Source organism: Corallococcus terminator (assembly GCF_049194865.1).
Lineage (GTDB): Bacteria > Myxococcota > Myxococcia > Myxococcales > Myxococcaceae > Myxococcus > Myxococcus terminator_A.
This window is the reverse complement of the sequence record NZ_JBLZWL010000085.1, coordinates 1-53,568: the sequence shown is the minus strand read 5'-3', so window position 1 is coordinate 53,568 and position 53,568 is coordinate 1. Positions and strand designations below refer to the sequence as shown.

Annotated in this window: 48 protein-coding genes; 11 read left to right on the top strand and 37 right to left on the bottom strand. The window is 67.1% G+C overall.

The annotated features are described in order from the left end of the window. Positions 1-72: 72 nt before the first annotated feature. Positions 73-1,296: a cytochrome P450 gene (locus tag ACN469_RS27035; protein WP_498772222.1), complete on the bottom strand. Its 1,224-nt coding sequence runs from the start codon at positions 1,294-1,296 to the stop codon at positions 73-75. Positions 1,297-1,584: 288 nt separating this feature from the next. Here ACN469_RS27035 and ACN469_RS27030 point away from each other — a divergent pair, with 288 nt between their 5' ends. After that, positions 1,585-2,613, top strand: a complete 1,029-nt coding sequence (locus ACN469_RS27030) for a terpene synthase family protein (RefSeq protein ID WP_498772220.1) — start codon at positions 1,585-1,587, stop codon at positions 2,611-2,613. Positions 2,614-2,640: 27 nt separating this feature from the next. Here the strand turns inward: ACN469_RS27030 and ACN469_RS27025 are convergent, their stop codons facing one another. The 12 genes from ACN469_RS27025 to ACN469_RS26970 form a co-directional block, all read right to left on the bottom strand. Next, entirely contained in the window at positions 2,641-3,957 is a 1,317-nt protein-coding gene (locus ACN469_RS27025) for an aminotransferase class I/II-fold pyridoxal phosphate-dependent enzyme (RefSeq protein WP_498772218.1), read from the bottom strand. A gap of 317 nt (positions 3,958-4,274) precedes the next feature. Beyond that, positions 4,275-5,876 (bottom strand): zinc metalloprotease, encoded by a 1,602-nt coding sequence (locus ACN469_RS27020; RefSeq protein ID WP_498772216.1) that lies wholly within the window; start codon positions 5,874-5,876, stop codon positions 4,275-4,277. 442 nt (positions 5,877-6,318) lie between these two features. Continuing rightward, positions 6,319-6,720 carry a hypothetical protein gene (locus tag ACN469_RS27015; RefSeq protein ID WP_498772214.1) on the bottom strand — a complete coding sequence of 134 codons (402 nt, stop codon included), beginning with the start codon at positions 6,718-6,720 and terminating at the stop codon, positions 6,319-6,321. A gap of 406 nt (positions 6,721-7,126) precedes the next feature. Further along, positions 7,127-9,457: an Ig-like domain-containing protein gene (locus ACN469_RS27010; protein ID WP_498772212.1), complete on the bottom strand. Its 2,331-nt coding sequence runs from the start codon at positions 9,455-9,457 to the stop codon at positions 7,127-7,129. Positions 9,458-9,483: 26 nt separating this feature from the next. Beyond that, positions 9,484-9,897: a hypothetical protein gene (locus ACN469_RS27005; RefSeq protein ID WP_498772210.1), complete on the bottom strand. Its 414-nt coding sequence runs from the start codon at positions 9,895-9,897 to the stop codon at positions 9,484-9,486. Next, the gene (locus ACN469_RS27000) at positions 9,887-12,127 is read right to left on the bottom strand and encodes a hypothetical protein (protein ID WP_498772208.1); all 2,241 of its coding nucleotides are present in this window, start codon (positions 12,125-12,127) and stop codon (positions 9,887-9,889) included. Before ACN469_RS27000 ends, ACN469_RS27005 begins: the two co-directional genes overlap by 11 nt. Continuing rightward, complete coding sequence (locus ACN469_RS26995) at positions 12,114-12,473, bottom strand: c(7)-type cytochrome triheme domain-containing protein (protein ID WP_498772206.1); 360 nt, start codon at positions 12,471-12,473, stop codon at positions 12,114-12,116. The genes ACN469_RS27000 and ACN469_RS26995 overlap by 14 nt, the downstream gene beginning before the upstream one ends. Further along, positions 12,470-12,667, bottom strand: a complete 198-nt coding sequence (locus ACN469_RS26990) for a hypothetical protein (protein WP_498772204.1) — start codon at positions 12,665-12,667, stop codon at positions 12,470-12,472. Before ACN469_RS26990 ends, ACN469_RS26995 begins: the two co-directional genes overlap by 4 nt. Further along, entirely contained in the window at positions 12,664-13,242 is a 579-nt protein-coding gene (locus ACN469_RS26985; RefSeq protein ID WP_498772202.1) for a NapC/NirT family cytochrome c, read from the bottom strand. Before ACN469_RS26985 ends, ACN469_RS26990 begins: the two co-directional genes overlap by 4 nt. Positions 13,243-13,344: 102 nt before the next feature. After that, positions 13,345-13,521, bottom strand: a complete 177-nt coding sequence (locus ACN469_RS26980; protein ID WP_498772200.1) for a hypothetical protein — start codon at positions 13,519-13,521, stop codon at positions 13,345-13,347. A gap of 80 nt (positions 13,522-13,601) precedes the next feature. Continuing rightward, positions 13,602-14,918 carry a DUF1254 domain-containing protein gene (locus ACN469_RS26975; protein ID WP_498772198.1) on the bottom strand — a complete coding sequence of 439 codons (1,317 nt, stop codon included), beginning with the start codon at positions 14,916-14,918 and terminating at the stop codon, positions 13,602-13,604. 191 nt (positions 14,919-15,109) lie between these two features. Continuing rightward, positions 15,110-15,940 carry a hypothetical protein gene (locus tag ACN469_RS26970; RefSeq protein ID WP_498772196.1) on the bottom strand — a complete coding sequence of 277 codons (831 nt, stop codon included), beginning with the start codon at positions 15,938-15,940 and terminating at the stop codon, positions 15,110-15,112. A 469-nt stretch (positions 15,941-16,409) separates the two neighbouring features. Between ACN469_RS26970 and ACN469_RS26965 the strand changes: the two genes are divergently transcribed. Further along, positions 16,410-18,017 carry a hypothetical protein gene (locus ACN469_RS26965; protein ID WP_498772194.1) on the top strand — a complete coding sequence of 536 codons (1,608 nt, stop codon included), beginning with the start codon at positions 16,410-16,412 and terminating at the stop codon, positions 18,015-18,017. Between the two features lie 192 nt (positions 18,018-18,209). Here ACN469_RS26965 and ACN469_RS26960 read toward each other — a convergent pair whose 3' ends face one another. Both ACN469_RS26960 and ACN469_RS26955 read right to left on the bottom strand, forming a co-directional pair. Beyond that, positions 18,210-18,947, bottom strand: a complete 738-nt coding sequence (locus ACN469_RS26960) for a tail fiber domain-containing protein (RefSeq protein WP_498772192.1) — start codon at positions 18,945-18,947, stop codon at positions 18,210-18,212. 637 nt (positions 18,948-19,584) lie between these two features. Beyond that, positions 19,585-20,172, bottom strand: a complete 588-nt coding sequence (locus ACN469_RS26955) for a TetR/AcrR family transcriptional regulator (protein ID WP_498772190.1) — start codon at positions 20,170-20,172, stop codon at positions 19,585-19,587. A gap of 77 nt (positions 20,173-20,249) precedes the next feature. On the opposite strand from ACN469_RS26955, the gene ACN469_RS26950 reads away from it, so the two are divergent. Next, on the top strand, positions 20,250-22,790 hold the full coding sequence (locus tag ACN469_RS26950; protein WP_498772188.1) for a CocE/NonD family hydrolase: 2,541 nt from the start codon (positions 20,250-20,252) through the stop codon (positions 22,788-22,790). 17 nt (positions 22,791-22,807) lie between these two features. Here ACN469_RS26950 and ACN469_RS26945 read toward each other — a convergent pair whose 3' ends face one another. Continuing rightward, the gene (locus ACN469_RS26945) at positions 22,808-23,434 is read right to left on the bottom strand and encodes a hypothetical protein (protein ID WP_498772186.1); all 627 of its coding nucleotides are present in this window, start codon (positions 23,432-23,434) and stop codon (positions 22,808-22,810) included. Positions 23,435-23,724: 290 nt separating this feature from the next. Between ACN469_RS26945 and ACN469_RS26940 the strand changes: the two genes are divergently transcribed. Both ACN469_RS26940 and ACN469_RS26935 read left to right on the top strand, forming a co-directional pair. Further along, positions 23,725-24,021 carry a hypothetical protein gene (locus tag ACN469_RS26940; RefSeq protein ID WP_498772184.1) on the top strand — a complete coding sequence of 99 codons (297 nt, stop codon included), beginning with the start codon at positions 23,725-23,727 and terminating at the stop codon, positions 24,019-24,021. A gap of 302 nt (positions 24,022-24,323) precedes the next feature. Beyond that, positions 24,324-25,208: a hypothetical protein gene (locus ACN469_RS26935; protein ID WP_498772182.1), complete on the top strand. Its 885-nt coding sequence runs from the start codon at positions 24,324-24,326 to the stop codon at positions 25,206-25,208. A gap of 230 nt (positions 25,209-25,438) precedes the next feature. Here the strand turns inward: ACN469_RS26935 and ACN469_RS26930 are convergent, their stop codons facing one another. The 8 genes from ACN469_RS26930 to ACN469_RS26895 all read right to left on the bottom strand — a co-directional run bounded on the left by ACN469_RS26930 (position 25,439) and on the right by ACN469_RS26895 (position 35,176). Further along, entirely contained in the window at positions 25,439-25,774 is a 336-nt protein-coding gene (locus tag ACN469_RS26930) for a hypothetical protein (protein ID WP_498772180.1), read from the bottom strand. Between the two features lie 263 nt (positions 25,775-26,037). Continuing rightward, the gene (locus ACN469_RS26925) at positions 26,038-28,989 is read right to left on the bottom strand and encodes a S8 family serine peptidase (RefSeq protein ID WP_498772178.1); all 2,952 of its coding nucleotides are present in this window, start codon (positions 28,987-28,989) and stop codon (positions 26,038-26,040) included. 366 nt (positions 28,990-29,355) lie between these two features. Continuing rightward, positions 29,356-30,753 (bottom strand): VWA domain-containing protein, encoded by a 1,398-nt coding sequence (locus ACN469_RS26920; protein ID WP_498772176.1) that lies wholly within the window; start codon positions 30,751-30,753, stop codon positions 29,356-29,358. Further along, a complete protein-coding gene (locus tag ACN469_RS26915) occupies positions 30,753-32,063 on the bottom strand; it encodes a class I SAM-dependent RNA methyltransferase (protein WP_498772174.1) in 1,311 nt (436 codons plus the stop codon). The genes ACN469_RS26920 and ACN469_RS26915 overlap by 1 nt, the downstream gene beginning before the upstream one ends. A 36-nt stretch (positions 32,064-32,099) precedes the next feature. Next, a complete protein-coding gene (locus ACN469_RS26910; RefSeq protein ID WP_163867312.1) occupies positions 32,100-32,483 on the bottom strand; it encodes a TIGR02266 family protein in 384 nt (127 codons plus the stop codon). A gap of 68 nt (positions 32,484-32,551) precedes the next feature. After that, on the bottom strand, positions 32,552-33,208 hold the full coding sequence (locus ACN469_RS26905) for a CoA transferase subunit B (RefSeq protein ID WP_253992270.1): 657 nt from the start codon (positions 33,206-33,208) through the stop codon (positions 32,552-32,554). 7 nt (positions 33,209-33,215) lie between these two features. After that, positions 33,216-33,914, bottom strand: coding sequence for a CoA transferase subunit A (locus ACN469_RS26900; protein ID WP_498772172.1), 699 nt, complete (start codon positions 33,912-33,914; stop codon positions 33,216-33,218). A gap of 80 nt (positions 33,915-33,994) precedes the next feature. Further along, positions 33,995-35,176, bottom strand: a complete 1,182-nt coding sequence (locus ACN469_RS26895) for a thiolase family protein (RefSeq protein WP_498772171.1) — start codon at positions 35,174-35,176, stop codon at positions 33,995-33,997. Between the two features lie 233 nt (positions 35,177-35,409). Between ACN469_RS26895 and ACN469_RS26890 the strand changes: the two genes are divergently transcribed. After that, on the top strand, positions 35,410-35,988 hold the full coding sequence (locus ACN469_RS26890; protein WP_498772170.1) for a TetR/AcrR family transcriptional regulator: 579 nt from the start codon (positions 35,410-35,412) through the stop codon (positions 35,986-35,988). A 2-nt stretch (positions 35,989-35,990) separates the two neighbouring features. Beyond that, positions 35,991-36,866: an N-acyl homoserine lactonase family protein gene (locus ACN469_RS26885; protein WP_498772169.1), complete on the top strand. Its 876-nt coding sequence runs from the start codon at positions 35,991-35,993 to the stop codon at positions 36,864-36,866. An 88-nt stretch (positions 36,867-36,954) separates the two neighbouring features. Here ACN469_RS26885 and ACN469_RS26880 read toward each other — a convergent pair whose 3' ends face one another. After that, positions 36,955-38,667, bottom strand: coding sequence for a 30S ribosomal protein S1 (locus ACN469_RS26880; RefSeq protein WP_498772167.1), 1,713 nt, complete (start codon positions 38,665-38,667; stop codon positions 36,955-36,957). Between the two features lie 700 nt (positions 38,668-39,367). On the opposite strand from ACN469_RS26880, the gene ACN469_RS26875 reads away from it, so the two are divergent. Together ACN469_RS26875 and ACN469_RS26870 are read left to right on the top strand one after the other, a co-directional pair. Further along, a complete protein-coding gene (locus ACN469_RS26875) occupies positions 39,368-41,596 on the top strand; it encodes an HNH endonuclease family protein (RefSeq protein ID WP_498772165.1) in 2,229 nt (742 codons plus the stop codon). A gap of 21 nt (positions 41,597-41,617) precedes the next feature. After that, a complete protein-coding gene (locus tag ACN469_RS26870) occupies positions 41,618-42,259 on the top strand; it encodes a hypothetical protein (RefSeq protein WP_498772163.1) in 642 nt (213 codons plus the stop codon). Between the two features lie 42 nt (positions 42,260-42,301). Here the strand turns inward: ACN469_RS26870 and curA are convergent, their stop codons facing one another. Together curA and ACN469_RS26860 are read right to left on the bottom strand one after the other, a co-directional pair. After that, entirely contained in the window at positions 42,302-43,339 is a 1,038-nt protein-coding gene (curA, locus tag ACN469_RS26865) for an NADPH-dependent curcumin/dihydrocurcumin reductase (protein ID WP_498772161.1), read from the bottom strand. Positions 43,340-43,502: 163 nt separating this feature from the next. Further along, entirely contained in the window at positions 43,503-44,093 is a 591-nt protein-coding gene (locus tag ACN469_RS26860; RefSeq protein WP_498772159.1) for a TetR/AcrR family transcriptional regulator, read from the bottom strand. A 113-nt stretch (positions 44,094-44,206) separates the two neighbouring features. Here ACN469_RS26860 and ACN469_RS26855 point away from each other — a divergent pair, with 113 nt between their 5' ends. Beyond that, a complete protein-coding gene (locus ACN469_RS26855; RefSeq protein WP_498772157.1) occupies positions 44,207-44,776 on the top strand; it encodes an imm11 family protein in 570 nt (189 codons plus the stop codon). A gap of 9 nt (positions 44,777-44,785) precedes the next feature. Here the strand turns inward: ACN469_RS26855 and ACN469_RS26850 are convergent, their stop codons facing one another. The 10 genes from ACN469_RS26850 to ACN469_RS26805 all read right to left on the bottom strand — a co-directional run bounded on the left by ACN469_RS26850 (position 44,786) and on the right by ACN469_RS26805 (position 52,855). Further along, positions 44,786-45,931: an acyl-CoA dehydrogenase family protein gene (locus tag ACN469_RS26850; RefSeq protein WP_498772155.1), complete on the bottom strand. Its 1,146-nt coding sequence runs from the start codon at positions 45,929-45,931 to the stop codon at positions 44,786-44,788. Between the two features lie 10 nt (positions 45,932-45,941). Continuing rightward, on the bottom strand, positions 45,942-46,388 hold the full coding sequence (locus ACN469_RS26845; RefSeq protein ID WP_498772153.1) for an AgmX/PglI C-terminal domain-containing protein: 447 nt from the start codon (positions 46,386-46,388) through the stop codon (positions 45,942-45,944). Positions 46,389-46,393: 5 nt separating this feature from the next. Further along, positions 46,394-47,536: an acyl-CoA dehydrogenase gene (locus ACN469_RS26840; RefSeq protein WP_498772151.1), complete on the bottom strand. Its 1,143-nt coding sequence runs from the start codon at positions 47,534-47,536 to the stop codon at positions 46,394-46,396. Next, the gene (locus ACN469_RS26835; protein WP_498772149.1) at positions 47,533-48,264 is read right to left on the bottom strand and encodes a hypothetical protein; all 732 of its coding nucleotides are present in this window, start codon (positions 48,262-48,264) and stop codon (positions 47,533-47,535) included. Before ACN469_RS26835 ends, ACN469_RS26840 begins: the two co-directional genes overlap by 4 nt. Before the next feature lies 1 nt (position 48,265). Then, positions 48,266-49,042, bottom strand: coding sequence for an enoyl-CoA hydratase/isomerase family protein (locus tag ACN469_RS26830; protein ID WP_498772147.1), 777 nt, complete (start codon positions 49,040-49,042; stop codon positions 48,266-48,268). A 27-nt stretch (positions 49,043-49,069) separates the two neighbouring features. Further along, positions 49,070-49,918, bottom strand: coding sequence for a 3-hydroxyacyl-CoA dehydrogenase family protein (locus tag ACN469_RS26825; RefSeq protein ID WP_046713803.1), 849 nt, complete (start codon positions 49,916-49,918; stop codon positions 49,070-49,072). 69 nt (positions 49,919-49,987) lie between these two features. Continuing rightward, a complete protein-coding gene (locus tag ACN469_RS26820; RefSeq protein WP_498772144.1) occupies positions 49,988-50,425 on the bottom strand; it encodes a hypothetical protein in 438 nt (145 codons plus the stop codon). A 2-nt stretch (positions 50,426-50,427) separates the two neighbouring features. Then, positions 50,428-50,943: a hypothetical protein gene (locus ACN469_RS26815; protein WP_163867298.1), complete on the bottom strand. Its 516-nt coding sequence runs from the start codon at positions 50,941-50,943 to the stop codon at positions 50,428-50,430. Positions 50,944-50,964: 21 nt separating this feature from the next. Then, entirely contained in the window at positions 50,965-52,053 is a 1,089-nt protein-coding gene (locus tag ACN469_RS26810) for an Mrp/NBP35 family ATP-binding protein (protein WP_498772142.1), read from the bottom strand. Between the two features lie 199 nt (positions 52,054-52,252). After that, entirely contained in the window at positions 52,253-52,855 is a 603-nt protein-coding gene (locus ACN469_RS26805) for a hypothetical protein (protein WP_498772140.1), read from the bottom strand. A gap of 242 nt (positions 52,856-53,097) precedes the next feature. Between ACN469_RS26805 and ACN469_RS26800 the strand changes: the two genes are divergently transcribed. After that, positions 53,098-53,568: hypothetical protein (locus ACN469_RS26800; RefSeq protein WP_498772138.1), on the top strand; the 471-nt coding region annotated here is incomplete at its 3' end.

Sequence of the window (53,568 nt, the reverse complement as noted above, 5' to 3'; positions counted from 1 at the left end):
GGGCCGCACTTCGTAGGACTGTAACGCCCGCGGTGGCCATTGCAGCGCCGCCGCGGGCGCGTGGACCCAGACTCAGACGGGGAACAGCTCAACGGGCAGCGTCAGCGGCCCGCGAGCGACGAGCGAGGGGAGCCAATCGATGCGCTCCGTCCGCACTTCCACCCGGTCCACCTGGGCCACCAACTCCTCCACGGCGACTCGCGCCTCCATCCTCGCGAGCAGCAGGCCCAGACAGGCGTGGGGGCCATGGCCAAAGGAGAGGTGTGACGGCCCCTCCCGCTCCAGGATGAAGCGGTCCCCGTCCGGGAAGTACTTCTCGTCGCGGGCAGCGGAGGCCAGCGACACCAGGACCAGGCTCCCCCGGGGCACCTCCACTCCATCCACCGTCGCGCCCTGAAGGCACACGCGCATCGTGGCCGCCGCGACGGGCTCGTAGCGCAGGGTCTCCTCGACGAAGCGGGGAATCAACGCGCGATTCTCTCGCAGGCGGCGGAGCAGCTCCGGATGCATGGCGAACACCCGCGCGCTCTGGCTGATCAGGTGGGTCGTCGTCTCCAGGCCCGCGAGGAACAGCATGAAGAGGAAGCCCATCAGCTCCCGCTCTGTCAGCGCATCCCCCTCCACCCGCACGTCAAGGAGGTTGCTCGCCATGTCGTCCCCTGGCGACCGCCGTCGGTCGGCCAGCATCTCCTTGAAGTACTGCTCCAGCTCCTCGACGGTGCGACGGCACTGCTCCTTCCGCGGGGTGTCGTCGGGATGAACGCCGCTGAAGGACATGAAGTCGTTGGTCCAGCGCTTGAAATGCTGCTCCAGGGAGGCGTCCAACCCGAGGATCCATCCCATGACGGTGGTGGGAATGGGCCTGGCGAAGGCGTCCACGAAGTCCACCCTCCGCTGCTCCAGCATCCGGGCCACGAGTCCCCGGGCCACGGCGCGGATGCGCGGCTCGAACCGCGCCAGCGTCGCGGGGGTGAAGGCACGGCTGACCAACGCCCGCAGTCGTCCGTGCCCGGGCGGGTCCAGGAAGAGACATGAATCCGCGATGGGGTTGGGGCGCCCGAGCCACTCCGGCCCGAAGGCCACCGACATCGCCTGGGAGGAGAAGAGCTGTGGCGACTTGAGCACGTACTGCGCGGCGTCATACCGGATGACCGCCCAGATGCCGTCGGGGTCCACCTGAACGACGGGGCCGCCGCGGCGCAGCTCCGCCAGGTAGGGATGCGGGTTGTCGCAGACTTCAGGTGCCAGCAGATTGAGTCTGCCGCCCAGCTTGATACCCGGTGCGCTCGTGCCCATGGATGGCCTCCCGTGCGTGTCTTTAGAAGAGACAGTATTCGCATCCCGAGCACCTCCATCACCCGCGAGGGCGCCCTTTCCGCCTTGTTCGGGCGAGCAATGTCTCCCAGGCCGCACGGTCATTGGACGAAGGGACAGTCCGGTGCGGGGAATCCTCCGCCCCGCAATCAAAGACATCCACCCCGCCATCCAACCCGCATCCCCGGCGATTCACACCACGTCTTGCCATTCGAGCAATTCCTCGCCACCCTTCCAACGAGCCGTGTCGACGCGGCGAGGAGCCCCACCATGCAGACAAGAATCATCTCGGAACTCGAACACGTTCGAGTTCCTGTCATCACCCTCCCCTGGCAGGGCGCGTGCTCGCCCGACATCGAACGCCTGGAGAAGACGATGCTGGCCTGGGCCAGCCGGTACGGACTCCTTCTCACGGCGAAACATCGGGCCCGGGTGGAACGCGCGAGGTATGCGTCATTCTCGGGCCGCAGCTTTCCCCATGCGGGCCCGGAGCTGCTCCAGGCCCTCACGGACTTCACCGCCTGGCTCTTCATCATCGACGACCACGCCGTGGACCGGGTGGACCCTCTCAACGAGACCACCTTGTCGCAGCTCACCGCGGTCCTGGACGTCCTCGACCTCGACCAGATGGGCCCCGAGCCCGTCTTCGGAGAGCGGGCCTTGAGGGATGTCTGCCAGCGCTTGAGGAGCCTCCTGTCCCCCGAGCACTTCGCGCGCTTCGCCCACGGCATCCGGATGTGGGCTGGCTCCGCGGGCCTGCAGATCATCGCGCACCTGCTGGGCAGGCCGCTCGCGTTGCGTCCCTACCGCGCGTTTCGCCGACACACCGGGGGAGTGAATCCCTCCATGGCCCTCATTGACGCCGCCAACGCGGGGCCCTTGTCGCCCGAGGAGTACAACCGCCCCTCGGTGGAGCGCCTCCGCCTTCATGTCAACAACATCGCCTCCTGGGCCAATGACCTGCACAGCCTCCACACCGAGGCGCGCGAGCCAGACCAGAGCCGGAACATGGCCATGATCTACGCGGCACAGGGCCACTCCCTTCAAGAGGGCGCCGACTACACCGCGAGGCAGATCCAGGCGGAGATCAGCGCCTTCCAGGAAGAGGCGGCGGTGCTGGAGCGAGCCGCGAGCAAGGAGCTGCGAGGCTTCATCTCCGGCCTGCGCGAATGGCTGAGCGGCTACCACGACTGGGTGGACCAGATCACCCACCGCTACCGGGAGGAGTATGCCGAACAGGACGCCAGTGACCAGGAGTTCCTGCTCGTCGCCGAGGGGCAACGCCGGGAAGCGCCGTGACGGGTGGGCTGCCTCCGGCGGCTCGGCCTACTCTGCGTTGAGGCGATCGAACTCGCCCCTTCCCGCGGAGTAGGAGGCCTTCAGGGCCGCCACGGCGTCGCGGATGTTCCCGTCTGTATGGCCGGCCATCACCTGCATCCGGAAGCGCGCCTTGCCCTTGGCCACACCGGGGAACTCCACGAGGTTGGCGAGCAGCCCGGCCTCCGGCAGGTGCCGGCTGACCAGCCGGGCGAGGGCCTCCGAACCAATCTTCACGCAGACGATGGCGGAGGGCTCGCCGTAGACCTCGAAGCCCGCCTCGACCAGCTGGTGGCGCAGCATCAGGATGTTGCCCATGAGCTTGTCACGCAGCTGTTGGCCTTCGGCCCCCGCGACGATTTCAAAGGCCTTCAGGATCGTGGCGGCCTGGGCGGGAGACAGCGCGTTGGAGAAGGTGCAGGGCGAACTGAAGAAGCGCAGGTACTCCTTCACCGCCCGGGTGCGGCAGGCCACGAAGCCGCCGTTCGAGCCGAAGGTCTTGGAGAACGAGCCCATCACCAGGTCGACCCTGCTCAGCATGCCCTGGTTGCCAATGACGCCCTTGCCGTCCTCGCCGAGGTTGCCGAGATCGTGGGCAACGTCCACCACCAGCGTGGCGTTGAACTCATGGCAGAGGTCCTGGAGGGCCGCGAGGTCCGGGGTGTCGCTGTCCATGGAAAACAGGCCCTCGGTCACCACCATGATGCCGTTGCCGGTGTCAGTGGCGCGGATCCCCTCGAGCACCTCGCGGCACTCGCCCACGTCGTTGTGATGAAAGCGGTGGACATGGCGGGTGGCGGCGTTGGCGCCGTCCTGGAGACAGGCATGAGACAGGGCGTCCATGACAACATGGTCCGTGGGACGCACCAGCCCCTTGATGACGCCATAACCCGCGGCCCAGCCGGTCGGGAAGAGGATGGCCTCGGGCATGCCGAGGAAGTCGGCGACGTGCTGCTCCAGCAACACCGAATGGGAGGTATTGCCCAGCAGGGCGGCGGAACCGGCGCTGTGCAGCCCGAATTCTCCGATGACCGCCATGGCCACCTGCTTGAGCTCCGGATGAACGGAGAGGCTCAGGTAATCCTGGCTGGCGAAGTTGACACCCCGGAACCTGCCGCCGGCGTCGTCACGCGCGGCCGTGACGGTCGACGGGCTCTCCTCCGTCGAGCGGGAATAGGGCCACAGGCCCTGGCCCCGTCGAAGGTGCTGCCACTTGAAGAAGGCTTCGACGCGCGCCTGGAGCTGGGCGCCACCCGGATGGATGTAATCGCGCACGCTGCCCGTCAACGCGGCGGGATCCGTGTCGTTGTGAAATACCTTGAGCATAGGTAGACCCGCCCCCCGCGGGGTGCTTCAAAGACCTGTATCAAGAGGAGACAAGTCCACCGGGAGCCACCTCGGCGATTGTCTTTGGCTTGAGACAGTATTCACATCCTGAGCACCGTCGTCATCCCCAAGGGCGACCTCCACGCCGTGAGCGATCGAGCGATGTCTCATGGACTGCACAGTCATTGGATGAAAGGACAGTCCGGTGCGGGGAAGGCGGTGGCGCCGGTGCGGGATCACCCCTCCCCCGCTGAAGTATGAGCGTGGTGCTGGCCGTACACATCCCAGCCACGCTCGGTCTCATCCACGGAGGGCTGCTACCGCCAGATGCGCAGCGTGACGGAGGTGAACTCCTCGACGCTCTTTCCGTTCACCTGGACGAAGCGGCTCGTGAATCCCACGGGCTTGAAGCGGAGGCCATTCGCGGAGTACTCAGCGGTGGCCCTGGGGCCGAACCGCGCGACCTGCAGCGTGCCCATGTCGATGCTCACGCAGCCGTCGCACTTGGGGGCGCGGTGCACGAACACCGCACCGCCCCCAATGTCGTTCGTCTCGTTGAGGCGCGGCTTCGGCACGGCGAAGAACAGCCGAGACTCGCTGTCGGGAATATCCCAGACCGCTCCCAGCGGGAGGGGGCTGGTGCTGTCGGCGTTGTTTCCAAACGGACGGAGGGTGACTTCGATGGAGCCCACGCTGTCGATGGCCGGATTGATCAGGACGAGCTCCTCCTTCTTCGTCCACCCCAGCCAATGGAGCTGCGGGAGGTTGTAGTTGTCCGACGAGTACTTGCCCATGAACGTGCTCGCGTCTCCATACTGGGTGACCTTGCCGGTGGCGGGATCCCTCACGTTGCCGTGCGCGAGGCCGAGGATGTGTCCCGTCTCGTGAGCATGGGTCCGGAGCAAGTTGTCATTGAGGTAGATCTTGCTCGCGCTGCCCCTCGAGACGGAACACATCCCGGTGGGCATCACATACACAGTCAGGAACGAGGTGGTGCCGAATTGCTTGACGGCCTGCCCCTTCGCCGCCTCGCAGTCGCTGCTCGTCACCTCTACGTTCTGCGAACGGATGAGATCCAGGCGCAGCTGGTTGCGCGACGCGACGGCGAAGAAGGCGTCCAGCTCAGTGATTTTTCGCTGGATGGCGGCCATCGTGGGCGTTGTCGTGCCCGCGCGGGTGACGCGGGCGATCCTGACGGTCTGCGTCTGGTTGAGGGCATTCAATCTGCTGTTGTAGTTCCTGACGCACATCGGCTCCGCGCTGGTGCAGACGTAGCGGTACGGCGATGGGGGGGCCTGGACGTCCTGAACCCGGAGCGAGCGCACGTTGTCGTCCGCGCTCGCGCCGCTCTCGAATGAGGTCGAACAGAGGTTCGCGTTGTTCCGGACCGTGACGGAGTCCCCGGAACAGTTCGCACCCGCATGGAGCGTCACGGACTTGCCGATCGGCACGTCGATGTAGGAGGCGCCAACGGACGGGTCGAGGGTGTAGCAGCCGTTGGCCTCGGCCTCCTGAATCACCAGGGAGTCGCCGTCGCAGCTCTCGCGGACCAGGACGCGCTGCGGATGCACAGCGAGGAGCTGCTCGCGCAGCGCGGGCCAGGTGTCCACCCTACAGCCTCCTGCCTGGACCGCCTCCAGAAAGCGGCCGTCCTCGAGCACCACGTGCTCGTAGGTCTTGCACGTCTCCCACAGCTCGTTCCAGTGAGGCCAGTCGCAGGTCCCCGCGTTGACATACGTCTCGACACACGCGAGCGACGTCGTGAGCGACTGAGAGACGACCGCTTGGCTGGAGGACGCGATGGACGACTCAGGGCCGGTGCCACCGGGCTGTTCGTGGGCAGGCGACTCTCCACCCTCTCCATCGCACGCCGACACCAGTACACCGCAAAGCATCACCGTCATGGACAGCTTCCGCATACGACTCCCTCTCGCAGCCGTGGGCTGCGCGCCACTGCGCGTCATGTGCGACGAAGTGACTGTTGAACTTCCATGGCATCACCGAGCCTGGCGGCCCGCGGGTTCATCGGGGCCGCCTTGACCAGGCGCTGAACAACTACCATTCTCTTTAATATGTTTTTCGCGACTGGCAACTTTAGTCGCTGCACATGGCGTGGGAGGAGCCCAGTTCCGTGGCTCTCCCGAGGTGTGATGGAAGGAGCACGGGATGTCCGCGAACGGACGGGCAGGGGCGAGGGCAAGCCCGGTGCGTTGACGACAGCGGAACGCGAGGAACTGACCCGGCTGCGCGCGGAGTACGCGGCTCAGGACGCCAGTGACCAGGACCTCGTGAGCGGCTCCTGCTGCCTGTCGGAGAGACTGGTGAGCATCGACGGGCTACATAAGAAATGAATGAGGGTCTTCACCGCTTCGCGCGAGAAGAAGCGCGAGAGGTTTTCTGCCGCGTCTTGTTCGAGGGTATCGTCCCACGTTGTTTCTTCTGTCCGGTCGCTTTTTTCGCGTTCTTGCGCGGCTTGGCTCCAGACACGACTTCATGCATCTCGTCGTTGAATCGCTTGACGAACATCATCGCGTTCATGAGCGCATCCACAGGATCTTGACCGAAGATAGGCGTCACCTTGGTCAAATGCCCCTCGATCATCACTGGCGTGTACCAGCAGCGCTCTTGAGGGAAATGGACAGGCTGCCCTATCGTGAGTCTTGAAGTGCGCCGTTTACCCTCAGGAGTAGTGTATCTCCAGTAGTCATCCGCGATAGGAGCTTCGATCACGGTCAACTTCGGACGCCAATCATCTTCATGCACGGGCCACCTCAACGGTTGGATTTGGCGGGAGGACCGAAATACGCATTGCAGAACACAATGCACGCCCCTTTGGAGGCCCTGCTCGTCGCCCAGCATGCTCGCATGATCGCATTCTGCCTTGCTGTTCTGTCAGGAAGCGCCCTGCAGAACCTGATGCCAAAGTCTTCCCTGGAGTTGCAGCGTCTCTCCGGAAGTGACTCTGGGCGGATGGTCCCGACTCAATTACCGGCGCGCCCAAAGAAAACCTTGAGGCGGAGGTGTTGCGCACGCCAATACAACTGTGCAGACGGAGAGTGCATGGAGCCGACGCATAAGGTCCTATCAGCATATGGCCGGCGCAGCTCACTGGCGAGAGCTGGGAGGCGCCGACCGGGCGAATGCGCCGCTTCACCTCTCCGTGGAGGCGCTACGGACGCACCAGATTCGCGGGCACCGCGCCCGTGAGGTCCTCCACGCTGTCGAAGAGCAGCTGGCCCACGTAGTTGAAGTTGTGGGCCCAGGCCCCCTTGTCCTTCCGGCTGAGCTGGTAGTTGTGGGTGGCCTTGACGAGCGCGGGGGTAAAGGGCGCGAACGCGTTGGCGGAGACGGCCTCCGTCGCGCTGCACGTGCCGTCCTTGTCCGTGTCCTTGAAGAAGTACGGATTGACGTCGCCGTGGTAGCAGATGCCGTTGCCCGTCACCCCGCGCATGGCGGTCAGCAGGCGCGCGGCCATGCCGTCCACCTCGGCCCGGAGCAGCTCGGTGGTGTTGCCGTCTCCGTCGTAGTCCTGGAGGTGGACGTTGCGAATCTGCTCCGCCGACTCCTGGTCCGCGTGACACGTCTCGCAGCGCGTGCTCCACACGTCGGCGATGCGGAAGGTGTGGTTGCTCACGCCGGGGACATGGCAGCTGGTGCACTGCGAGCCGCCCATGTGTGAGAGCCGTCCGGCGTACGTCTTGCCCGGATACTCGTAGCCCGCGCGCGCCAGCGTGCCCTCACGCGTGCCGGCGGCGGGCATGTAGTGGACGTTCTGGAACCGGGGAGTGCCTCCGGCCGCCAGCGCCGTGTCGAGGGTGGCCTTCGAGGCGCGACCGATGTGGCAGTTCGCGCAGAGGTTGTCCTGGCCCGGCAGATTCACCGTGGTGCCATCCGGAAGCCAGGTGCGCGCGGGGACGAAGACGGGGTAGTCCGGCGCGAAGCGCTCATGGCAGGTGGCGCACTCCAGCCCGTTGGCCGTCTCCGGCACCGTCTGCCCTACTCCGTACTGCACGAAGAACCGGTAGCCCTGCGCGCCACTGTGGCAGCGAGAGCAGCTCGCCTGAACCGTCTCGCTCGAGTCCCAGTTGCGCGCCGCCTTGCCCGCCCCGTTGAAGTGGCCCGGGTCGTTGCGCACCAGTCGGGACGTGTCGAAGGGGTCGGTCAGCGCGCCGTTGAGCGACTGAATCGAGTCATGCAGGAGTTGGAGGATGTACTTCGCGTTGTGCGCGAACGCGCCCGGGTCCACTCGAGCCAACTGATAGTTGAAGGCCGCTTTCTGCAGCCGAGGCGTCCAGCTCGCATACGCATTCGAGCTCACGACCTCGGTCGTCGAGCACGTCCCATTGCCATCGCCGTCCCGGAACCAGTAGGGGTGGGCATTCCCGTAGCAGAGGGGCTGGGCCCGCTCCGCGCCATAGCGCTGGAGGGTGGCGAGCAGCCTGTCTCGCAGCCCCTGGATTTCAAAATGGATGCCCTCGGCGCGGTCATTGTCGCCGTCGTAGTCCTGGTTGCGAGAGGCGATCTGCCGGATGTTCCACGCCTGGGTGACGTCGGTGACACCCGGGTGGCAGGTCGCACAAGCGTCCCAACGGACACGGGTGGAGTGCGGGTCGTGGCACTCATTGCATTTGTCGAAGTCGGGCACATGGCGGAACCGCGTGTCGTAGACCTGCCCGGCGTACTGGTAGCCCCCCGCCGCCTGACCCGCGAAGAGCGTGGCGGCCGCTGGGTAGTAGTGGATGTTCGTGAAGCCCAGGGCAGCGGAGGTCGTGTCCTCCCCTACCCCACCCGCGTTGGCGACTTGCGCATCGATGTCCTTCCCCGAGGCGCGTCCCTGGTGGCACACCATGCACCGCGCCTCCGCGCCCAACCCGGTGACCTCCTTGCCGGAAGGAAAGGTGACCGCCGTCAGGCTGGAGGCCGCGCTGTCGTGGCACGTCTCGCACCGCACCACGGACTGGGTCTTCCCCGGCGCGTCCACGCGTCCCGGTGCGGAGCCGTCACCGCCCAGGAAGTCGATGTAGCCCTCCGAGCTGTGACAGCGCGCGCACGTCGCGGGCACCAGCCCCTCCTCGTTCCAGTGCGAGAAGGCCTCCGCCGTGGTGTCCGCGTGCGGGGAGCCCGCCCAGTCCTGGTAGTAAGGCACCCACTCGGGGTCCACGCCGGCATCTCCCGCCGAGGGTCCGACGACCACCACCGCGTGACGCCCCTCCAGTCGCGAGCGAGTGCCGACGACCTTCACCGCTGTCTCGCCCACGCTGACGCCCGTCACCAGGCCCGTGTCGTCCACGGTGGCGATGCCCGGGTCCTCGCTCTCCCACGTATAGCCGTCGTCCGTGGCCTCGCGCGTGGTGGCGGTGAGCTGGAGCGTCTGCCCCACCAGGAGCGAGTGTGCTCCGCTCGTGGTGATGCCCGGGTTGGCTGTCTCCAGCTTCGCGCAGGCCCCCAGCGTGAGGAGGCAGGACATGCCGACGACCAGGAGCAGCGGCGTTCGTCTCATCGGGTCTCTCCTGGGAAATGCATGAGTCATGGCCGCGCGCCTCCGGCGATCCACGACAGGAGCGTCTGGTACTCGGGGCTGCCGTCCGCGTAGATGGCTCCTCCGCCATGCCCGGCTCCGGCGGCCTTGCGCAGCAGACGACTGCCGCTGGGAGTCGAGGTGTCGGTCAGCGCGCTCGCCGCCTGGAAGTCCGCGTCGGCGTCGCCCATCAACACGAAGCCCGTGTTGCCCGCGGCGCCTCCAGCACGATGGCAGGACTGACAACCCGATAGCAGCAGCGGGTGCGCGGTGGTGATGAAGGACGGAGCGTCGCCTCCGTCACTCCCACCGCCATCCTCACCGGACGGGGTGCCTGCGTCGGCGGTGGGGTCACCTCGATGGAAGTCCGCGCAGCCCTGGACGAACAGGAGCGCGAGCAGGAGTCCGAGCCTAGAACTCATACGCCACCACCAGTCGCGTGAAGTCGTCCGGCACCTCGTCCACCTTCTCCAGGTTCCAGAACTGGAAGAGGCCCACGCTCAAGCCCTTCCACCGGGCGACGGCGCCCACGTTGTGAGCGGAGGCGTCCTCGCGTGTGAGCGCGGTGGAGTCGAGAATCTGCCCCCGCTGGTTTCCGAAGGTGCGCAGCCCCTGTCGGTACTGGAGGTAGAGCCACTCGGCGGGGTGGAAGCGAAGCTGGAGGTAGCTGGCGAAGTGGTAGTAGTCCGCGCCCGGGCCACCGTACCCCTCTGCCTCGCCTCCGGAGATGTCCGCGCGCAGGAAGCCGGCTCCCAGCGAGAAGCGCTCCAGCACCGGCACACCGCGCGGGCGCCACGACGCGACATCCACCGACTGGAGGAACAGCCTCCGGCCGAACCCCAGCGAGTTGTAACAAGCCGAGTACCAGAGGCTGAACGGCCCCCAGGAGCCACCCAGCCGTGTCCCGAGGCCCAGGTGCGTCTCCTCCAGCGGGGCGAAGTCCGACTGGAGGTTGAGCACGGCCTCGGCCCGCCGGAGCTGGTAGCCGGCGATGACATAGACATCCGCGGAGAGGAGGAACGGCCCTTCGCGGCGCTGGACGTTCGCCGTCAGGCCCTCGCGCGCGAACACGGGCGGCAGCACCTTCTGGTCGAAGCCCGCCAGGCCACCGTAGCTGTGATGGAACAGCGGCTCCGCGCCGAAGGGCACCAGCACCTTGCCCATCTTGGCGGAGACCTTCACCGGCCAGTCGTCGCCGCTGAGGCGGTAGCCCACCTCCCAGAATTGGAGCGACAGCATCTCCAGCGTCAGCGTCACCGGGTCCGAGGTGGACTGGCGCGTCAGGAAGAGGAAGTGGTGGTAGCTGCGCAGCGCGTTCGAGGCTCCGCCCTGGAACGGCTGGTCGTTGTAGCCGAGGCGCTCGTAGTTGAGGTCGAAGCGCCCGTTGAGCGTGAGCGAGCCGAGCACGGGGAAGGTCCCGAGCTGGACACCCGGCGGCGGCCCACCCGGCGGCGCGGCGGGGCGCTCGGCGGGAGGAGGCGTCGTCGACGGAGCGGCGGTGGCCACGGCGGGAGCAGACGCAGTGGACGGCGCGGCCGAGGCCACGGCAGGGACGTCGGAAGCCTTGGCGGCCCCCTTCGCGCCCTCGACTATCCACCGGGCCAGGAGCGTGAGCTCCGCGCTCCCCTGCTCCCACACCTCGCCGCCCTGGTGCGAGTCACCGCGCGCGCGCTGATACAGGAGGCTCGTGGCGGCCGTGCCGGGAGTCACCAGGGCCAGCACCGTCTGCAAGTGCCGCTCGGGCTCCGGGCTGGTCACATAGCGGGTGGACCCGGCGAAGCCATCGGCCGCGTGGCAGCTCGCGCATCCAGCCAGGAGCTGCTCATGGATGCGAGGAGCGAACCGGAGCGTGTCGTCGGAGCTGACCAGTACCGCCGTGGACTCCAGCCCTTGCCCGGCGGAGCGAGGATCAAGACGGACCGTGTCGTCGGAGCGGGCTGGCACCGCCGCGGGCTCCGTCCCTGTCCCGACGGAGGGTGTCGGAGTGGGAGCCTCCGCCACGCGCGTGGGCACCAACGACTCGGAAGGAGTCGTCACAGTCGAGGAGCGAGGAGGCGTGGAAGGCGGTGCCTCCACGGCCACGGCGGGTGCACGGCCCGGAAGCGCGCCGGCTTCGATCCACTTCACCAACGTGGCGTACTCCGGCGACTCCGCCGAGAGCGACTTCTTGCCTCCGTGGAGGGTGGCGCCTGTTCCCTTCTTGAGCAGTGGACTCTGAGCGGCGGCGTCCAGCTTCACGAAGCGCAGCGTGTTCTCGTGGTCCGAGCCGTCTCCGCGCAGCACCCAGCGTGACTTCCCAGCCATGCCGTCGGGGCGATGACAGGACGCGCACCGAGCCATGAGGATGGGCCGGGCGTCGTCCGCGAACGTCGGCCCGCGAGCGCGCGCCGCGCCGCCCGTCCGAGGACCCGGCGGAATCGCCACCGGGGGCGGCGTCGCTCCGCTGCGAGCGTCAGGTGCCGCCGACGACTCGGTGGTCCCGGCGTCGGCGTTGCCCTGGGGGGCCGCGGACGGAGGCGAGGGAGGACGCTGGATGCCCAGCCGCTCCTGGAGCTGACGGCGCTTCTCCTCCTGGGTCTGCGCGCGGGCGGGCATGGCGGCCACCAGCAGGAGCAGACACATCCCCAGCGAGCCCAGGTCAGCGAGGCGCATGGCAGGTCTCGCAGCGCATGGAGTTCGGCGCCCTGGCCGCCTGGCCATCGTGGCAGCTTCCACAATAGCGGCCCTCTCGCATGTCCTGATGGGTGAAGCCAAGCGGGGCCTGGGGGAACACGGTCGGGTGGCAGTTGAAGCAACGTTGCGAGCCGTGGGCCCAGTGCGAGAACACAGCGGGAACCGGCGCCTTGCGCTCCTTGAGCGGCGGGAGCCGAACATCCTGGGGGGCGTTGACCGCGAGGATGCGGGGCGCGAAGAGCAGCGGCACGGCGAGCGCCACCCGCCATCGACGCAGCGTGGCCCACGCTCGCGTGCGCCAGGGGCTGGGAGTCAGGGTGCTCATAGCGCCTTGCGCTCCTTGAGGATCTTCCAGACCGTGGCCGCGTAGAACCCGACGCCCAGCAGCACCAGGGGCACGCCCACCGCCGTGAACACCACGAACGTGAGGGGTGACCAGAACAGGGTGGTGAAGAGCTGGACCAGGAGCCCCGCCAGCACCAACAGGGCCGCCCTCCGGATGCGCTTCTCGTGGCTCATGGTCGTCGCTCCGGCAGCCAGAAGTTCCGCGCCTTCACGCCCTCCAGGTCGTGCGCGAGGTCGTGGCACGTCAGACACGAGCGCTCGCCGCTCTGGAGCTCCGCCTGGACGTCCTGGTGCCCCGAGGCCTCCAGGAAGCTCCGTGCATCGCCGTGGCAGTGCAGGCAGTTGTAGTTGGGATACGGCTGATAGAGCTTGGGCCGCTCGGGGATGGTGCCGAAGTAGTGGACCCAGACGTGCTTGAGGCCGTTGAACTTCGCCTTGGCGTCACCGAAGAGGGCGTAGTCCGTGTGGCACGCGTAGCAGGTGGTGTCCCGGCTGATGAGCCGCTTCTGGTAGTGGACCGCCGCCAGCGCCGTGGGGTTGTCCACGAAGAGGCTCTGACCGTACGGCTCCATCTCGTGACAGCTCATGCAGAACTGGGTCTGGGACGATTCGCGGACCCCCACCGCCACCCCAGCGCCGGTGACGACCAGCGGGAGGATGGCCAGGCCCGAGAGCAGCACCAGCCGCCCCAGATGGCTCGCGGTCAGGACTCCCGCCGCGAAGGCAATCAGTGCGACCAGGACCGCCACGGCGATGACAATCACTACCAGGAGAGTGGGCAGGCGGAACCTCGCTCCCACTCGTATACAGACTCCGCGTGGACGCGTGAACCCTTGAATGCTGGCTCGACGTCATATCGAGCGCGCCAACGCCGCGCACATGGGCAATGACACGCAGAAATTGCGCGACACCTCCACGGGGCGCAAGAACTGCGCGGACTCGCCACCACCGTGGAAGCCCGCCGCGCCGCCCGTGCCTCCGCCCTGGTTGACGCCACCCCACGCCCGCCCCGAGAGGGTCGCCCGCATCGCGCGGTTGTAGGCGCGGCCGCATGGCGCGGCGAAGTCTCAGCCCGAGCGCCCTCGATGGGCGCTCGGGAGGGCGACTGTTACGAGCCGGAACTGCCGACCTGCACCAGACCCGGCACGAGGTAGGACGTGCTCTCCGGGCCGTAGATGCGAAGCACGAGGTAGAACGAGCCACTCACGGGCGAGGGCAGCCAATTCGGCAGCTCCGCGGTCGTGGGGGCGTTGGCCTGGATGTAGATCGTCACGGAGCCGTCGGCGGCGAAGCTCAGGTTCGACTGGGTCCCGAGTGAGTAACGATCAATGCTGTTGGGGACCAGGAATTGATTCGCCCCATACATGGTCACTGACCAGAAGGCCTCGGCGGGGGGGAGCTGGCCGGCGGGGAACGTCACCGTGTACTGGTTGGTGCCGACGAGGGGCTTCGAGTTCACATCCTGGTAGGCGCGGTAGTAGAGCGCCTCCGAGGGCGAGTTCGCGTAGATCCCCGCCCGTGCGGTCATCGACCGGAAGTCGTAGTCGGTCCACCAGTCCGTGCCGAAGTAAGGGAGGCTCACCTCCGGGAGGTTCCAGCCGTCGTGGACGGCGCCCCCCTTCGCATTGTGTGTGATGGCATTGCTGGCCTCGAGGATCCCGCGCTGGAGCGCACCGGCCAGCTCCGGATCGAGCGTGGCTGGATTGAAGGACAGGCCGGGCCCCACGCCGATCCGCGCGAAGCGCTCGAGGAGCGGCGCATCCCCGGCCGGCGGGGTCTGGAAGGTCAGCGCCAGGTTGAGGTACTGGAAGAACGCCAGCGTCGTGACGAACGAGGGGGCCACCGGCAGGAAGGGCGTCGCGGGCGCGGGCGCCGGCGCTGGCTGGCCGAGGAACTGGGACAGCGGGACCAGCGCGTATTGGTCCATGATCGCCTGGGCCGCCGGGATGTCGTTGGGACCTAGGATCTGCGTGCGCCCGAGCAGGAAGATGTAGCGCCCCGGGACGGGAATCACCTGCGCGTTCGGGACGCTGCTCGGCACCATGCCGGGGGGCGCGAGCACGTAGTTGCCCGCCGCCGTGCCGGTCGTCAACGAGCCCACGTAGCTGACGTTGTTGGTGCACGCATCGATGATCTGGAAACTATAGTACCGCGGTGGAGTCTGGGGCACCGCCGGCACCTGGAGCACGAACGGCTCGGCGCCCAGGTCGAGCCAGCCTTGCGAGTACGCCGTGTCGTTGTTGGGCGTGACGACGGTGGTGTCGTTGGGACCATAGAGCTGCGCCTCGCCGTAGAACGTATTGAATTGCTGTTGGATGGCGATCGTGCTCTGCCACAGGATGGAGTAGTTCTCGGCCAGCGGGTAGCCGTACATGAAGGCCTGGTACGCGATCGCCTGTGCTTCGTCGGGGGGGAGAGGTGTCATGTTTTCTAGACTCGAAGTGGTGGAGGTTGTTGCCGACAGGCCCAGGCTCAAACCTGAAAGCGGCGGCAAGACGCCGCCAGCTTTGGCGGGGCATCCTCTCAGTCCATACTTCGAGGAACAAGGGGAGCCTCCATTTCCCCTCGCGTCACGGTCGCGGCGGAATGTATTTGACTGATTGATATTGAGCCCCGTCAGCTCCGCATCAGGTATTCGATGACGACCTGCCCATGGCCCGCACCAACGTCGGGATGGTTCGACGGGGAGGTGCCCGCGTTGTACGAGCCACCACCGCCACCACCACCGCAGTTCGTCTCCGCACCGCCAGCCCCACCGCCGCTGAAGCCCCCGGCGCCTCCGGCCGCGCCTCCCCCGCCGCCACCACCGCCGTACCCACCGTCACCGTAGAGCGAGCCTGTTCCACCCGCGCCACCCGCGCTGATGGCCGTGCCTCCGTTGCCGCCACCAGAGCCCGGACCGTCGGCGCCCTTCCCTCCCGACTGCGTCAGGCCCGCCCCGCCACCACCACCGCCGTGGAAGCCCGCAGCACCGCCCGCGCCTCCTCCCTGGTTGACGCCACGGCTCGCACCCGGACTGCCGTTGCCCCAGGAGCCCTCGCCGCTCAGCGCGGCGCCCCACCCGCTGAAGCCGTTGCAGCCCGCGCCGCCACCACCCCCTGCCGCCACCAGCAGCGACCACACCGACACGACTCCCGGTCCACGCCACACGAACGAGCCGCCGCCGCCACCGCCGTTGGTGCCATCCGCGCCGCGACCGCCGACGAGCACCGTCAGCAGCTCCCCTGCCCTCACGCTGAACGTGCCTTGCGTCGACGCACCCAGCCCGGCCCCCCAGTGGTTGAAGGCATCTCCACCGCGCGCCCCCACCGCGCGCACCGTCACGGCAGAGACCCTCGCGGGCACCGTGAAGGTCTGCAGCCCGCCCGTGTAGCCGAACGTCTGGCTTTGCTGCGACTGCGCGAATGCGCAGCTCCCCATGAGCCCAGTGGCCACCGCCGCCGACATCGCGACGGCTCTCGTTACTCCCCATGCAGCAGGACGCAGCTTCCTCATCAGGTGATTCCTCGTCGAAGGGTTGGCGTGGCCACGCTCGGCCACCACGGCGCGGCGAGAGCAAGCCGTGCGCCACTCGAAGTCCGATGACTATTCACTGCCAGTAGTGCCTCATCGCGATGGGCCGGCCCGCGATGTGCGTCGTCACAAGACACCCCCGCGTCCCACCAGGACGCGTGGACCCTCGATTGATGCATCGCGCAATCCAGTGGCACTGGTATCGGGCCTCGAAAGGCCCATAAAAACCCAATCATTCAATATGGTAATCCCCCTGAAATCCAGGTAAACGCCGGAATGGCAGGAAGGGCTTCGCCTGAACACCCCGTGGGCAGGACAGCCTGGACCTCCATTGATTGACAACAGTGATTTCACTTTATGTGTGACTCGGTGCCGCATGGCCCGGGCCGCGAGAGGGAGAAGTATGCGTAGACTGTCCATGACGGGCGTCCTGCTGTGCGGAGCCTTGGTGTCGGGTTGCAACGGCGCGGAGTCGGAGTCACCCGCCGACGAGCAGTCTGGTGGCACCGGTTCCGAAGCGTCTGTCGCGTCCACCCAGCAGGCGGTTGTCTCCCCCGAACTCACGGCGGCGCTCGCGTGTATCGAGACGTTTGTCAACGCGGGGACCTGCGATTGGCCGCACTGGATCGAGATGGTGGAGACGTGCCAGACGTCTGGGCACTCGGAACTCGACGACGGCCTCTTCCTCGAGGAGGTGCAGTCGGAGAGCTGCACGGCGGCCAACTGGCCCACGCTGCGCGCGCAGCTCCTCGCGCCCCGCACACAGCCCGTGCTCGTGCGGGACGCCTGCGACGGCGACTCCCCGGTGATTCACCAGGCCGAGGCCAATGGCTGCTACCCGCTCGCCCAGGGCGCGGGGGCATCCTACGTCGACGTGCCCCTCGGCAAGGCCGTGACGCTCCACGCCGGTGCGAGCTGCAGCGGGGACTCGGTGACCGTCGATACCGATGCGAACCTCTGTGAGACGAAGTTCGCGAGCGGCGCGAGCGCGAACGACAACGTGCGCTCGTATCTGGTTCAGGACTTCACGGCGCCCGCCTCACCGTACCGGTACACCTGCGCCGCCTCGGAGCCGGAGTGCGTCCAGAACCACAACTCCCGGCTGGGCTCCATCAACAAGAACCACACCGTCAAGGTCGTCCGGATGACCTACCCCGGGAGGACCACCCCTACCCTGGCCGCCATCCGGAACAATGTCCGCGACCTGTACGACTTCTTCGGCGTCGCGTCGCGGGGCCAGGTGGGCCTGGCGAGCATCGTTTCGCAGACCGTGGAGGTGACGAGCGCGAACTGCGCGACGGCGAAGCGCCAGGCCGTGCAGAAGGCGAAGTCGAACGCGTTCCTGACCGTGTACTCGCTGCCCAGCGGGATGTGCTCCGCCTCGAATGCCGGCTCGCGCTCCATCAACATCAAGGGGGGCTTGTTCCGCGACTACGCCCATGAGGTCGGGCACGTCCTGGGCCTCGCGCATGGCAACACCCGAGACCCGGTGACGGGTCAGACGAACCACTACGCCGACTCGAGCACGTACATGGGCAGCAATGGGTCGGACAACTACAACCTGCCGCAGCTCCACTGGCTGGGGTGGACGAAGAAGGAGGAGCTCATCCGGGTGAACCCGGCCATCGACAACGGTGGCTTCATCGACGTGACGCTCCGGCCGGTGGGAGGTAACGCCGACAGCACCAGCAACCTCAAGCTGGGCGCGGTCTGGGACATCCCCGGGTCCGACCAGCGGCTGTTCATCGCCGTCCCCAAGCCGCGCCTCAACGGCTCGAACCAGATCGAGGGCGGCACGGTGTTCGTGTACCGCGCGCCCAAGTGCGTGGGCTGCACGGGAATGGCCATGGGAACGATGGTGCTGTCGCGGTTCAGCGCCGAGTCCGTCAATGAGCATGATGCGTTCGGACTCTTCATCAAGCCGCTGGGTCCTCCCGACTATGAAACCGTCCAGGTGGACGGAAAGCCCGTCAAGGTGTTCTCCTCCGTGACGGTGCGCATCCGGCGGTAACAGCGGTCTAGCGGGCCGCCGAGCGTCCTGGCTCGGGGCCCGCGGTGACACGAGCGCATCGGGCGAGCACGCGAGGTGCTCGTCCGATGCGTCATGACTCAAGCATGCACAGGCGGCGCCCCGGTGCCTCGAAGCTGAATCAGAGCCGCTGCGGGAAGGCGACCAGATCGCTCCTACGGGGACAGCAAGTCGCTACTGTTGCCCGGGAGCACTCAGGCGCTGCACGCGCGCCTCGAGCTGAAGCAGTCGGGCCTGTTGCGCCTGAATGATGTCCTGCTGCTCCTGCATTCCCTTGATGAGGACGGGGATGAGGCTCGCATAATCCACCGCCTTGTACTCCCCCACGACTCCACCCGAGGCATCCCTCACCGTGGTCTGCTTGACGAGCTGCGGGAAGATCTTCTCCACGTCCTGGGCAACCAGCCCCATCTCACCGCCCTTGCGAGTAGGAAGCACACTGGCAGCGCCTGAGTACACATAGGACTTGGGCTGAAGCTGAACGAGCTTGTCCAGCGCGGGCGCCAGAGGACGAACGTCGCTCTTCAATCGAGCATCCGAGAGCGTATAGAAGCCCGAAGCCACGAGACCGCCATTGAACGATCCAGCAAACCCGCCGGTACTCGCGCCACCAGCGACATAGAGCCCATCACTGAAGTAGCTCTTGCCCTGGATGTGTGCCCCAAACGTAATGGGAGTATTGATGGAGTCGTCGGCACTGATAGCCGCGACGACGCCCTTGATAGAAGTATTGCTGAGAGTGCCCTGAAGCGAGGCCCGCACGCCCCCAATGTAATAGGGCCCGGTTTGAGAGGCATATGCAGGCACCGGGTTGTTCACGACCGAAGTGAAGAGCCCACCGATCGCCAGAGCATATTTGTTGGGTTCGTTGATGACGAGGGTCTGGGTCGTCACACCTGAAGAGAGCGCCACTTGTCCTCCAGTCGCTCCCCAGGCCATCTCATGATTGAAGGTGACCGACGTCGACCCACGACAAGTGGAAGCATCCACGGAACCAGACATGGTGCTTCCGGGCGCCTCCCCGTACGTTCTAACAGGCGAATTGATGGTCAGATTGGTCCCGCTCACCGCCTGGGCCATTGCACTGCCGCCAATGAATAGCGACACGAGCACACCACGGGCACTCCCGATTCCACGCGGCATTGTCATCTCCGTCTCCTAATGAGCGCGCTTCGTCCTCAACAGTGGTTGCCCCGTCGCGATGTCCTTTGAGGAACGACGCAACGACAATCAGAACAGAGGCAAACCATGTCAGTCAAGGAAAACCAGCCAAATCCGCCACCGAGATGCAAAGCCTATGCGCTCGGTGTCTCGATGTTGAGGCAGCGCCACCGCAGGAGGGCGAATAGATCGCTCTTCTGGTAGGGGTGAGGGATTCCGGTGGGACTTCATACTTTGGCTATCCCACGCAGCACCGGCACGTCGAACGCTTCAAGGTCGTTGAGCAGTGTTTGCACTGGCTTCGGGCACACTGTCCGAGGTTGCAGCCAGCGGGCTCGCCAGCGCGACGGGGGTGCGCCTCGGTGACACGAGCGCATCGGCAGGCCCATCAGAACTTCTCGAAGACGGCGATCAGGCGGCTCGCGACGAGCGCACTGTCGAGGTCCCGGTCGATGCTGATTCTGACCAGGTAGCCCTGAACAGCGGTGACGACGGCGTCGGAGATCTCGTCCGCGGCAGTGTCCGGAGGCCTCGCTCTCGCACGCGTGGGATCCTGGCACCAGGGCAGCAACGCTGCCCTCACGAGCGCGCGCAGCTCGAGCACACTGTCCCGGGCAATCTCTTCGAGCTCACGGTCGCGAGGAGACTCCGCCCATATCTGAAGGAGGGTCTGCGCGAACGTCTTGTCGCTCCTCGACCGCAGCAAGTGCGCGAGGACGCTGGCGGGAGTGCGCTCGGAGGGCAACTCGTCGCTCAGGGTCGCGACCATCCCGCTCAGCGCGGTCGACGCCGCGAAGCGCAAGAGCTCCGCCTTGCTCGAGAAGTGCGAGTAGACCGAGCCGGCGGACGAGCCCGCCTCGCTGATGATGTCCGCCATCGAGGTACTGGCGAAGCCCTGACGAGCGAAGCAGCGCATGGCGGCCGCCGTGATGCTCTCGCGCCGCCGTTGCCTCGAACTATCGGTCAGCTTGGGCATGGCAGAAGCCTAACTCTCACGACCTCCTGGCCAAACGGAATGATCATTCTGTATGGTGGTGTTGCCAGGACGGGTGCGTGGACATCGATGTCCAGGGCCCGAAGGACGAGGACCGACACGGAGCCGGTCCCTGGATGAAGGGACAAGAGGAGATCGTCATGAGCGATGACCAGAAGGTGTTCGTACCGTCCCAGCCGCTGGAGCCGGGCCCCCGGTACGGCCTCTTGAGTGGGTTCGAGCCAGGCACCCGGACCCTGCCGGCCGGATTCCGGCTCGCCCCCCCGTTCCGGCCGGTGCCGGTCGAGATCGTCCTCGAGAAGGACGTCGCCGTCACCTTGAGGGACGGGGTGACGATCTACGTCGATGTGCTTCGCCCCGCCGGAACGCGGAAGGTGCCGGTCATCGTGGCCTGGAGCCCGTACGGCAAGGGCCAGGGGACCTCCCCGAGCGTGATGGGCATCTTCGAGATGGTCGGGCTCGACAACGGGATCGTGTCGGGGCTGGAGAAGTTCGAGGGGCCGGACCCGGCGTACTGGTGCGCGCAGGGCTACGCGATCTGCAATCCGGACATTCGGGGCGTGGTCGACTCCGAGGGCGACAGCGTCATCTGGGATCGCCAGGAGGGACGCGACTGTTACGACCTGATCGAGTGGCTGGCCGTCCAGGAGTGGTGCACCGGCAAGGTCGCGATGAGCGGGACGTCCTATCTCGCGGTGTCGCAGTGGTTCACGGCCGCCGAACAGCCTCCGCACCTCGCGGCGATCAACCCGTGGGAAGGCGTCAGCGACGTCTACCGGGACCTCGTCCTGCGCGGCGGCATGCCCGACACCGGGTTCGCGAAGCAGCTGCAGGACCACAGCTACTGGGGCAAGGGGCGCAAAGAGGACATCCTCGCGGAGGCCCAGCAGCATCCCCTCATGACCGACCTGTGGGAGAACAAGATCCCACGGTTCGACCGGATCACGGTTCCGGCCTACGTCGTGGCCAGCTACTCGAACACCCTGCACACGGCGGGCACGTTCCGCGCCTGGCGCCGGATGGCCTCGAAGGAGAAGTGGCTCCGCATCCACAACTCCCAGGAGTGGCCCGACTACTACGACGAGGCGAACAGGGAGGAGCTGCGCCGCTTCTTCGACCACTACCTGAAGGGCGAGAACAACGGGTGGGAGCAGACGCCGCGCGTCCGGTACTCCGTCCTCGATCTCCAAGGTGGCGACCAGGTCGGGGTCGGTGCGGACGAGTTCCCCCCGAAGGGCGTCACGCCGACGAAGTACTACCTCGACGGCCGCTCGCGCGCCTTGACCACGACAGCACCGACCGCTGAAGCGACGGCGGTCTACGACGTGAGCTCCAACCCGGATGCGGTGTCGTTCATCACGCGCTTCGACACGGAGACCGTCCTCGTCGGCTACCCGAAGGCGCACCTCTGGGTCGAAGCACGCGGCTCGGACGACATGGACCTCTTCGTCCTCATCCAGAAGCTCGATGCGTACGGCACGCCCCTGCAGCAGTTCACCGTGCCCAACCAGAGCGCGCGGGTGCAGGACGTCACCGAACGCGGCGCTTCGATCCTCCGGTACAAGGGCTCGGACGGACGCCTCCGCGTCTCCCTGCGCCACCTGGACGAGACGCTGTCGACCGATGCCGTGCCCGCCCACAGCTTCGACAGGATCGAGAAGCTCTCACCCGGTGAGGTCGTCGAGGTGGAGATAGATCTGCTTCCGATCGGCCTCTCCTTCCACCCTGGCGAACAGCTCCGCTTCGTCATCAGCGGCAGGAGCCTTCTGGGAACGATGATGCCCGCGATCCGCGAGTACACCCCCGCCAACAGCGGACGGCACGTCATCCACACCGGCGGCGAGCACGCCTCCTACCTGCAGCTGCCTGTTCAGGAGAAGCGTCAAGGAACGGCGGTCGAAGGACGATCGACCCCACGAGAGACGACGGCTTTTGCTGTCGAACTCGTGTCAGGGCCCACCGCCTCGGGGGAGGTCGATGACTTCGAGCTCGTCTTCGCTCGCCGGGCGCTCGCCCGGCTCAAGGCCCGCATCGGGCGCCAAGGCCTGATGGACCTTCTGGCCGAGGATATCGAAGCAGGCAACGCGTTCCTCCGCGAAAGGGCCGAGGCCTCCGCTGGGAAGTTCATCTCCGGAACCACCGTGCTGGCTGTTCGAGGCCTCAAGGCCGCGCAGTTCGTGCACTGGCTCGAGAACAGCTTCAGTGACGAGAACATCCTCCTGGCGGGCGAACCGGAGCACTACGTGATCGCCCCCAACCCTGATTCCACGGTGACGATCGTCGAGAATCTCGGCCCCCATGTCTGCCGTGTCGTACTTCCAGGCTTCGACACGGCCCCGAGCTGGGCCGCGGAGGTGCGCAACGAATTGCTGCCCGAGTCCGCCTACCCGTTCCGCAGGCTCGGCGCCATGCACCTGGCGGACGGCACGGTCGTTGGACGGGTGCTGACCCAGTTCGGTGACACCGATGAAGGCTTCAACGCGAACCTGACCTGCTACTTCCCCGCCGCCTGCCCGGAGGACCTCCTCGAGCAACACCGGCAGCACCTCGCCGTTGAGTTCAGGAACTGGATCGTCGCCGCTGCGAGAGCGAGGCGTTGAAGCGCGGGCGGAGGATCTCAGCCGCGCACCATCAGCCGCAGGCCGCCCATGAGCCAGGAATGGAAGCGGGCATCCTGGCCGCCGTATTTGGCCAGGGTGGCTGTCAGATAGGGGCCGAACCACACGGGGCCCCCGACGTGGAAGTCGAGGCCCCCCTGCACGTTGCCCATCTCGAAGCCCTCGAGGCTGCCGGACGACTCCATGAGCTCGCCGGACATGATGCCGGGCACCTGGTCGGCATCGAGGACGTCGACGCCCAGGCCCACCCCGAACCAGGGGCTGAGGTTCTCCGACCAGGGGTGGTGGTAGCTCAGCTGGAGGCCGACGCGCGTGGCGCTCACGTCGCACTCCCCCTTGCAGTGGCCGACGGCGAGTCCCACCCCGTACTGCAGCGAAGCGCCCACGTAGATGCGGGAGCCCAGGAAGGTGCCCACGTCGAGCTGCATCGGGATGATGCCCTTCACGATTTCGCGAAGGTCCGCGTCGTAGTGGCCGTCTCCGCCTAGCGCGGTTCCGGCGGGGAGTCCGTAGCCGGCGCGGAGTCCGAAGGAGAGCTTCAGGCCCTCGGATGAGGCGTGCGCCGTGGGCGCCGCGGTGAGGATGCAGGTGATGATGATTCCGAGCATGACGATGGAGCTGCGCATGATGTCTTCCCCTCGCGGTGAGGCGATGTACCTCACCGGTGTGCCCGGGCGAGTCGGCCCATCTCGCCCGGCGCGGCGGGGGCCAGTGCAAGCGTAGTGCCTCCCTTGTTCCGTGGGCGATGAGGGTCCGGCGGAGCTGGGCTCCGTTCCCGTGGGACCTCAGAATTTCGCGGCGCCGCGCCACGACGGGCGCGCTCCGGATGGCCCATGACGCGAACCTGACGCGGTGTGCCCCGTGGCCGTGGGGCGCGGTTGGGTCACGCGTCCGAGGTGCCCACCTGCAGGGGGGCGTGCTGCTGTCGGCGTGCGGAGGACCGCTTCCGGAGGAGCTGGACCCGTCGTCCCTCAGCTCGATGGAGGACTCGGCGCTGCGGAGCGAGGAGTCCGAGGAAGGAGACGAAGCGGTGGCGCCGCTTGCGTGCGATCTGGTGATTGAGGCCTGCAGCCCCAACAAGCGCACCTGCAGCGTTCGTTGCTGCAATGGTTCACTTCACGAGCAGACGATGGCGTGTGGCGGGTGTCGGACCTTCGCTGACGACAGCTGCTACTTCAACGGGGGTATCTGGCACATCCGCTGGAAGGAGTAGTTCGGCTCGCGTACTGGCTGTGTCTTGCCCGCGCGCTCCTCAGGGGCGGGCCCAGGCGTGTCTTGCCTGGACCCGTCCCGGGGAGGACGCCAACAACGCGGGCGCGATGAGGCAGCTTCTCTACAAGCTGCGTGGACACGAAGACAGATATCTCGAGCAGGCACACGCCTGCCCAGCCAAGCCTCCTTTCCAGGCGGGGCGAGGCAGGGGCCCGGCTCTACTCGCTTCCGGGTGTGGCTGCCTCACCCCTTCGAGCCTGGGCTTCGCCCGGAGAGGTGGGGTATTCATCCGTCTGGAACCCCATGAAAAACCCCATCATCGCGACACGAGAGCTCGTCCGAGGCGCCGCACGGCTTCATGACCTCGTCTACATCATCAGCAAGGGCAAGACGCTGCTCAAGGACGAGATTGCGCATACCAGCGTGGTGAGCGTCGACGGTGGGGACTGGGCCGACGGCGTGGACACGACCTGGAATTCGACGGCCATCGCGGTGGCGCGGCGGCCCTCCGAGAAGATGGTCGTGGTTGGGGAGGATGGAGAGGTCGTCACCTACGTCGGTGGGAAGAGCAAGAACGAGACGCTGAAGCCCGCGCCGGCGATGATTCGCAACGCGCGCGAAATCGCGGGGTGGGTCTACGCCTGTGGGATGAAGCGACAGGTCTACAAGCGCATCGGCGATGCGAAATGGGTGGCGATGAACGCGCCTCCCGCGGCGGCCGCAGAGAAGGCGGGCTTCGAGGCCATCGATGGCACCTCGGAGACCGACCTCTATGCCGCGGGCTGGGGCGGAGAGGTGTGGCGTTATGACGGGAAGAGCTGGTCGCCCTGCGAGAGCCCCACGCGCGTCATCCTCAGCGCCGTCTGCTGCGCGCCGGATGGCACGGTCTACGTGGCGGGGCAGCAGGGCGTGCTGCTCAGGGGGCGCGGAAGCTCCTTCGCCGTGGTCCCCTGGGCGGAGGCAGTGACGAGTGACTTGTGGGACCTGTGCTGGTTCCGCGGCAAGCTCTACGTCGCCACCCTGTCCGCGCTGTACACGCTGGAAGGCAACAGGCTCGTCGAGGTCGACTTCGGCGAGGCGGGAACGCCCACGTGCTACGGGCTGGCGACGGCGGAGGAGGTCCTGTGGTCGATTGGCCGCGATGACGTGGCCTCGTTCGACGGCACCACGTGGAAGCGCTACGAGTGACGCGCCGCCACGCCTGTGGCGCGCGGAGAAGACAGCTCCCCGCGCTGCAGGGACTCATCGGCTCACACCATCAAGGGTAGGAGCTGAACTCGGCGAAGGGCGGGTGGCCTGGATGGGGGCACGCCAGCCATGGGGTTGCCCCACCTCCCCTGCTCACGCCCAGGCAAGAAGCCTGGCACCCACGCACGGGGTGTCAGGCTTCTCATGCGGAGTGCAAGGCGTTGAAAGGCCTAGCAGGTCTTGTTGTAGAGCGCGATGCAGTTGTCGCGCAACTGCTTGTCCGTGCACTTGCCGTTGTCCTTACAGACGCCGATGTTGGTGCCGGGCCACTTACAGTACAGGAGCGTGACCCAGCAGTTGGGGCCCATCGCGGAGACCTCGGACTCGTCGCCCATCGACGCCAGCGGGACGTCCGACGACGTCAGGGGGTCGTGGTCGAGGATGATGCGCTGCCCGGACTCAGTGGAGATGATTTCGGCGTTGTCGGACGGGTAGTCCTCCACGCCCGTACCACAGCCCACCATCGGAACCACGGCCAGCAGCAGCCCCAGGAGCAACTTCTTCATGGTTGGTCTTTCTCGGTCTGTCGGGGACGCCCAAAGGGACGCCCCCCCGTGGATGACCCCATCCACAGACGCGAACGATACATTCAAGAACAAGCCGTACAAGCTGGATTTCATGCCAAGAGGCCGAAGGACTGCGGATTTTGAACAGAAGGTTCTTTCCATGACCTCGACTGTCGAGTGGTGCATCGAGGAGGCGCGCCGCGCTCTCCCGCTCCTGGCTCGGGATGCGCGCGGCGTGCCCTGGGTTCAGGCGCGTGTCGGGCCTATGAGTCCGGGTTGCACTCGACGTCCGGGCAGACCTCTCCCGGTGGGCAGTAGCAGGGGCCCGCGACGAGGAGGTCCACCCGCGCGGTGTCGTCGCCAAAGTCGATGAAGGTCCCCGGGGAGACTTGGACCCTCATCCGCCACTGGAAGGCATGCGGGCCCTGCGTCATCGGCGCGACGGCGGTGAACGAGAACGTCTTCTCGGCGCCGGGCGCCACCTGCTCGCCTGGCTCCATCGAGATGAAAGCGTGTCCCCAGTTGTGCCCCTGGATTCCCGGACGTGGCGCGAGCTGATAGCCCGGGGTTCCGCCCCAGGCCGCATCACCCGAGTTCTTCAGCGTGATGGTGACGGGGAAGCCCTGCCCCGGCGTCACGAAGGCAGGCACTGTCTGGCGAACGAACGTGACCTTGGCCTGGGGGAGGACGTGGAGTGTGATGTCGGGCGACTGTTGCCCGAAGGGCCCCGTCGCGTTGTGCCACAGTCTCCACCGCATGACTTGGGGACCCGGCATGTTGGTGGGAGTGACGGCCACCGCGAACGTCTTCTGCTGGCCTGGCGCAACCTCCTCGCCTGGGGCCAGGTAGCCTCGGACGAAGTTCCACGCGCTGCTCCCACTGTAGAGCGTGATGCCGTCACTGGCGCGCCACGTCTGCGTGCCCGTGTTCTTCATGGTGACGTTGTAGACGAAGGGTGTTCCCACCATCACCATGGCGGGGCCCGACTGGCTGACAAAGGCCGCGTCCCACGGCGGCAGCGTCACGTTGATGGTGAGGTTCTCCGTGAAGCCGCCAAAGCCAAACCACTCCCAGGTGGTGGTATTCTGGCTCCGCATCTGCCACCGGAAGTTGTAGGGGCCCGGCGTGCTGGGCGCGGTGAGCCTGGCGGTGAAGGTGAACTCCTGGCCCCGAGGCACGGAGGCGCCGATGGGGAGGCTGAGCGTGCTGACTCCCCAGGTGGTGTTGTTCTCGGGATTCTGCGAGCCCAGCCGGATGTAGCCCGCGGGAGTCCAGGTCTCCGTGCCCGTGTTGCGCATCGTGATGGAGACCTCGAAGGGGCGCCCCATGGTCACCGACGCGGGCACCGTCTGGCGGACGAACGTCGCGTTCAGGCTCAGCGCCGCGACGGTGATGTCCGTACGGAGCGACGGCGCGCCGAACAGGCCATGCCCCTCCTTCATCATCCGCCACTGGAAGGGATAGGCGCCGAGCTCGAACGGGGTGTTGATGTTGAACGTGAACACCTTGCGCTGGCCTGGGGCGATGCTGTCCGTCGGTGACAGCTCCACGCGGTTCAAGCCCCAGAACAGGGTGTTGCTCTCCGGTGCCAGGGCCGCCAGCTTGAACCCACCCGCGGCCGTCCAGGTCTCCGCCCCCGTGTTCGTCATCGTCACGCTGACGCTGTAGGAGCCCTCGGGCGCCAGGGACATGTGGACCAGTTGGTTCCAGAACGCTGCGTCCAGGAAGGGCGGCGGGCAGCGGAAGAGCGGGTCGTAGCCCATGCCGGTGAGCTCGGCGTCCTCGGCCATGAAGCGAAGCCGGGCCTCCGTGCCCCGCGTGCAGGTGCCCTGTGCCGAGGTGGCGGTGCTCGAGGTGATGGTGGCGTTCGCGAGGGCGGTCCACGTGTGCTGGATGGGAGCGACACCTCCCGTGGCGGGCGCGTTGGTGCAGGAGAAGGTGGCCGTGTTCCAATCCACGTTGCACACGGGCGGCGTGACGCGCAGGGGCAAGATGATGGCCTTGGACGCATCCAGCAGGCCGGCGCCACACTGGCTCTCCGGGCAGCCTGGGATGGGGCTCACGGACTGGAGGAGCCGCTGGGTCACCTGCGCGACGCTCCACTGGGGACGCTGGCTCAGGATGAGCGCGGCCACGCCCGAGACGTGGGGCGCGGCCAGGGAGGTGCCCGACAGATAGCGGTAGCAGTAGTCGGAGCCGCTCAGCTGGGTTCCTGGCTTGGAGATGGCCCAGGTGGAGACCGCGCCTCCCGTCCCGTTGTAGGGGGTGAGTCCGTTGGGGTCATGGCAGCCCAGGCCATTGCCGAAGAACTCCGGGCCTCCGCCGGGCGCGGAGAGAGTCACCAGGTCACCCCGGTTGCTGTAGGGGGCGAGCTGCCCGTTGCGCTGGGTGGCCGCCACGGTGATGACGCCCTCGCACGACGCGGGGGTCACCACGCTGGGGTCCCGATTGTCATTGCCCGCGGCGGTGACCACCACGACCCCGGAGTTGATGGCGCGGGTGATGGCGGCTTGGATCAACGGGTAGAGGGAGCAGGGCTCCTCGTGGGGCTTGAGGGTGCCGAAGCTCATGTTGATGACCCGAGCGCCCTGGTTCACGGACCAGTCGATGGCCTGCGCCACGTTGCTCAGGAGGGGGCGGTTGGTCGTCGAGGAGACCTTCACCGGAAGGATGGGACAGTCCCGGCAGATGCCCGCGATGCCCACGGTGTCCCACTTCGCGCCCAGGATGCCCGCCACGAGCAGTCCGTGGTGATACGCCCCATCCGTGGTCGGGTCCGGGTCGGAGACGCCGACCTCCGCGTAGCCAAAGTCGTAGCCGGGTCCCCAGCGTCCGGCCATGTCCGGGTGCTCCACCCGCCCGGTGTCCAGGACGGCGATGCTCACGTTGCCCGTAACGGTCTGCCACGCCAGGGGAAGCTGGATGGCTGGGTAATGCCATTGCAGCCCGTAGTACTCATCCACGGGCGTGGAGAAGTAGTCCAGGTACAGGTCCACGTGTGCGTACTCGACGTCGGGGCGCTGGCGCAGCGCCTCCACGGCGGCCATGGTGGCTTGTTCCCGCGCGGGGAGGGAGGGGCTCTTCTGGCCCGCCTCCATCACGAGCGTCCAGATTTCAGCCCCCAGGGGCAGCGTGCCCGCCTTCTGGTACGTCTGTCCTTGCAGCGACAGGGTGGTCACCGCCGCTCGTTCCGTGCCCGCGGCGAGGAACTTCACGATGACCCGTCCTGGTACGAAGCGAGGCAGGACAGGGGTTTCCTCCAGGGCCCGCGAGGTGGCCGCGGGAGGATGTTCGGGTGGGAGTTCGGGAGGAACCGCGTCTCCGCAGTTCGTCCAGAGGACGAGGAAAAGGCAGGCTTGGAGACAGCGCGCCAGACGTGTCGAGAACACTGGTGCTCCTTCGGAATGGCCGTGAGACAAGAGAAACGGCGTGGGCCATTGTGCGAGGTAGGTCTGACGTGCGCATGCGACCCGCCCCATTCCGTCCTGCGGGCCAGCGCCCGCTCTGGACCGACCTCTCGACGGGAAGGCACGGGAAAACGCAAAGCCTGGTCGCCAGCGTCGCCCGGATGTACTCAGCGCTCAGGCGGGAACAAGCTGGTCCGCGATACGGGCCAGGTCGGAGATGGACGTCACGACCACGGCCTGGTGACAGTGTTTCTCGTAGGTGAGCATCTCGCTGTCACCGATGCCCCAGTTGCCGCGCTCCTCGGGACAAATCCAGAGCACGCGCTTCGCCTTGCGGCGCAAATCCTTCAGCGCCCAGACGTTGTTCGCGTTGTAGTTGTTGCGCCCATCACCAATCACCATGACGGTGGTGCGCCGGGTGATGCTGCCCAGGTGGTCCCGGGTGAAGTCCGCCAGCGCGCGGCCATAGTTCGAGTTGGCGCTCAGGGAGACCGTCTTCCCCGCCGTCGCCATGTCGATGGCCTCGTCCACGTCGAGGTCCTTGAAGTACTGCGTCACCTCGCCCACGTCGGACACGAAGACGAACGAGCGCACGCGCACGAACAGCGACTGCATCGTGTGCATGAACAGCAACATCATCCGCGCCGCGTTGCGGACCGAGTCTGACACGTCACACAGCACCACCAGCTCCGGACGCTCCGGCCGGCGGCGCCGGAACTGCGGCAACATCGGCACCCCACCCCACGTCATGTTCTTGCGCAGCGTGCGGCGGACATTCAGCGCGCCCTTGCGGTGCGAGCGCTGCCTGCGAATCAAGCGACTGCGCAGCTTCTCCGCCAGCGTGCGCACCGTGGACTGCATCTGGTCCACCTCCGACTGGGTGAGCAGGTGCAGCGGCTTGTCCTGCACCGTGTCAGTGCGACGACGGATGCGAGCCTCCGCCTGCCGCTTCACCTCCTGGCGCGCCGCGTCCTCAATCTTCCGCATCGCCGCGGCGACATGCCGGGACACAATCTCCACGCCCTCGGGAGACAGGCCGCGCGCATTCAGCTCGTCCTCCAGCGACTTCATGTCGGAGCGGGCCCGCTCCATCCCCGCCCCCGCCAGCATGCGCCGAGCGAAGAAGCCCGCCTGGAGCGGGCTCTCCAGCTTCGACAAGTCCAACTGGAGCGAGGCCATCCGGAAGATCTGCGCCAGCCGCGCCCGGTCTCCCTCCAGCACCGCCTGCGCGAGCGGAGACATCTCCGGCAGCAGGAGGTTCATCTGGTAGATGACCATCTTCAGCGTGTCCCCCTCCAGGTAGCCCTCTTCCTGGAGCTGCGCGGCCAGGGACTTGTCGATGGCCTCGAACGTCGCCGCCGCGCCGGAGAAGAAGAAGTCGAACGCGCGGTTGAACGTGTCCACGTCCAGCTCACGCTTCACCAGCGTGGTGCGCATCACCGCGCGGAACAGGGCCCGGTCCACCAGCCCCACCTCGGCGGTGGCCCGCAGCGCGTCCTGCACCTCGGAGGTGCTCACGCGCACGCCGTTCTGTCGGAGCACCTCGGCGAACTCGACGATGCGCGCGTCCATCAGCTTCCCTTCTCCGTGCCCGGCCGCTCGAACGACATCACGGCCTCCACGTGGTGCGTCTGGGGGAACATGTCCACCACCTGGAGCGCCTGCGGCTTGTAGCCCGCCGCCACCAGCCCCGCCGCGTCACGCGCGAGCGAGGCCGGGTCACACGCCACGTACACCACCCGGCGGATGCCCAGCGCCACCATCCACTTCGCCAGCCCCGGAGCCCCCGCGCGCGGCGGGTCCGCCAGGCACACGTCGAAGCGCCGGCCCTCGGACACCAGCCCGTCGCACACCTTGCGCGCATCCCCTTGCACGAAGCGCACGTTGCCCACGCCCGCCTCGAGCGCGCTGCGCTGGGCCAGCGCCACACCCACCGGGGACGACTCCACCCCCAGCACCGACGCCGCGCCCGCCGCCAGCGGGAAGGTGAAGTTGCCGTTGCCCGAGTACAGCTCCAGCACGGAGTCCTCGTCCCGCGCCGCCAGCTCGAAGATGGCCGACGTCACGAGCCCCACGTTGGCCTCCGCGTGCGCCTGCGCGAAGGAGTCCGGCCGCAGATACAGCGGCACCTCCGGCCGCAGCGGCGAGTACGAGCGCAGCGCCGGCTTGCCCAACACCCGGGGCGAGCCCTCCTTCGGCACCAGCACCGCGCCCTCCAGCCGCAGCGCCCGCACGGCGGCCTCCGCGGCCTCCACGTGCCGCGCTGACACCTGCCCCGTCAGATTCACCGCGAACGCGGCCTTGTCGCCCTCGGCGAGCAGGAGCACCTCCTCGGTGTCCTTCGCCAGCGGCTTGAGCAGCGGCGCCAGCTTCCCCGGCAGCGCCGTCAGGACGGGCGTGAGGGCCCCACACTCGGACACCGCGAGCCGCTCGTGGCTGCGCCGACTGAAGTAGCCCAGCGCGCCCTTCCCCGCCGGATGCAGCACCGCGCGTCGGCGGTACCCCCAGTCCCGAGGCGCCACCAGGAGCGGCCTGACGGTGAAGTCCTCGCGCCGCAGGTGGCCCAGGTGCTCCAGGGTGGAGAGGACGATCTCCTGCTTCGCGCTCCGCTGGGCGGACTCGGCCAGGCCCAGCCAGTCACAACCGCCGCACTCGCTGGCCAGGGAACACGGGGCCACGCGGCGGTCCGGCCCGGGGGAGACGACCTCGCGCAACAGGCCGCGCAGCACCCGTCCCTGGGTCTCCAGGTGGACGCGCACGGTGTCGCCCGGGAAGGCGCCAGGGATGAAGACGGTGCGCCCCTGCCAGGAAGCCACGCCCTCGCCGAGCTGGCCGAGGCGGTCGATGGTCAGGGAAACGGGAATCTCAGGGAGGGGCAGCATGCAGGCACTCGGTGGGGGCGCCCGCGCGGGCCGCCGTTACTTCCGGGTCGCTTCCGACGGGAGTTCCGAGCGCAACCGCTCCACGAACTCCCCGATGCGCGACCGCTTGTCTTCGTCAACGTCCAGGAACTCCACCGCCATCCCCGGCAGCTGCGAGGGGGCGGCGCCGAGCGCGTTGGTGCGCGTCACCCGGCCCTTCAGCTCCACCGGGAAGTGCGCTCCCGGCAGTGTCACCAGCAGCTTCACCACCGTGTCCACCGGCAGGGGCTTGTCGGTGTTGATGTAGAGGCCGCCCTTGGAGAGGTTGACGGCCCAGTCCGTCACGAAGCCGGCCACGCTGCGGTAGGCCACCGGCAGCTCGTATTCGACTCGCGGCGCGCGGTGGTCGATGGGGTTCAACTTCTCCGAGGTGTCGGCCATGAAAGGGGCTCCGCCGGGGAAGTCGTCCATACCACCCTCCCCCAGCGGCGCACCTTAGCCTCGCCCGCTCAGACTTTCATCTCGCGGATGTCCGGAGCGATTTTCAGCTTCGGCTCCGTGAGCTTCTGGACCAGCTCCACCGTCACGCCCGGGGCCAGCTCGCGCAGGACGAGCCCCTCCGGCGTCACGTCCAGGAACGCATGGTCCGTGACGATGTGGTGGACGCACTTGAGGCCCGTCAGGGGCAGCGAGCACTTCTTGAGGATCTTCGGCTGACCCTCCTTGTTCGCGTGCTCCATGGCCACGTAGATGCGCTTGGCCCCGACGGCCAGGTCCATGGCGCCCCCCATGCCCTTGACCATCTTCCCGGGAATCATCCAGTTGGCCAGGTCCCCCTCTTCGGAGACCTCCATGGCGCCCAGCACGGCCATGTCGATGTGGCCGCCTCGAATCATCCCGAAGGACAGGGCCGAGTCGAAGAACGCGGCGCCCTTCACCGTCGTCACCGTCTCCTTGCCCGCGTTGATGAGGTCCGGGTCTTCCTTGCCCGCCTCGGGATAGGGGCCGATGCCCAACAGGCCGTTCTCCGACTGGAGCACCACCTCCACCCCCTCGGGGATGTAGTTGGGGACCAGCGTGGGGATGCCGATGCCCAGGTTCACATAGAAGCCGTCCCGCAGCTCCAGGGCGATGCGCTTCGCGAGTTGTTCACGAGTCAGTGGCATGGGGTCCTCAGGCCGTCTTGCGGACGGTGCGCCGCTCAATCCACTTCTGGAGGTTCTTCGCCTGGACGATGCGCTTCACGAAGATGCTCGGGAGGTGCACCTGGTCCGGGTCCAACTCGCCGGGCTGAACAATCTCCTCCGCCTCGACGATGGTGACCTTGGCCGCCATGCACATCAGCGGGGAGAAGTTGCGCGCCGTCTTGTTGAAGATGAGGTTGCCGTGGGTGTCCGCCTTCGCCGCGTGGATGATGGCGAAGTCCGCCTTCAGCGGCGTCTCCAGGACGTGCAGCCGGCCGTCGATGATGCGCGACTCCTTGCCCTCGGCCACCTGGGTGCCGGCGCCCGTGGGGGTGAAGAAGCCACCGATGCCGCAGCCACCCGCGCGGATGCGCTCGGCCAGGGTGCCCTGCGGGTTCAGCTCCACCTCCAGCTCGCCGGAGAGGTACTGCCGCTCGAACTCCTTGTTCTCTCCCACGTAGCTCGACACCATCTTCTTGACCTGCTTGTTCTGGAGCAGGATGCCCAGGCCGAGCTCGGTGGTGCCGCAGTTGTTGGAGATGATGGTGAGGTTCTTCACGCCCTTGCGGTGAAGCGCCTCGATGAGATTCTCAGGATTGCCGCACAGCCCGAAGCCGCCGCTCATGAGCGTACAGCCCTCGGGGATGTCGGCGACCGCCTCGTCCGCGCTCGCGTAGACCTTGTTCATTCGCCCTCCCGATAACGGAAACGGGGTGAAGGCCACTCAAGGCCCCCACCCCGTCCCTCTCCCCGTGGGGAGAGGGTTGACTACCGCTCCACCATCAGCGCGATGCCCTCGCCGCCGCCGATGCACAGCGACGCGACGCCCCGCTTCTTGTCCTGGTCCTTCATCGTCTGCAGCAGCGTCACCAGCACGCGCGCGCCGGAAGCGCCAATGGGGTGACCGAGCACCACTCCGCCACCGCGCACGTTCACCTTCGCCGGGTCCAACCCGAGGATCTTGTTGTTCGCGAGCGACACCACCGCGAACGCCTCGTTGATCTCCCACAGGTCCACGTCCGCCACGGCCACGCCCTTCTTCTTCAGGAGCGTGTTGATGGCGTCCGCCGGGGCAATCGTGAACTCCACCGGCTTGCGCGCGGCCTGCGCGTAACCGGTGATGCGGCCCAGGATGGTGCGGCCCTCGGCCTTCGCCTTCTCCTCGCTCATCAGCACCAGCGCCGCGGCGCCGTCGTTGATGGAGGACGCGTTGGCGGCCGTCACCGTGCCGTCCTTCTTGAACACCGGCTTGAGGCCCGGAATCTTGTCCGGCTTGGCGTTGCGCGGGCCCTCGTCCTCGGAGACCGTCGTCACCTCGTCCGGCTTCTTGCCGGGGATCTGCACGGGGACGATCTCCGCGGCGAACAGGCCTTCCTTCTGGGCGTGAATCGCGCGGCGGGTGGACTCCAGCGCGAACTCGTCCTGCTGCGCGCGGCTGATGCCCTGCGACGTGGCGCACTCCTCGGCGCACAGGCCCATGTGGACGTTGCCATACACGTCCCAGAGACCGTCGAGGATCATCGCGTCCTTGAACTCCACGTTGCCCATGCGAGCGCCACCGCGCATCGTGTGGCTCACGTAGGGCGAGTTGCTCATGGACTCCATGCCGCCGGCGACGACGACGTCCGCCTCACCCAGCGCAATAGCCTGCGCGCCCGCGATGACGGCCTTCAGGCCGGAGCCACAGACCTTGTTCAGCGTGGTGGCGGGAACGCCCTCGGGAAGGCCCGCGAAGATGGTGGCCTGACGAGCGGGCGCCTGGCCGACACCGGCCTGGAGCACACAGCCCATGATGACCTCCTGGACGGTCTCCGGCTTCACGCCCGCGCGCTCCAGCGCGGCCTTGATGGCCACCGCGCCCAGCTGCGGCGCCGTCAGCTTGGCGAGCGCTCCCTGAAAGGCGCCGATAGGGGTACGGGCCGCGCCCACGATGACGACGTCACGAGCCATGAAAATTGCCTCCTCTTGAGGATGTACGGATGTCCTTCGATAACAGCGGCGGTGGCCCTTATCACCGGGCACTCCCCGGAGTTCAAGCGTCCTCGCTCGCTGTCCACAACCCTACCCAACCCCGCGAAGTTCCTCCCTCTTCTGGACCCTCACCACCCGACCGGTCGGACGCTTCCGCCACGCCTCCGGCCCGTATTTGACCTTAAGGTACAAAACACCCTAATACCCCGGACATGGCACGTCCGAGGAAGTTCCAGGCGGAGACGGCGGTGGCGAAGGCGATGGAGGTCTTCTGGGAGAAGGGCTACGCGGCGTCGTCCCCCCAGGAGCTGAGCGAGCGGATGGGGCTGGGCCGGGGCAGCCTCTACAACGCCTTCGAGAGCAAGCAGGGCCTCTTCGAGTGCGCGCTGCGGCACTATCACGAGCACGAGTCACCCAAGCTGCTCGTGCTGCTTCGTCAGCCAGGCCCCATCAAGGCGCGCCTGCGCGCGCTGCTCACCGCGGTCGTCGAGGCGGATGTCGCGGACCCTGCGCGGCGGGGCTGTCTGGCCATCAACACCGCCATCGAGCTGGCGGGCCGTGACGCCACCGCGGCCCGGCTCGCCGCCACGATGTTCGAGCGCACCGAGCAGCTCTTCCTGGAGCTCATCGAGGAGGGCCAGCGCACCGGTGAGGTCGACGCCTCCCGCGACGCCTCCGAACTGGCGAGCCTGCTCCTCAACACCCTCACCGGACTCCGCGTGCTTGGAAAGACGGCGGAGGACACCACCCGCCTCAACCGAATCGTCGACGGCATCCTGAAGACCTTCTGACCATGACGCCCTTCCGCCCCCTGCTCTCCTCCCTGTTCATGCTGTCCCTGGGCGCCTGCGCCCACGCCCCGGAGACGCCCCCCACCGCGACGGCCCCGGCGGCGAAGTCCTCCGAGGTGCGGCTCTACGCGCTCGACTGCGGCCGAATCGAGGTCCACGACATGGGCTTCTTCGCGGACGGCAGTCGTCCCACCGGGAAGCGCGGGACGATGAGCGTCCCCTGCTTCCTGGTGACGCACCCCCAGGGCGCGCTGCTCTGGGAGACGGGGCTGGATGACGCCATCGCGAACTTCCCCGACGGCGTGCCTGACCCGGTGGGCCCGCGCTTCCATGTGAAGACCACGCTCGGCGCGCAGCTCACGGCGCTCGGCTTGAAGCCGGCGGACATCCGCTACGTGGCCATCTCCCACCTGCACGCGGACCACTCCGGCAACACCAATGCCTTCACCGCGTCCACCTGGCTGCTCCAGCGCAAGGAGCTGGCCTGGGCCACCGCCACGCCGACACCACCAGGCGTGGATGCCACGAAGTTCTCGGCGTGGCGCGACGCGAAGGTGGAGCTGCTCGACGGGGACCGCGACGTCTTCGGCGACGGAGCCGTGCGCCTGCTCTCCACTCCCGGACACACGCCGGGCCACCAGTCATTGCAGGTAAGGCTCGCGCGCGCCGGGACGTACATCCTGTCCGGCGACCTCTGCCATCTCATCGAGAACTTCGAGTGGGACGGCGTGCCCGGCTTCAACTTCAGCCGTGAGGAGACGCTGGCCTCGCTCACCCGCGTCAAGGCGCTGCTGAAGGACACCCACGGACGCTTCGTCATCCAGCACGTGCCCCAGGACCTGGCGACGCTGCCTGTGTTTCCCGCGTACCTCGAGTAATGACAGACGCTGTGTGGCTTTAACGGCAACGGCCGGGCCCCCTCTCGGGAACCCGGCCGTCACGCCGTGAGGCATTGCTGCGCGAAGACTACTTCTTCGTCAGCTTGCCCATCACGTCGCCGAGGCGCGCCTTGGAGCCTTCCGCCTGCTTGCGGAGGTACTCGCGGTAGTCCTCGCCCTCGCCGATGAGCGCCTTGATCGACAGCGCGACCTTCCGGTCCGGCGTGTTGATGTCGATGATCTTCACCTCGACATCCTGCGCCTCCTGCACCACGTCACGCGGGTTCTCGACACGCTCCTCCTTCAGCTCGGAGACGTGGACGAGACCCTCGATGCCCGGCTCGATCTCCACGAACGCGCCGAAGTCGGTGACCTTGGTGACCTTGCCCTTCACGCGGCTGCCGACAGGCAGGCGCTCGGACAGCGTCTCCCAGGGGTCCGGCTGGAGCTGCTTGATGCCCAGGCTGAACCGCTCGTTCTCGACGTCGATGTTGAGGACCACCGCCTCGACCTCGTCGCCCTTCTTGAACATCTCGCCCGGGTGCTTGATGCGCTGGGTCCACGAGATGTCGGACACGTGCACCAGGCCGTCCACGCCCTCCTCGACGCCGACGAACACGCCGAAGTCGGTGACGTTGCGGATCTGACCCTTGATGACGGAGCCGATCGGGTACTTGTCCTCGAGCAGCGTCCAGGGGTTCTGCTCGATCTGCTTCATGCCCAGCGCGATGCGCTTGGCCTTGGGATCGATATCCAGGACGACGGCCTCCACCTCCTGGCCGACCTCCAGGATCTTGGACGGGTGCTTGAGGCGCTTGGTCCAGGACATCTCGGACACGTGCACCAGACCCTCGACGCCCTGCTCGATCTCGATGAACGCGCCGTAGTCGGTGATCGACACGACCTTGCCCTTGACGCGGGTGCCGACCGGGTACTTCTCGTCGGCGCGGTGCCACGGGTCCTCCTGGATCTGCTTCAGGCCCAGGCTGACGCGCTCCTGCGTCGGGTCGAACTTGAGGACAACGACGCGAACCTCGTCGCCCACGTTGAACATCTCGCTGGGGTGACCGATGCGGCCCCAGGACATGTCCGTGATGTGGAGCAGGCCGTCGATGCCGCCCAGGTCGATGAAGGCGCCGTAGTCCGTGAGGTTCTTGACGACACCCTTGAGGACCGCACCCTCCTTCAAGTTCTTCAGGGTCTCCTTCTTCATCTCCTCGCGCTGCTTCTCGAGGAGGACCCGGCGCGACAGGACGATGTTGCCGCGCTTCTTGTTGAACTTGATGACCTTGAACTCGAATTCCTTCGAGATGTACTGGTCAAGGTTGCGCACGGGCCGGATGTCCACCTGGCTGCCGGGCAGGAACGCCTTCACGCCGATGTCGACGGAGAGGCCTCCCTTCACGCGGCCCACGATGGTGCCCTTGACGATCTCATCGCGCTCGCAAGCGGCGCTGATCTCGTCCCAGATGCGCATCTTGTCGGCCTTCTCCTTGGAGAGGACGACCATGCCGGTGTCGTTCTCGCGGCTCTCCAGGAGGACCTCAACAGGGTCGCCCGCCTTGACGGAGATCTCTCCACGAGGACTGGTGAACTCGGAGATCGGGACCTGACCCTCGGACTTGTAGCCGATGTCGACGATCGCGAAGTCCTTCGTCACCTGCACCACGGTGCCCTTGACGATCTCCCCTTCCTTCAGGATGCCGTCGCCACCGCGCTGCTTGAGCGACTCTTCGAACATCGCCGCGAAGTTCTCTTCCCCGGCGTCAGTCTCGACCTGCTGGTTCACGTTCTGCTGCATGGAAATGGAAGTCCTTTGATACGGCACAGCTGCCCCCTGATTTGAGGAACGCGGGCCCATGCGGGGCGCAACGAGAGTCCGCGGACGTCCCCACCTCTGGGGACTTTTGAATGGTGCTGAATGAAGCCGCGCACCCTAGACACCGGTTATTCCGGTAGTCAAGCGAGCACGTGCCCCATGTGCTGATCAACGGATGCGATCACCCCGAACTGTCAAGACCCGGGACAACCCTCCGCATCCTTCTTTCTAAGAACGCTCGCCCACCTTCGCAGCCCTCCCGCCTCAGAGGGCCCCGCGAGCGTCCGGTTCGCCTGTTCGGCCAGCGAGCGCGACAACCTACTCGAAAAATCCACTGAAATGCGACCCACATCGTGGGGCTGCGTTCCGCTCGTGGGTAGAGGTCCACGAGTCCGGTGCCCGGCGTGAGTCATGGGGGAGGTGCGCCCGGGGGGGTGAACTGTTCCCACATGTCGGCGGCCGCGGGCCTCTTCCTTCCCTTCCTGTCTGGGATTTCCGTCAGCGAAGCGTGGGATTGCCCGCGCACACCGCGTTCTCCGCGCACGCCCGGTGCGTCCGGAGAGAACGCGGATCGCCCACCTGGCCAGGGGCGCTGTCCTCTGGCGGCAGGTCCCCACCCCGCCGGGCATGCGCGCTGCAGTGCAGCCGTCCCTGTCAGCCCTCCCCTCACCGGCCAGGACGCATGATCCGAATCGACAAGGGCATTGCCCCCGGAGCCAGCCGGGAGAAGTGCGCGGAGATCACCCGGGAGCTCCGGGAGATCTACACCCAGCTCCGGGCCGAGTACGCGATACAGGACAAGCGCCGGCAGCTGTCGGGCAGCGCGACAGCCATCTCCTTCGAAAAGGAGGTGAAGGACGAGATCGTCGAGTCGCTCCTCGGCAAGCACGCCTCGAAGACGGACAAGGCGCGCATGTTCGGCAAGCTGGGGCTGGTGAAGTTCGGTGAGGAGTTGGTGGAGGTGATGCACGAGCGGCTCCTGGATGAGCAGGTGCTTCACTCGCTCCAAGGGGACTGGAAGGCGCGCTTCGGTGCGTACCTGAACGAATTCCATGCCGTGACCCTGGAGGCCCGGAAGGTCTGGGACGCGAAGCTGTCGGGCATGTCGCAGGAGAGCCGCCACCAGCTCCTCGGCATCATCCGTCCATTCTTCCAGCAGCAGGTGCTGACCACCGGGCGCCCCTGGCTGAGCGCGCCCGCCATCGCCCTGCTGGAGATCCCCTGGTTCACGCCCCAGGAGCTCTCGGGGTGGACCTTCCCTCCGGTGCTGAACCCCATGCACCTGGAGCTCAAGGTGGCGGCCGTCTCGGCCTACCAGGCGCAGCTGGCCGACTTCAGGGAGCGCTGCCGGACCTCGGAGCCCTTGCGCAAGTACACGTCGCTGGCGTGGATGTGCGGCACGCCGGAGGGGCTTCCCGCCGAGGGGCCCTTGTGGGCCTTCGCCTTCGATTTCCACGCCGGCTACCTCAAGAAGGGCAAGCACCCTCCCCGGGACATGGGCGACGCGAACCTGCGCGCCATGGCGACAGCGCCCGAGCCCGTGCGGGGAGCGCTCGCCTATTACGCGCTGTCGGTGCGCATCCTGGGGGACCTGATCGACGAGAAGCTGGCGGGTGGATGGAAGAAGGTGACCCGGCCGCTCATCGGCTTCAAGTCGGAGATCTTCAGCAGCGACTACTACTCAGGGCACGGCATCAAGGAAGCGCTGGTCAACTCGCACCATGGCAAGTGCGCCTTCTGCGAGTCGAAGGTGAAGTACCTGGCGCACGGGGACGTGGAGCACTTCCGCCCCAAGGCCGGCTACGAGCAGGGCTATGGCTTCAACCTGGATGGGTACTTCTGGGAGGCCTACGCCTGGGACAACCTCTACTTCTCGTGCCAGGTCTGCAATCAGATCCACAAGAAGAACAAGTTCCCCGTCCTGCTGAATGACCAGTTGTTGGAGACACGCTCCACCTCGGACCGCAAGGAGTCCGAGGAGCGACCCGTGCTCATCGACCCTGGCCTCGAGGATCCCCGGCTGGCCATCCGCTTCAACGTGTGGACGGGAGAGGCCTACCCCTACGACTTGCTGCGCTGGTACCTGAGCACGCGCAAGGGCCGGCAGGACGCGGACGAGTTCGCCTGGAGCGCGCCCAAGGAGCTGCCGTCCCTGCAGGGGCGGTACGAGGTGAAGGTCCATCCGACGAGCAAGCAGTTCGTGGTGACGGGCAACGGGCACGAGATGTTCCAGGTGATGCACCAGGCGCCGCCCGCGGCGCTGCGGGGCGTGCGCACCATCCAGATACTGGGGCTCAACCGGCCGGAGCTGGTGCTCCAGCGCGTGTCCCACCTGCGCCACCTGCGCGGCGTGTTCTGGGCCTTCCTTGTGGAACAGTCGGAGAGCGCCGCCGCGAAAGTGGCGCTGGAGGATTCGCGCAGGCCCGCCGCCGAGTTCAGCGCGCTGGCCATGGACGCGTGGGAGACGTGGAGCCGCGAGGTGAGCCGCATCAAGGTCCAGGTCTCCCAGCAGCAGCAGAACCCGATGAACGTGGGCCTCACCGTGGACACGTGGATAGCCCAGTACACGGAGCTGATGCGGCACGAGCCCGTGTACGAGGACACACCGGACGCGAGCTGGGAGATGTCCGACGCGATCATGTACCACGTCGAGCCGCACCAGGTGAACGCGGACGAGCGCGGGCTCGTCTATCTCAAGGCCGACGAGGAGATGAAGCAGTCCGCGGGCTGGTACGTGGGGATTCCCGAGGAGGACCACGGACTCAAGGTCCACTTCTACGACGAGGATGACGACGAGCTCGAGCGCCTGACGCTGAAGCAGCTCATCGACTCCAAGCAGCCCTGGCGCAACTTCAACAAGGCGACGTCGGTCCTCGTGAAGGGCCCCTTCAAGACGAAGCTGGGCTTCTGACCCCGAGCGAGGTGGATGGACATGGCTGAAGACATCGTCCGGGTCGCCGAGGCGGGCGACTCGGTGGAGAGCATCGCGTCCGAGCACGGGCACATCTGGCAGACGCTGTGGGAGCACCCCGGGAACCAGACGCTGCGCGAGCTGCGCCAGAACCCGCACACGCTCCTGCCGGGAGACAAGGTCTATGTCCCGGCGCTGCGGCAGCGGCTGAAGCAGGTCCAGACGGGGCGCAAGCACACGTTCGTGCGCAAGGGCATTCCCTCCAAGCTGCACCTCGTCCTGCGCGTGGGGAGCGAGGTGTTGAAGGACACGCCGTATGCGCTGGAGGTGGACGGGGTCATCCTGCAAGGGCGCAGCGGTCCGGACGGGAGCATCGTGCACGCGGTGTCGCCCACGGCGACGACGGGGATGCTGCGGATTGGAGAGGGCTTCGCTTCGCGCCTCATCCCCATCTCCCTGCGGTACCTGCACCCGCTGGACACGGTGAGCGGAGTGCAGGGGCGACTGAAGAACCTGGGCTATCCCGTGGACGCGGTGAACGGCGAGCTGGATGGGCCGACGCAGGCGGCGCTCCAGCGGTTCCGGGTGGACCAGCAGTTGCCCGCGGGGACGGGCATCGACGACTCGCTGAGGTCCGCGCTCCAGCGGGTGTATGGGCATTAGGGTGACAAGGGTCACCGGGTGTACGGCACGCCGAGGGAGGGATCAGACGTCGGCGACGCGCACCACGAGCTTGCCGAAGTTGCCCCCCTCCAGCATGCGGATGAGCGCCGCGGGCGCGTTCTCCAGCCCATCGACCTGGTCCTCGCGCAGCTTCACTCGGCCGTCGGCGACCCACGCGTCCATGTCGCGACGGAAGGCGTCGTAGCGGTCGCCATAGTGGTCGAGGATGATGAGGCCCTGCATGCGGATGCGCTTCTGCTGCAACACCGCCAGCACCTGCGGCAGCAGATTCGGCCCCGGCGGCGGCGTCTCGTCGTTGTAGCGAGAGATGGTTCCGCACAGCGGCACGCGAGCCCAATGATTGAGCAGCGGCACCACCGCCTCGAACACCTCGCCGCCGACGTTCTCGAAGTACACGTCGATACCGCGCGGGCACGCTGCCTCAAGGCGCTCGGCCAGCATCGGCTCACGGCGGTCGAGGCACACGTCGAAGCCCAGCTCCTCGACGGCGTAGCGGCACTTGTCCGCACCTCCGGCGATCCCCACCACCCGCGCACCCTTGATCTTGGCGATCTGCCCCACCACCGCGCCGACCGCCCCCGTCGCCGCGGCGACGACCACCGTCTCTCCTGGCTTGGGCTCGCCAATGTCCAGCAGGCCCACGTGGGCGGTGAACGCGGGCATGCCGAGCACACCCAGGGCCAGCGACGGCTGCTTCATCTCACCGAGCGGGACCAGGTCCTGCCCGTCCGACAACGAGTAGTCCTGCCAGCCGGAGTTGCCGAGCACCAGGTCCCCCACCTGGAATCGCGGATGCTTGGAGGAGACGAGGCGGTTGACCGTGCCCCCTACCATGGGCGCGCCGAGCTGCACCGAAGACGCGGCATACGCCGGTGGGACCTCGTTCATCATCGGGCGCATGTACGGGTCGAGCGACAGGTACAGGGTGCGCAGCAGCACCTGTCCTTCGCTCGGAGCGGGTACGTCGGCTTCATCGAGACGGAAGTCCCGTGACGTCGGCATGCCGTGAGGACGTGCGGCGAGGACGACACGACGATTGCGGGTATCGCTTCGAGGCATGGGTACTGACTCCAGGGGTGTGGCGAGGAAGGCGTTCAGCGCGCCCTGCCCCGGCAAGCCGCGAGCGAGCACGCACAAGCCACACGCGATGGCCCACCGCGAGCAACTCGGCCGACGAGAAAAGAAGGTGAAGGAGCGAAGACGCGTCTTCGACCCGGACGCGTTATGCGAGTCCCAGCAACTGCCGTGTGCCGACCATGGCCGTATCCAGCGGCGCGCGGTCGCGGGAAATCTTGGCCAGCAGCCCCGCTCCCAACCAGGTCTGATAGAGATTGATTGCGACCGCTCGCGTGTCCGGCGGGGCCGTCAGTGAGCCGTCCTCCCGCCCTGCTTCAAGACAGCGCGACAGTCTGTCGATGATGCCGTGAGTCCCGCGCTCCAACGCCTCGCGCATGCTCCCGGACAAGTCACAGACCTCCGCGCCGAGCTTCACCACGAGACATCGGCTCCGGGCCTCTTCGTCGAGCTGCGAGGCGAGCCAGTCCTGGAAGTACCCCAGCAGGCGCTGCGCGGACGTGCCCGGCGCCGCCAGCAACACCTCCATCCTCGCCAGGTAGTCCGCGAAGTACGTCTCCAGCACCGCCTCGCCGAAGGCCTCCTTCGAGTCGAAGTAGTAATAGAACGAGCCCTTCGGAACCTTCGCCGCCGCCAGCACCTCCGCCAGCCCCACCGCGGTGAAGCCCTTGCTCGCGAACAGCGGATGGGCCGCCTCGATGATGTGCCGACGGGCATCATGCTGGGGGGCGGCGCTCATGCTCATGGCCCTTTGCTAACGGCCAGTAGACCGGTCGTCTAGTCGTACTTCTGGGGAATCGCGCGGCTTCACATTCTCGACCAAGAAGCCCTGACTTCGGGGACGCTGCTCCCATGTCGACGCGATACTTCAGGCTCAACGAAGCCGTGCAGGCCGGCCATTGGTCCCTGGGACCTCTGATGGACGGACAGGGCCAGGAACTGGGCGACCTGACGAGGTTCACCTCGGGCCAGCCCGTACAGGACCCGGGCCGCCTGAAGCTTCGTGTTCGAGCACAGGGGCGTCGGCGACACTTCAACCTGATAGGCGCCGGCGGTCCGCCCGTGGTCCACCTCAAGATGGCAAATGTCTTCGCTGAGTATGCCCCCGCGGAGGTTCAACTGGTGCCCGTGGACGTCAAAGGCGGCTCAGGTGAGTACAGGATTCTCGTGACCACGCGATCCATCCGGTGCATCGATGACAAGGCATCGCAAGAGGTACAGCGCTGGAAACAAGAGGAGGGGCGCCCGGACAAGACTGGCCACTACCGCAGCGTCGTCGGGCTGCGGATTGACCCGATGAGGGTCGGCGGCTTCCAGGTGTTTCGCACCTGGGGTTGGTCCGACGCGCTCATCGTCTCGGAGCACATCAAGTTGGTCCTGGAGCGCGCCAGGCTCACGGGACTCGACTTCGAGGAAGTCTAGCCCTGTGTCTCAGCCCAACAGCTTGAAGCTCTCGCGGGCAATCACCATCCGCTGCACCTCGCTGGTGCCCTCGTAGATGGTCTGCACGCGCGCGTCGCGGAAGTACCGCTCCACTGGGAACTCGTCGATGTAGCCGTAGCCGCCGTGAAGCTGCACGGCCTTGTCGCAGACGCGATTGCTCGTCTCGCTGGCGAACAGCTTCGCCATCGAGGCCTCGCGGGTGAACGGCTGCTTCTGGTCCTTGAGGTACGCCGCGCGCAGCGTCAGCAGCTCCGCCGCGTCGATCTGCGTCTTCATGTCGGCGATCATGAAGCGCGGCCCCTGGAACTCGCCAATCGCCTGACCGAACGCCTTGCGGTCCTTCACGTAGGACACGGTGGCCTCCAGCGCCGCGCGCGCCACGCCACACGCCTGAGAGGCGATGCCGATGCGCCCGCCATCCAACGCGACCATCGCGAGCCGGAACCCCTGCCCTTCCGAGCCCAGCAGGTTCTCCGCCGGAATCACGCAGTCCTCGAACGTCAGCGCGACGGTGTTCGAGGAGCGCAGGCCCATCTTGTCCTCGTGGCGGCCGATGTGGAGACCCTTCGTCCCACCCTCCACGATGAAGCAGGACAGCCCCTTGTTGCCGACCGGGGACGTCCGCGCCCACACCACCATCACCCCCGCGTACGCACCGGACGTGATCCACTGCTTGCTGCCATTGATGACCCACGAGTCGCCACGGCGGACCGCGGACGTCAGGATCGCGCCCGGGTCGGAGCCCGCGTGCGGCTCGGAGAGCGCGAACGAACCCGCCACGGCCTCACCCGACGTCAGCCGCGTCACGTACTTCTCGCGCTGCGCCTCGGTGCCGAACGCGTTGATCAGCTCCGCGCACATGTTCGTCACGGCCATGGCCACGGACGTGGACGCATCCGCCGCGGCCATCTCCATCATCGCCAGCGCGTAGGACACGGCGCCCGCTTCCGAGCCGCCGTACTTCGCCGGGATGTTCACCCCGAGCAGCCCCAGCTCCCCCAGCTCCTTGAAGATCTCCGTGGGAAAGCGCTCCTGGCGGTCCAGCTCGCGGGCGAGCGGCGCCACGCGCTCCCGCGCGAACTTGCGGGCCGTCTCGCGAATCAGCGTCTGCGTCTCGGTCAGCTCGAGGTTCACGTCGGTCGTCCTACTCGATGGCCTTGAGGTTGAACGGATACTCGATGGGGTGGTCGGCGCCGTCCGGAGGCTTGGGGAACGTCATGGACGACAACACGGCCACCACGCAGTCATGAAGGTTCGGGTCCTTCAGCGTGCTGCCCTTCTTCACCTTCGCGCCCTTCACCAGGCCATTGGCGTCGATGGTGAAGGACGTGAGCAGCTTGCCCTCCGCCTTCTTGTTCTTCTCCGCCATGTGGTCCTCGTAGCACTCCTGGATCTTCCCCTGGTTGTACGTGACGACCTGGCGGATGGAGTCCGGAGTGAACGGCATGCGGGCCACGTCCGGCGCGTCGCTCTTCGCGGGCGCCGTCTTGGCGGGGGCCAGCTTCCCGTCCTCGGGCTTCTTCGACGGAATGCTCTCCGCGAACGCGGTGGCCGAGACCAGAATCAGAACGGGAAGCAGTGCCCTCTTCATGGTGCCTACTCCTTCAGGACGTTGGCGGAGATGACGATGCGCTGAATCTCGCTCGTCCCCTCGTAGATCTCGGTGATTCGCGCGTCGCGCACGTGGCGCTCGACGTCCATCTCCTTGCTGTAGCCCATGCCGCCGTGCACCTGGAGGGCCTTGTTCGCCACCCGGCTGGCCATCTCGCTGGCGTACAGCTTCGCCATCGCGCTCTCCGTGCTGTGGCGCACGCCCTTGTCCTTGAGCAGCGCCGCGCGCCACACCAGCAGGCGGGCCGCGTCGATCTCCATGGCCATGTCGGCGATCATGAACTGGATGGCCTGGTGCTCACGGATGGGCTTGCCGAACGACTTGCGCTCACCCGAGTACCGCACGGCCTCCTCGTACGCCGCGCGCGCGATGCCCAGCGCCTGCGAGGCAATGCCGATGCGGCCACCGTCCAGCGTGGACATGGCGACCTTGAAGCCCTCGCCCTCCTTGCCCAGGATGTTCTTGGCCGGCACGCGCATGTCCTCGAAGAACATGGAGCAGGACCAGGCGGCGCTGATGCCCATCTTCTTGTCGGGCTCGGCGCGGGTGAAGCCGGGGGTGTTCGTGGGCACCAGGAAGGCGGTGATGCCCTTGTTGCCCGCCTCCTTGTTCGTCATCGTGAACAGGACGATGGCGTCGGCCTTGGGGCCGTTGGTGATCCAGTTCTTGGAGCCGTTGATGACGAACTCGTCACCCCGGCGCACCGCGACGGTCTGCTGGGCGGCGGCGTCACTGCCGGCCTCGGGCTCCGTCAGGCCGAAGCAGCCGAGCTTGTCGCCCCGAGCGAACGGCGCGAGGAACTCTTCCTTCTGGGCCTCGGTGCCGAACTTCGACACCGGGTCGCAATAGAGCGAGTTGTTCACGCTCATGATGACGCCGGTGGAGGCACAGCCTCGGCTGATCTCCTCCATGGCGAGCGCGTAACAGACGTTGTCCAGACCGGCGCCGCCGTACTTCTCGGAGACGGCCACGCCGAGCAGCGACAGCTCGGCGAGCTTCTTCACCGCATCCGCGGGCCACGTGTGGTGCTCATCCCACTTCCGGGCGTTGGGGGTCAGTTCCTTGGCGGCGAACTCGCGGCACATCCGCTGGATCTCGCGCTGGACATCGGTCAGCTCGAAGTTCATGAGGGCTCCATATTACGGGGGGTGCTCCCAGGGAATAGCGAAGACGCTCCGCCAGCCCCCAAGCGAGGGTTGCCGTGCCGATTAGCCGACGACCGCCCGCCAGGCTCCCTGGAATCCAGGGGTGAGCCCAGGAACATGTTCAGTGGCACCGTGACGTCCAGGGAGAGGTCCATCCGCGCCCCCTCCCCCGTCCAGGCCCGACGAAGCACCACGGACACCGTCCAGGGCTTCGTGTTCGGGCCACGCTCAATCAAGTCGTAGGTGAGGCCCAGGCCCGCCAGCCCACCCGAGCCATCCTGGCCCCACAGCCCCGCCCCTTCCGCGAGCACCCCCAGGCGAGCGCTGTCCGGAAACGCATACACCCGCGCCCCCGCGAGCAGCCGGAAGGCCGCGGGCGCAAGGCGCACCTGGGGCTCCACGAAGGGCGACAGGATGAGGGTGGGCCCTGGGATGTCCCACGCCGGGAAGGCCCACGGGTGGATGGGCCAGGACAGCACCCAGTGCTCACGCGAGCCCTGTCCCCACTGGTAGCGGACATCGGGGATGAACGGCTCCAGGAAGCAGCCCGTGTAGATGCACAGCGAGCGCTTCCAGGAGACCAGCGCCGGGGCCCGTCCCGCCTCGTCATCCGGTGATTCAGGGACAGGCTCGGAGACAGGCTCGGAGCGGGCCGGCGTCGCGGCCAGGAGGACCGTGAGGAGACTCCCGACCGCGAGCGAGTGATTCACGTCACTTGCCGGTGAAGACGGCGGGACGCTTCTCGAGGAACGCCTTCATGCCCTCGCGCTGGTCGTCCGAGCCGAACAGCTCCGCGAAGCCCTGGCGCTCCAACTCGTTGGCCTCGCCGAGGTCCTTGTCCGCGCCCTGCTCGATGACGCGCTTGGCCTTGGCGATGGCCAGGGGGCCGTTCTTGATCATCTTCGCCGCGATGGAGCGGCAGTGCGCGAGCAGCTCGCCGGCTGGCAGCACCTCCAGCACCAGGCCGATCTCCTTCGCCTTCGCCGCGTCGATGCGCGCGCCCGTGAAGACCAGCTCCTTGGCGCGAGCACGGCCCACCGCGCGGGTGAGGCGCTGGGTGCCGCCGAAGCCGGGGATGACGCCCAGGCCCACTTCGGGGAGGCCGAGCTGGGCCTTCTCGGAGGCGTAGATGAAGTCGCACGCCAGGGCCAGCTCACAGCCGCCACCGAGCGCGAAGCCATTCACCGCGGCGATGGTGGGGATGGACAGCGACTCCAGCAGCGCGAAGGCGCGGTGCCCCAGGGCGGCGAACTTCTGGGCCTCGGGCACCTCGAGCGCGGACATCTCCGCGATGTCGGCGCCCGCGACGAAGGCCTTCTCGCCCCCGCCGGTGACGATGAGCACGCGCGTGTCGGCGCCGAGGGACTTCAGCGCCGCCTCGAACTCCTGCAGCGTCTTGTTGTTGAGGGCGTTGAGCGCCTTGGGGCGGTCGATGGTGAGGGTGGCGACCGCGCCGTCGTGCTCCAGCCGGATGTTCTCGTAGGTCATGTTCGAGGCTCCTCGGAAGGGTGGTGCCTAGTACTTGTAGAAGCCGCGACCGCTCTTCTTGCCGTACCAGCCGGCGTCGACGTACTGGCGCAGCAGCGGGCACGGGCGGTACTTCGAGTCACCCAGGCCCTTGTGCAGCACCTCGGCGATGTAGAGCACCGTGTCCAGGCCGATGAAGTCGGCGAGCTGGAGCGGGCCCATGGGCTGGTTGGTGCCCAGCTTCATCGCGGTGTCGATGTCCTCCGCGGAGCCCAGGCCCTCCATCAGCGCGTAGCAGGCCTCGTTCAGCATCGGGATGAGGATGCGGTTGACGATGAAGCCCGGGAAGTCCTTCGAGACGACCGTCGTCTTGCCCATGCGCTCGGACAGGGCGCGGGTGGTGGCGTAGGTCTCATCCGACGTGGCGGCGCCACGGATGAGCTCCACCAGTTGCATCACCGGCACGGGGTTCATGAAGTGCATGCCGATGACGAACTCGGGGCGCTTCGTGGACGCGGCGATGCGGGTGATGGGGATGGACGAGGTGTTGGTGGCGAGGATGCCGCCCGGCCGGACGACGGCGTCCAGGTCCTGGAAGATGCGGCGCTTGAGGTCCTCGTTCTCCGTCACGGCTTCAATCGCGAAGTCGACGTCCTTCGCCTCGGTGACGTTGGTGAGGGTGGCGAGATTGGCCTCGGCGGCCTGCTGCTTCGCGGCGTCGAGCTTGCCCTTCTCCACCAGCTTCTTCAGGCCCGCGCGGATGCGGTCAGCGCCCTTGGCGAGACCTTCCTTGGACACGTCCGCCAGCGTGACGCGCAGACCCGCCTGCAAAGCCACCTGCGCGATTCCCGCGCCCATCTGCCCGGCGCCGACGACGACGATGTGCTCCGTTGCCATGGTGCTCTCGAACCCCTCGGTCGGAATGTGAATGACGTGGTGCGCCCATAGCCCACGCCCCCAGGGCGGTCAACGAGTCGCGGCTGGCAACTGGAGCCGGCGAACGATGTAGCGCTCCTCCCCTACCGTGAGCGGCTCCTCGACGCGCACCCGCTCCTCGCGGCCCGCCAGCTTCACGAAGAACAACGTCCGGAAGGAGCCCTCGGGCAGGTCCACCTTGAAGCTCAGCTCCGGAGGTGCGCCGGTGTCGCCGAAGTAGCGCTCCTCGCGCTTGAGGACCACGCCCTCCGGGTCCATCACCTGGAGGTCCAGCGCACGCGCCTGACTCCAGCCGTCGCCATCGGGCTGGATGACCAGCTCCCGCTCGGGGATGCCAGTGATCTGCCAGATGTAGATGCCCAGGCCGACGGCCAGGAGCAGGGGCAGCCGCTTCGCCAGTGGAGACGAGCGCCAGCCCTTGCGCGCGGGGGCTGGCGTGGCTGTTTCGGGAGGAGGCGTGTCCGCCACCACTACTCCTTCTTGGAACGCTTGGAGCCGGGGCGGCGGGCGTTGAGCTCGGAGATGACGACGCGCGCGGTGGGGGCGGCGGTCTTCTCCTTCTTGGGGCGAGGCTCGGGGCTCTCGGGCTCGTCGGAGCCCATCTTCTCGGCCTTGTCCGGCGGGACGAGTCGGACCTGGGCCTTGATCTCCAGCGTCATGCCGGAGACGAGCTTGAGGAACTCGTCGCGCAGCTTCTCGGACTGGAGGAAGCGGCGGAGCTCCTCGGTGACGGCGCCGGTGACTTCGTCCTTGGTCTTCTCCGCCTGGGAGAGGATGAAGCCGAGGGCTTCCTTGGGGAGCTTGAGCTGCCCCGCCAGGTTGCGGATGCCCTCCTCTGTCATGAAGAGGGCGCCCAGACCGGCGACGGCCATGCGACGGACGAACTCCGGAACGAAGCCCGCGGGACCGGAGCGGCCTTCGCGGCCGGAGCGGTCCTCGTCGATCAACGGGTCGTCGGGGTAGTCGTCATTGCCGGCTGGGGGCATGCAGCGTCTCCTGGGTGGTTGTCAGCGGGCCTGCACCACCGGCAGCGGCATGCTCTTGGCGCCCTGCGCGGACACTCGACCCGCGATGTTGCGAGCGACCTCCTGGAAGGCCTTCGCCTCCAGGCTGTCCTTGGCGCCGATGACCACCGGTACGCCCGAGTCTCCCGACACACGCACCTTCAAGTCCAGCGGAACCTCGCCGAGGAAGGGAATGCCGAACATCTCCGCGGCCTTGCGTCCCCCGCCGTGGTTGAAGATGGGGGTGACGTGCGAGCAGTTCGGGCAGACGAACTGGGACATGTTCTCCACGATTCCCAGCACGGGGATGTGGACCTTGTCGAACATCTGCTTGGCGCGGACGACGTCCGCCAGGGCCACGTCCTGCGGCGTCGTGACGAGCACGGCCCCAGCGGCGCGGATGGACTGGGAGAGCGACAGGGCCACGTCACCGGTGCCCGGGGGCAGGTCGAGGACGAGGTAGTCCAGCTCGCCCCAGTTCACGTCGCGCACCAACTGCATGAGGGCGCCGTGGAGCATGGGGCCGCGCCAGATGAGGGCCTGATCGGACTCCACGAGGAAGCCGATGGACATGACCTTCATGCCGTGGGCGATGAGCGGATCCAGCGACTTGCCATCGGGGCTGACGGGCTTCTTGTCGCCCAGACCCGTCATCAGGGGGATGGAGGGGCCGTAGAAGTCGGCGTCGAGCAGGCCGACCTTGGCGCCGTGCTGAGCCAGGGCGGCGGCCAGGTTGACGGCGACGGTGCTCTTGCCCACCCCGCCCTTTCCGGCGCCCACGAGGATGATGTTCTTCACCTTGGGGAGCAGGCCGCCAGGGGGCGGAGCGCCGCCGCCGGAGGCGCGGACCTGGGCGCCCCACTCGATGTCGAAGGACTTCAGGCCGGGGACGGCCTTGAGCGCGGCTTCCGAGTCGGCCTGGATCTTCGCCTTCATGGGGCAGGCTGGCGTGGTGAGCTCGATCTTGAGTTTGACCGTGTCGCCGCTGACGCGGATGTCCTTCACCATCCCCGCCTTCACCAGATCCACGTGCAGCTCCGGATCGATCACCTTGGACATCGCCGCGAGGATGCTGGCCTCGGAAACGCTCATCGGGACACCTGAAACCTTTGGAAAACGGGCGCTTGGGGCGCCCCTCAGCGGGCGCGGAACATGCCAGCCCCGGGGGGACTGTCAACGTCGTTTAACGCGGGGTGGACCCGGACGCACCCTGGCGACGGCCTGCAGGGCCGGAGGGTGTCGGCGGGCTGAAGGTGTCCATCAGGGACGCTGCGTGTCGGGGCCCGCGGGCCTATTCGAGCGCGGAGATCCGGTATTCGCCGTCCTCGAGGACCAGGAGGACGGCCCGCTCGTCACCGAGGGGGAAGACGGCCTCTCCGGCGCCGACTCGGACGTGCGTGTTGAGCGCGAGCCGGGCTCGGCGCAGGCGCTCCCTGGCGAGGGGCTCGTGCTCGAAGTCCTCGCGGAGTCGCTCGGGGGTGTAGCGGGCACGCAAGGGCGCGGCGAGCAGGCCCCAGGCCGTCTTCCAGTCCTTGGCGTCGGAGGCGTCGAGGAAGCGCCGGAGGGCGGCGCGGGGGACATCGGCCGGGCGGGCCTCGACGATGCGCCAGTCTTCACCGGCGCGCGCGAGGGTGAGGGAGGGAGCGCGGGCTTCGAGGACGGCGGCGCCAGCACGGACAGCGGCGGCGCGTTCGCGGCGGGTGGTCTCGTCGGAGTAGCGCTCCAGGAAGGCGACCTGCCCTTCCGGGCCATCGGCGGTGAAGGCGTAGGCGTCCTGGAGGCGGCCTTCGTCCAGGGCGCGGGCGTAGGACTCCGCGACGGAGACGGGCTCCCGCGACGTGGTGGCACAGGCCGGAGCCAGGAGGAGGCTACCGATGAGGACGGTCCGCTTCATGGGGCGCGGAAGGTAGCACGGAGTTGAAGCCCCTCTTCAAATCATGGGTCAGTCATCACCCAATCCCTCACACGCCATGCCTGGACACTCAATCATTGTCAGCGCCTCAGACAGCGCTGCCCAAGGGAAACGTGAGCGGACGATCTCTGGACATCTACCACTCAGAGGCTGTTGAGTACCCTGCAGCGTCGGCACGGACGGCTCTCGGAGGGCCGTCCTTTTCGCTCGAGAGGCTCACCGTCATGTCCCACCTTGTCAGACCGCTCATGCCTGGGATCAGCATCAGCCAGAAGGGCTTTGGTGGTGGCCTCGGCGGCACCTTGGGTTGCATGGTCGAGGACGTCAAGACCGAGGAGATCATGTTGCTCAGCAACATGCACATCCTCCAATTCTTCCAGCGCACCTACAGCTACTTCACAGGTTACTCGTCCAAGGACGAATCCATGCAGACGGAGATCATCCAGCCCTGCGGGCTCTATCTGCGAGAAATGGCCGAGGAGAAGCTGATCAAGCGGGCGAAGAGTTCGAATGGAGATCCGCGTCGCTTCGAGCGCTTCTACCAGGCCACGGCTACCGAGACCACTCGGCTGACAGCCTCGCCAAGCCAGCAGCGGAGCGCATTCAACCAGGCGCTCGACGAGGAGGTGGGGACCCTGGCCTCTCTGTGCAAGGTCGGCACCTATCAGCGAGGCTTCCTCGACGGCAATGGGGAC

Coding starts and splice junctions, on each gene's coding strand:
- ACN469_RS27035 (WP_498772222.1), bottom strand. CDS start 1,296: ATGGGCACGAGCGCACCGGGTATCAAGCTGGGCGGCAGACTCAATCTG.
- ACN469_RS27030 (WP_498772220.1), top strand. CDS start 1,585: ATGCAGACAAGAATCATCTCGGAACTCGAACACGTTCGAGTTCCTGTC.
- ACN469_RS27025 (WP_498772218.1), bottom strand. CDS start 3,957: ATGCTCAAGGTATTTCACAACGACACGGATCCCGCCGCGTTGACGGGC.
- ACN469_RS27020 (WP_498772216.1), bottom strand. CDS start 5,876: ATGCGGAAGCTGTCCATGACGGTGATGCTTTGCGGTGTACTGGTGTCG.
- ACN469_RS27010 (WP_498772212.1), bottom strand. CDS start 9,457: ATGAGACGAACGCCGCTGCTCCTGGTCGTCGGCATGTCCTGCCTCCTC.
- ACN469_RS27005 (WP_498772210.1), bottom strand. CDS start 9,897: ATGAGTTCTAGGCTCGGACTCCTGCTCGCGCTCCTGTTCGTCCAGGGC.
- ACN469_RS27000 (WP_498772208.1), bottom strand. CDS start 12,127: ATGCGCCTCGCTGACCTGGGCTCGCTGGGGATGTGTCTGCTCCTGCTG.
- ACN469_RS26995 (WP_498772206.1), bottom strand. CDS start 12,473: ATGAGCACCCTGACTCCCAGCCCCTGGCGCACGCGAGCGTGGGCCACG.
- ACN469_RS26990 (WP_498772204.1), bottom strand. CDS start 12,667: ATGAGCCACGAGAAGCGCATCCGGAGGGCGGCCCTGTTGGTGCTGGCG.
- ACN469_RS26980 (WP_498772200.1), bottom strand. CDS start 13,521: ATGCGGGCGACCCTCTCGGGGCGGGCGTGGGGTGGCGTCAACCAGGGC.
- ACN469_RS26975 (WP_498772198.1), bottom strand. CDS start 14,918: ATGACACCTCTCCCCCCCGACGAAGCACAGGCGATCGCGTACCAGGCC.
- ACN469_RS26970 (WP_498772196.1), bottom strand. CDS start 15,940: ATGTCGGCGGCGGTGGCCACTGGGCTCATGGGGAGCTGCGCATTCGCG.
- ACN469_RS26965 (WP_498772194.1), top strand. CDS start 16,410: ATGCGTAGACTGTCCATGACGGGCGTCCTGCTGTGCGGAGCCTTGGTG.
- ACN469_RS26955 (WP_498772190.1), bottom strand. CDS start 20,172: ATGCCCAAGCTGACCGATAGTTCGAGGCAACGGCGGCGCGAGAGCATC.
- ACN469_RS26945 (WP_498772186.1), bottom strand. CDS start 23,434: ATGCGCAGCTCCATCGTCATGCTCGGAATCATCATCACCTGCATCCTC.
- ACN469_RS26935 (WP_498772182.1), top strand. CDS start 24,324: ATGAAAAACCCCATCATCGCGACACGAGAGCTCGTCCGAGGCGCCGCA.
- ACN469_RS26930 (WP_498772180.1), bottom strand. CDS start 25,774: ATGAAGAAGTTGCTCCTGGGGCTGCTGCTGGCCGTGGTTCCGATGGTG.
- ACN469_RS26920 (WP_498772176.1), bottom strand. CDS start 30,753: ATGGACGCGCGCATCGTCGAGTTCGCCGAGGTGCTCCGACAGAACGGC.
- ACN469_RS26915 (WP_498772174.1), bottom strand. CDS start 32,063: ATGCTGCCCCTCCCTGAGATTCCCGTTTCCCTGACCATCGACCGCCTC.
- ACN469_RS26910 (WP_163867312.1), bottom strand. CDS start 32,483: ATGGCCGACACCTCGGAGAAGTTGAACCCCATCGACCACCGCGCGCCG.
- ACN469_RS26905 (WP_253992270.1), bottom strand. CDS start 33,208: ATGCCACTGACTCGTGAACAACTCGCGAAGCGCATCGCCCTGGAGCTG.
- ACN469_RS26900 (WP_498772172.1), bottom strand. CDS start 33,914: ATGAACAAGGTCTACGCGAGCGCGGACGAGGCGGTCGCCGACATCCCC.
- ACN469_RS26895 (WP_498772171.1), bottom strand. CDS start 35,176: ATGGCTCGTGACGTCGTCATCGTGGGCGCGGCCCGTACCCCTATCGGC.
- ACN469_RS26890 (WP_498772170.1), top strand. CDS start 35,410: ATGGCACGTCCGAGGAAGTTCCAGGCGGAGACGGCGGTGGCGAAGGCG.
- ACN469_RS26885 (WP_498772169.1), top strand. CDS start 35,991: ATGACGCCCTTCCGCCCCCTGCTCTCCTCCCTGTTCATGCTGTCCCTG.
- ACN469_RS26880 (WP_498772167.1), bottom strand. CDS start 38,667: ATGCAGCAGAACGTGAACCAGCAGGTCGAGACTGACGCCGGGGAAGAG.
- ACN469_RS26875 (WP_498772165.1), top strand. CDS start 39,368: ATGATCCGAATCGACAAGGGCATTGCCCCCGGAGCCAGCCGGGAGAAG.
- ACN469_RS26870 (WP_498772163.1), top strand. CDS start 41,618: ATGGCTGAAGACATCGTCCGGGTCGCCGAGGCGGGCGACTCGGTGGAG.
- curA (WP_498772161.1), bottom strand. CDS start 43,339: ATGCCTCGAAGCGATACCCGCAATCGTCGTGTCGTCCTCGCCGCACGT.
- ACN469_RS26860 (WP_498772159.1), bottom strand. CDS start 44,093: ATGAGCGCCGCCCCCCAGCATGATGCCCGTCGGCACATCATCGAGGCG.
- ACN469_RS26855 (WP_498772157.1), top strand. CDS start 44,207: ATGTCGACGCGATACTTCAGGCTCAACGAAGCCGTGCAGGCCGGCCAT.
- ACN469_RS26845 (WP_498772153.1), bottom strand. CDS start 46,388: ATGAAGAGGGCACTGCTTCCCGTTCTGATTCTGGTCTCGGCCACCGCG.
- ACN469_RS26840 (WP_498772151.1), bottom strand. CDS start 47,536: ATGAACTTCGAGCTGACCGATGTCCAGCGCGAGATCCAGCGGATGTGC.
- ACN469_RS26830 (WP_498772147.1), bottom strand. CDS start 49,042: ATGACCTACGAGAACATCCGGCTGGAGCACGACGGCGCGGTCGCCACC.
- ACN469_RS26825 (WP_046713803.1), bottom strand. CDS start 49,918: ATGGCAACGGAGCACATCGTCGTCGTCGGCGCCGGGCAGATGGGCGCG.
- ACN469_RS26815 (WP_163867298.1), bottom strand. CDS start 50,943: ATGCCCCCAGCCGGCAATGACGACTACCCCGACGACCCGTTGATCGAC.
- ACN469_RS26810 (WP_498772142.1), bottom strand. CDS start 52,053: ATGAGCGTTTCCGAGGCCAGCATCCTCGCGGCGATGTCCAAGGTGATC.
- ACN469_RS26805 (WP_498772140.1), bottom strand. CDS start 52,855: ATGAAGCGGACCGTCCTCATCGGTAGCCTCCTCCTGGCTCCGGCCTGT.